Origin of the sequence: Shewanella sp. SR44-3, from assembly GCF_014163735.1 — a bacterium.
In the GTDB taxonomy this organism is placed as follows: Bacteria; Pseudomonadota; Gammaproteobacteria; order Enterobacterales; family Shewanellaceae; genus Shewanella.
Map to the genome: position 1 here is coordinate 57,672 of NZ_JACJDV010000009.1, position 55,714 is coordinate 113,385.

Below are 55,714 nucleotides of genomic sequence, written 5' to 3' on the forward strand. Positions count from 1 at the left end.
GGGTGTTGCGATTCATCGATTCTTGGCGAATGAGTTTTGTCGCTGCAAGCCCATCGATCCCAGGCATTTGGATATCCATAAAAATCAGATCAAAATGTTGCCCTTGAGCAAGCTCCACAGCGGCTTCACCGCGATTAGCTGTGACGACATTTGTGACGACTTCCTGCAGTAAGGTATCGATAAGCATCAGGTTGGCTGGATTATCATCCACTGCCAAGACTGTCATGCTTTGACGTTGATAGCTTTGCTCTTTTGGTAACTCAGGAATGATCAAAGTTTTGGCTGGTGGATAGATAAGCTGTCTTGCTAGGGCATAATCGCTTATAGGAGTAATGACTAAGTTATCAACACTATTACGCAATTGGCTAACCATGGTTTCGTGCTCAAAACAGTCGTGCAATAAAATAAGGCTGCCGACTTTCGCTCTGGCTTGTTGCAACAACAGCCCCAAGTCTTGTGCGCTATCGAAACCATGGCAGCTGATAATTGCATAATCATAATGGTTATTTGAGTTGGCTAAGGTGCCAATGAGCTCGGCAACCTTACTAAGGCTGGTTAGGGATAATTGCCAAGATGTTAAACGGCGACTCAAGGTTTCACGGGTCAAAGTGCGTGGTTCATACAAGAGTATCGATTTACCTTGTAACACATCCATGGGCAGTACTTCGCCGATTTGAAATTGGCTTAGGTTTAAAGGCAGAATAAACCAGAAATTCGAGCCTTTTTCATTACTTGAGGTAAAGCCTATTTGGCCCCCCATCTTGTTGATCAAGCGTTTAGTAATAACCAGGCCAAGTCCGGTGCCGCCAAAACGTCTGGAGATGGAAGAGTCAGCCTGACCGAAAGCTTGGAACAAGTATTCTTGTTGACTTTCATTGATGCCGATACCTGTGTCGATGACTTCACAGCGCAAGGTCACTCTATCATCGGTTTCGGCCACCAAAATAATTTTAAATACCACACTGCCAGAGTCGGTGAATTTGATGGCATTGCCCACAAGGTTAGTGATGATCTGATTGACACGCATGGCATCGCCACTGACGTTTTCTGGTACATTATCGTCGATATCGATGACCAGCTCTAATCCTTTGGATTGTGCACTTGGCGCGATAATTGTGATGGTTTCAGCGACCGTTTCACGCAGTGAAAATGGCATTTTCTCCAGTTCCATCTTGCCAGCTTCAAGTTTGGAGAAATCTAAGATGTCGTTAATAATGCCTAATAAATTACTGGCGCTGCGTTCAATGGTTTTAATGTAGTCGAGCTGACTTGCATGGAGCGGTGTTTTTATTAGCTGCCTTGCAAAACCTATCACCCCATTGAGCGGAGTACGCAGCTCGTGGGACATATTGGCCAAGAATTCTGATTTAATTTGGCTCGCTTCTTGAGCGCGCTTCTTGGCTAAATCTAACTCGACGTTTTGAATCTCAATCTGCTCTAAGGTTTCCCTTAGCTCAAACGTGGCCTGGTCGATATTTTGCTGCATTTCATCATGGTATTCGCTCAAAGAGCCTGCCATGGCATTAATGCCGCGCTTTAATAAGTCCAGCTCTCCGATAAGGTTGCCATCTAAGCGCGCATCCAACTTACCTTCACGAATTTTAGCCACCACCCGCACCATTTCAGTAATGGGAAAGTTCACATGTTTCACTAAGCGGAAGGTAAAGAATAAATTGAATTGCACCCCAATGAGCACGATAACAAATGCGGCAATGGCGGCCCTGTGTTGCTCTAATAACGCATTTTCTTTATTGAGCAATATGGCAATGTACCCCAGTAATTGCTGGCCTTCTTTATTTTCCATGCTGGAGTCTGGTATGGCTTGGCTACTGGGCGTTGCCGTATTTGTAATTCCAGGCGCCAATTGAGCAAATAAGTTAATGCCAGTCTTGCCAGTATTTGAGACAATTGGCATACGGATAATTAATGAGTCATCTAAGGTTTCAAATTCATCGGGATTTAAGCTTTCTAGCGCTTGTTTGTAGCGCATGCTTTCGAAATCTTTGTGATAATGGGATGTCACAAACAGGTGATTTTGCACATCGAAGATGGCTATGGAGCGAATAAGCGCCGAATTACTCAGTTGAGATGCGGACAGTAAACGTTTGGTAACTTCACGGTTATCAGCCAATAGACCGAACTCGCTGGCAATCGCTAAAGGCTCCACTATGCTTCGACCTTGGGCAATTAAGGTCTCTTCGAGCTCATAAAAGCGGTTTATGGTAAAGTAGCTGCCCAGTAAGATACCAACCAATACGGTAGGGGCTAATGCCAGTACCAAGACCCAAGAGCGCAGACTGTATTTGGTCAGATTATTAGCGCTTTTCATAATTGTGGCTTGGATCCCTAACACATAAGAAATGATATTAAGTCTAGACTGCCAGAAATGACGCACTCTTGACTAGTAATTTATTAATATTCGAGGCCTAAATGGCGCAATTTTTTAAAGAAAAAGCGAATAAATCTAAGCAGCTATCTTCTAAGCTTAGTTTAAACGTCACTCAACTTGATCATCTCGGTGCCGGTATGGCCCAACATCAGGGGAAGGTTGTATTCATTGCTCAAGCCTTACCCGGTGAGCGAGTGACGGCGCAATTTACCGATCAAAAAAAGAGTTTTGCAAAGGCAAAATTGATTAAAATCGAACAAAAAAGCCCCCAGCGTATTGATGCTAGCTGCCCGCACTACGGTCATTGCGGTGGTTGTGATTTACAACATCTTGCCCTAGATGCCCAGCAAACCCACAAGCAGCAAAGCTTGAATGAATTGATGGTGAAGCTTTCTGGCAGTGATAGCATTGAGCCACAAGTGCAAGTCGCGCCTTTAGTGTCAGCGCCTTGGCATTATCGTCGCCGCGCACGGTTAGCAACCTTCTTTAACAACAACGATAAGAGCTTAAAATTAGGCTTTCGCGCCCTAAGCAGTAACCAAATTGTGCCCATTGAGCAGTGCCCTGTATTAGCTGAGCCATTATCGGCGCTGATCCACCCGTTTGCTGTGTTGTTGTCGCGCTTAAAAGCTAAGGCAAGCTTAGGTCATCTCGAGTTGACTCAAGCCGATAACGGCACGTTTGCCGTGCTGCGAGTCACCAAAGTCTTGCCTGCTGCCGATGTTAGGGTCTTGGTGAGTTTTGCGCTTACCCATGACATTCATCTTTTACTGCAAGATGGTAATGGTGAGCTAACGGATGTCAGTACTGTAGTGCCTTCTAAGAGTGAGCCTGCATTACAGGTTAAACCTGAATTACAGGTTAAGCCTGCTGCAATAACCTTACCTGAGTATTCCTTAAGCCAAGGGCAAATCAATTGCCAATTTACCCCAGGTAATTTTGTGCAGGTGAATGCTGAAGTTAATCAGCGCATGGTAGAACAAGCGGTTAACTGGCTTGATTTGCAAGTAGGTGAGCGTGTATTAGATTTATTCTGTGGCGTGGGAAATTTCAGTTTAGCGCTGGCAAATCGCGGCAAGATACTGGCTGGACTTGAAGTTATCGGTGTTGAAGGTGTGCCTGAAATGGTGCAGCAAGCTCGAGATAACGCTAAACGCAATAACCTGGGGAACTTAAGCTTTTATCATGCGGATTTAAGTGCCGACCTTTCAAATGAAAAATGGCTAGGGAAAATCGATAAGCTATTATTAGACCCCGCCAGAGCTGGAGCTTTTGAAAGCTTGCAGTGGCTACAGAAGATGAAGCCTAAAAAGGTGGTTTATGTATCATGTAATCCAGCAAGCCTTGCCCGTGACAGCAGTGTGCTGCTCAATCAAGGCTACAAGTTAACACAGCTGTGCATGATAGACATGTTCCCGCAGACGCACCATATTGAAGCCATGGCGCTGTTTGAAATTGGCTCTTAACATAGGTACGACTTGACCTGTTTTGTGATAAAAAGCTTATATTTTATTCACTTGAATGGGATAGGATTGACAATCTAGTTTGAATGTTCAAGATAAAGCTTTTTGATGCTTTATATATTTAAATTGTACCTAAAGTACTAGGAAGACGACTATGGTCTCTGTTCGTGAAGCACACTTTAATGCGCCAGATTTTCAATTAGATGAGTGGGTTGACCGCTATATTGAACATCCTGAAGATGCGCAAATTGTTCTCAAACTCATTACTGAGTTAGCGGCGCTTGGCTTTAAGTCAAACGCCGAGCGACAAGAAGTGATGGAACGTGCTCGCGAAATGATAGAGATTTTAGCGCCGCTAAACATGGACATAGAAACCTTGCAAGCCGCGCTGCTATTTGTGCTGCTGGATGCAGGCAAGTTGACCGAGCTTAAGGTCGAGGAAGATTATGGTCCCAAACTTGGCAGTTTAGTGTCAAGTGTTGTCACCATGAACGCCATTGGCGCTTTAAAAGCCAGTAAAGATAATCGTAGCGGCGAGCCGCAAATCGATAATATCCGCAAGATGCTGCTGGCTATGGTGGAAGATGTGCGCGCCGTGGTGATAAAACTTGCTGAGCGGGTGTGCTTATTGCGAGCGGTCAAAAACGCCGATGAAGAAACACGAGTGCTGCTTGCCCGTGAAATTGCCGACATTTATGCGCCTTTAGCTAACCGCTTAGGCATAGGCCAGCTCAAATGGGAGCTTGAAGATTTATCCTTTCGCTATCTGCACCCAAATACTTATAAAGACATCGCCAAGCAGCTGGATGGTAAGCGCCTCGATCGAGAAACCTTCATCGATAAGTTTGTGACTCAGTTGCAGCAAAAATTAGATGCCGATGACATTCGCGCCAAGGTCTATGGCAGACCGAAACACATCTACAGCATTTGGCGCAAGATGAAAGGTAAAGATTTAAAATTTGATGAATTGTTCGATGTGCGCGCCGTGCGTATTGTCACCGATCGTCTGCAAGATTGCTATGGCGCGTTAGGGGTAGTGCACACCCTTTGGCATCATATTCCCCGCGAGTTTGATGACTATGTCGCCAACCCTAAACCTAATGGCTACCAATCCATCCACACGGTAGTGGTGGGGCCAGAAGGCAAAACCGTTGAGATTCAAATCCGCACCGAAGCCATGCATCAAGATGCTGAGCTTGGGGTGGCGGCTCACTGGAAATACAAAGAAGGGCCGCAAGCTGGCAAACAAAGCGGTTATGAGGAAAAAATTAACTGGCTGCGTAAAATCTTGCAGTGGCAAGAAGACGTGGCCGAAAGTGGCAACTTGGTGGATGAAGTGCGTAGCCAAGTGTTTGAAGACAGAGTCTATGTCTTCACGCCAAGCGGTGAAGTGGTGGACTTGCCGCTAGGCTCGACCGTGCTAGATTTTGCCTATTATGTGCACTCTCAAGTGGGGCATAAGTGTATTGGCGCTAAAGTCGATGGCCGCATTGTGCCCTTTACTTATCAAGTGCAAACCGGTGAGCGCATTGAAATTATCACCTCTAAGCACCCCAACCCTAAGCGCGATTGGTTAAACCCAAATCTTGGTTATATTAAGTCGTCTCGTTCGCGTTCTAAAATTCAACATTGGTTTAAGCAGCAGGACAGGGATAAAAATATTCCTGCGGGCAAAGAAATGCTTGAGGCTGAACTGTCTCGCATCAATCTTAAGCTTAAAGATGCTCAAGTGGCGGTTGAGCGGTTTAATTTAAATGGCATGGATGACATGCTAGCGGCGCTAGGTGGTGGCGATCTTAAATTAAATCAAGTCGTTAACTTTATCGAAAGTAAAGTTCGCAAGACGCCAGATACCGAGCAAGAGATAGTTGAAGAAATTATAAAAAAAGCCCAGCCCCGTAAAGGTAACAGTGGCAAAGGGCAGGTTGAGGTTAACGGTGTCGGTAATTTATTAAGCCATATAGCTCGTTGCTGTCAACCCGTACCTGGGGATGAAATTTTTGGCTATATCACCATGGGGCGCGGTATTTCTGTGCATCGCAGTGATTGCGAGCAAGTTAAAGAGCTAATGCGAGTTCACCCAGAGCGTGCTGTCGATGTGATTTGGGGCGAAAATTATTCCGGTGGTTATCGCCTTCGAGTACGTGTCATCGCCCATGACAGAAGTGGTTTACTACGTGATATCACCACAGTGTTAGCGGCGGAGAAGTCCAATGTGATGGCCATGAGCTCATCATCAGATGTTAAGACGCAAACGGCGACAGTGGAGCTGGAATTAGAGCTTTATAATCTTGACGGTTTAGAGCGGGTAATGGCAAAACTTACCCAAGTGGAAGGCGTGATTGAGTCACGGCGCTTATAAGGCTCAGTAAAGCGTAACGTCATTGATGTGCCAAGCATGTAGACGACAGACATTAGACGGAAAGTGGCAGAAAATAGGCAGTAATATGAGCACCGAGAAAACAGTGGGTTTACAGGCTTTACTGGCAATCATGGAAAAACTGCGAAACCCAGAGACTGGCTGCCCTTGGGATCTGGCTCAGCGCTTTGACACTCTAGTGCCATTTACCATTGAAGAAGCTTTCGAGGTTGCCGAGGTGATTGAGCATCATGACTTAAGCCATCTTCCCGATGAATTGGGTGACTTGTTATTTCAAGTGGTGTTTTATTGCCAGCTTGGTAAAGAACAAGGCCTGTTCGATTTTGCAACCGTGGTGGAGCGAATTAGCGCCAAGCTTATCCGCCGCCATCCCCATGTGTTTGGCGCGATGCAAGATGAGTTTGCCGCAAATGGTGCCAAGTCTGAGCTCAATACCCAAGCACTTAATGCCGCCTGGGAAAATGCTAAAGCCTTAGAGCGTCAGCAAAAACAGTTATTTTCAGTGCTCGATGACATACCCCAGGCCTTACCAGCGTTAACTCGGTCATTAAAAATTCAAAAACGGGTTGCCAAAGTCGGTTTCGATTGGCCCAATCTTGCGCCTGTGGTGGCTAAAATTCATGAAGAAATTGATGAAGTCATGGTTGAAGCGCGACTGCTTGAGAGCGACCCTGAAACTTATTTGTCAAAAGTAAAAGATGAAATGGGCGACTTGTTGTTTGCCGTGGTGAATCTTGCCCGCCATTTAGGGGTCGATCCGGAATCGGCATTGCGCCAGGGGAACCATAAATTTGAGCAGCGCTTTCGCGGTGTAGAAGCCTTAGCCGATGCAAGCGGGAAATCCATGGAAGCCCACAGTTTAGAAGAACTCGATGGCTATTGGGATCAAGTAAAAGCGCGTCTAAAGGCGGCTCATAAGGAATAATCTCTCTTTTATCTACCTTTAGGTTTGTCGAATCTCAGATGCTTTGGTATACTATCGCCCCGTCCTAGTGCTTTCTTACAAGCACGTTTTTTCTACTCTCTTATTCTCAGGTTCAGCATGACTACAAGATATATATTCGTTACTGGTGGTGTGGTTTCATCACTAGGAAAAGGTATTGCAGCAGCATCGCTCGCAGCAATTTTAGAGGCTCGGGGCCTAAACGTAACTATCATGAAGCTGGACCCCTATATCAACGTCGATCCGGGTACCATGAGCCCAACTCAGCACGGTGAAGTTTTTGTTACTGAAGACGGCGCTGAGACTGACTTAGACTTAGGTCATTATGAGCGTTTCATCCGTACCAAGATGAACCGTCGTAATAACTTCACCACCGGCCGTATTTACGAAGAAGTCTTACGTAAAGAGCGCCGTGGCGATTACTTAGGTGCCACCATTCAGGTTATCCCGCATATCACCAATGCGATTAAAGAGAGAGTCATCGAGGGCGGCGAAGGTCATGATGTGGCTATCGTTGAGATCGGCGGCACTGTGGGTGATATCGAGTCATTGCCATTCCTTGAGTCAATTCGTCAATTAGGTGCTGAGCTTGGACGTGATCGCACCCTATTTATGCATTTGACCTTAGTGCCTTTCTTAGGCGCTGCTGGCGAAATTAAAACTAAGCCAACCCAGCATTCTGTAAAAGAGCTGCGTTCAATCGGCATCGCACCTGACGTACTGGTTTGCCGTGGCGATCGCGCTGTACCTGCTAATGAAAGAGCGAAAATATCGCTATTTTGTAACGTAGAAGAACGCGCTGTTATCTCACTAAAAGACGTAGACAGTATCTACAAAATTCCAGCACTGTTGCGCTCACAAGGTCTAGATGAATTAGTGATCAAGCGTTTTAACATAGATTGCAAAGAAGCGGATCTGTCTGAGTGGGAAAACGTTATTTATCAAGAGGCTAACCCAAATGGTGAAGTCACCATAGGTATGGTTGGCAAGTACATCGAATTACCTGATGCCTATAAGTCTGTCAATGAAGCGTTAAAGCATGCGGGCCTTAAAAACCGTGTGACTGTGAACATCAAGTATATTGATTCGCAAACCGTAGAAGCCAAAGGCGATGAAGTCTTACAAGGTTTAGACGGTATTCTAGTGCCAGGCGGCTTTGGCGAGCGCGGCGTTGAAGGTAAAATCCTTGCGGCCAAGTTTGCCCGTGAAAACAAGCTGCCATACTTTGGTATTTGTTTAGGTATGCAAGTGGCGTTAATCGAGTTCGCTCGTAACGTAGCTGGCATGACTAATGCCCATTCTACTGAATTTAACCCAGCATCAAAGTTCCCAGTTGTGGGCCTTATCACAGAATGGATAGATGAAGATGGCAAGCTTGAGTTGCGCCATGAAGCGTCTGATTTAGGCGGCACTATGCGTTTAGGTGCGCAGTTATGTCACCTTAAAGAGGGCACTAAAGCGGCGCAGGCTTATAAGGGGAATACCTGTATTGAGCGTCACCGTCATCGCTATGAAGTGAACAACAACTATATCGACCGACTTGAAAAAGCGGGCTTAGTGTTCAGTGGCTTATCATCTGATCGGAAACTGATTGAGATGATAGAAATTAAAGATCATCCTTGGTTTGTTGCCGGTCAATTCCACCCTGAATTTACCTCAACGCCCCGTGATGGCCACCCATTATTCGAAGGCTTTATTGCCGCTTCGTTGAGCCATCAAAAACGTATCTTAGGTTAATGAATAAGCCGCTAGTGATCCTAGCGGCTTTTTTTATCTTTCCAAGCGAGTTCACGTTTGTTGTAAACACAGTTGATGCAAACTAAAATACATTCTATCCTATAGACACAGAAGCTTAATTTCTTACCAAACTGAAAGTTAAATACCAATAATTAAGTATTTTTAAGCAATTACTGTCTTATTTATTGGTATTGATTTTCTTTTCAAACTTAAACTTTCAATATTACTCAAAATTACGAGGGAATTATGGCTAACATTATTAACGTCATTGGTCGCGAAATCATGGATTCTCGTGGTAACCCAACGGTTGAAGCTGAAGTGCATTTAGAAGGCGGTTTCATCGGCATGGCTGCTGCACCATCAGGTGCCTCAACGGGTAGCCGTGAAGCATTAGAATTACGCGATGGTGATAAGAGCCGTTATTTAGGCAAAGGCGTATTAAACGCGGTTGCAGCAGTAAATGGTCCAATTGCTGACGCGTTAAAAGGTAAAGATGCGCTGGATCAAGCACAACTTGACCAAATCATGATCGACTTAGATGGTACAGAAAACAAAGCTAAATTTGGCGCTAACGCTATTTTGGCGGTTTCTTTGGCTGCCGCAAAAGCTGCTGCTGCTGCTAAAGGTGTTCCTTTATATGTCCACATTGCTGATTTAAATGGCACGCCTGGTGTTTACTCTATGCCTTTACCTATGATGAACATCATCAATGGTGGCGAGCACGCTGATAACAGTGTCGATATTCAAGAGTTCATGATCCAACCTGTAGGCGCTGCGACATTCCGCGAAGGCCTGCGTATGGGCGCAGAAGTATTCCACAGCCTAGCTAAAGTGCTTAAAGCTGATGGTCACTCAACAGCAGTCGGTGATGAAGGTGGTTTTGCACCAAACTTAGCGTCTAACGAAGCTGCTCTTGCTGCAATCAAAGTTGCAGTGGCCAATGCAGGTTACGAGTTAGGCAAAGACATTACTTTAGCGATGGATTGTGCAGCGTCTGAATTTTATGACAAAGAAGCCAATATCTACGATCTTAAAGGTGAAGGTAAAAAATTCACCTCTGAAGAATTTAACTTCTTCTTACAAGGTCTGACACAGCGTTACCCAATCGTGTCTATTGAAGATGGTCTAGACGAGTCTGATTGGGATGGTTTTGCGCATCAAACTAAACTAATGGGTGATAAAATCCAATTAGTGGGTGACGATTTATTTGTAACCAACACTAAAATTCTTAAGCGTGGTATCGACAACGGCATCGCTAACTCTATCCTCATTAAATTTAACCAAATTGGTTCATTAACTGAAACCTTGGCTGCAATTAAAATGGCGAAAGATGCGGGCTTCACCGTTGTTATCTCTCACCGTAGCGGCGAGACTGAAGATTCAACCATTGCTGATTTAGCTGTAGGTACAGCCGCTGGTCAAATCAAAACGGGCTCATTAAGCCGTAGCGATCGCGTCGCTAAGTACAACCAATTATTACGCATTGAAGAAGCGTTAGGGTCAAAAGCACCTTATAACGGTCTTAAAGAAGTGAAAGGCCAAGGTTAATTTTTAACTTGAGCTAAAAAAGGCCACCACTAGGTGGCCTTTTTTGTTGTATTATAGCCAAACTTAACTCCACCATTAGTCGATAACTATCGGTATTATGAATAGATTATTACTCGGCCTGTTTATTCTTCTGGCATTACTTCAGTACCGTCTCTGGTACGGTGATAACAATATGACGCAATATGTGCATTTGCAAAAGCAAATTGCCAGTCAGGAGCAGAGTAACCAAAAATTAGTGGAGCGCAATCAAGTCCTTAAAGAAGAAATTATTGATCTTAAAAGCGGCACCGAAGCCTTAGAGGAGCGTGCACGTAATGAACTTGGCATGGTAAAACAAGGCGAAACCTTCTACCGTGTTGTGGGCATTGAGCCTAAAGCCGGCGCTGAGTATGAATAATGACTCTGCCAACTTGTTGATTTCTGATTAAGACATGTCCATGACTCAAACATTGCCACTTATCCCAAAAAACATCGCCATAGTTCCTGCAGCAGGTATAGGGGCTAGAATGGCTGCGGGAATACCAAAACAATACCTAACCCTTGGGGCCCAGAGCATTCTGGGGCACACTTTAGATGCATTACTCTCTCATCCTCAAATAGCCCAAGTCATTGTCGCCTTACATCCTCAAGATGATATGTTTACTGCGTTACCTCAAGCAAAACACCCTAAACTCATCACAGTGATTGGCGGCGGTGAGCGGGCAGATTCAGTGTTAGCAGCATTAGCTGTCGCCCCAGAAGATGCATGGGCACTAGTGCATGACGCCGCAAGGCCTTGCTTAACCCATGGTGATATCGATAAATTACTCGCATCAACTAAAGCATTTCCCCAAGGGGCAATTTTGGCAACTCCAGTTAGAGACACCATGAAGCGCAGCGATGCCAATGGGGTTATCCATCACACGGTAGACAGAGCGCTGTTATGGCATGCATTAACGCCGCAATATTTTCCGGTTGAGACTTTATTGAAGTATTTAAGTGACGCGCTTAAAGCTGACGTATTCATCACAGATGAAGCCAGTGCGATGGAATGGGCGGGGATCGCTCCAGGGCTTATTAGCGGCCGCGCCGATAATATTAAAGTGACTCACCCTGATGATTTGCAGTTGGCAGAGCTTTTTATGGCGCACTTGAGCGAAACGCCTTTGGACAAATAAGTGGCTCAGCAAATTATTAATTCAGCTGACTAGTTCAAAGTGCGAATTTAAAGTGCTAATTCAAAGTGCTAATTCCAAGTGCTAATTCAAAGTGCTCGTCCAAAGCATTAATCCAAATTACTGGTGCATGAGTGTGTAGACTTATGCTCAAACGAAAGGCAGAAATAGATGAAACTCCGAATTGGTCATGGTTTTGATGTGCATAAATTTGGTGGTGATAAGCCGCTTATTTTAGGGGGGGTCACTGTGCCTTATGAATGTGGTTTGATTGCTCATTCGGATGGTGATGTGGTGCTGCATGCCGTGAGTGATGCGATTTTAGGTGCCATGGCATTAGGCGATATCGGTAAGCATTTTCCCGATACCGATGATGCCTTCGAAGGCGCCGATAGCCGCGTATTACTGCGCCACTGTTACAAATTAGCGCTACAAAAGCAGTATCAATTGGGCAATTTAGATGTGACTGTGATAGCACAAGCTCCCAAAATGGCACCTCACATTGAAGCCATACGTCAGCTGCTGGCGCTCGATCTGAACACTGACATAGACAACATTAATGTAAAAGCGACTACCACTGAACAGTTAGGTTTTACTGGCCGCAAAGAAGGCATCGCTGTCGAAGCTGTTGTCCTGATGCAACAAGTGATTTAAAGAGAATCTGATAAATGAATGAATTACATTACCTGCACGGCAAGCCTCAATCTCAAGGACTACTACGGACTAAAAACAGTGACTTTATCGTTAATGAAATCTTACCTTTTAGCCCCACAGGGGAAGGTGAGCATCATATGCTGCACATTCGTAAAGAAGGCTTAAATACTGTCTTTGTTGCTGAAATGATTGCCAAATTTGCCAAGGTTCACCCAAAAGAAGTGACTTATGCAGGCCAAAAAGACAAGCATGCCATCACTGAGCAGTGGTTTGGGGTACGCATTCCAGGTAAAGAGATGCCCCAATGGGATGTGCTTAACAGCGACAGCCTGACTGTGCTTTCAAGTTCGCGCCACGGTAAAAAATTGCGCATTGGCGCGCTACTGGGCAACCAATTTATCCTGACGCTTCGAGGGATCACAGATGTCACTGAGGTTAGTGAGCGTTTAGCCTTGATAGCCAAAACTGGTGTGCCTAACTATTTTGGTGAGCAGCGATTTGGCCATGACGGTAAGAATTTGGTCATGGGGCGGCAAATGCTCGCGGGTAAGAAAGTCAAAGACCGCAAGAAAAGCAGCATGTATTTATCAGCGGTGCGTTCAAACATTTTTAATCAAGTGGTATCGCACCGTTTAGCTGCCCAAGGAAGTACACCGCTTGATGGTGACTGCGTGATGCTTGCGGGCAGTCGTAGCTACTTTGTTGCAGACACTTGGGACAGCACAGTACAAGCTCGTCTCGATGAGAAAGACATTCAATTATCTGCGCCGCTTTGGGGCCGCGGCGCGCCATTGGCTAAAGGGGAAGCCGCCGAACTTGAAGCCGCCGCATTAGTGGATTATGCCAGCGATCTTGAAGGCTTAGAAAATGCTGGATTAGAGCAAGAAAGGCGGCCGCTACTGCTTGAGCCACAAGGGCTTAAGTATAAGTTTACTGCTGATGTTTTGACTTTAGAATTTATCTTACCCGCTGGCAGTTTTGCTACTTCTATTTTGCGCGAAGTCTGCGTTTATCAAGATGTAAAAGAAAGGCAATGGCAGGAGCTTGTGAGCACGCAAGCCCAATCCCTTGAAGCGAAAGAAAGTAACGAGGCTAAACCTTAGCATGATTAATATTTTAGTCAGCAATGATGATGGGGTGCAAGCCGAAGGGATCCGCTGCCTAACTGAGGCCCTGAGCGCCTTTGCGACAGTATTAACAGTGGCTCCGGATAGAAATTGCTCTGGGGCGAGCAATTCTTTAACCTTGACTAATCCATTAAGAATTAATAGTTTAGGCAACGGCTTTATTGCCGTTAATGGCACGCCATCGGATTGCGTTCATTTAGCGATTCGTGAGTTATGTAAACAAGAGCCCGATATCGTAATCTCAGGTATTAATGCTGGCGCCAATATGGGCGACGATACCCTGTATTCAGGCACAGTTGCCGCCGCCATGGAAGGGCGTTTCTTAGGCTTACCAGCAATAGCAGTGTCTTTAGCGGGTAAAGAATTGCTGCATTATCAAACCGCAGCACATTTTAGCGCCAAAATAGTGCAAGGCCTGTTAGCGCATCCAATAGCTAAAGATCAAATTTTAAACGTGAACGTGCCAGACTTACCTATTGAGGCGATAAAAGGCATTAAGGTAACCCGCCTTGGTGCGCGCCATAAAGCCGAGGGCATGGTGAAAACTCAAGATCCTGCGGGACGTGAGATCTTTTGGCTAGGCCCTGTGGGTAAAGAGCAAGATGCAGGCGAAGGTACAGATTTTGATGCCATAAGCCAAGGTTATGTGTCTATTACGCCATTAACCGTGGATCTTACTGCTTATAACCAGCTTGCTGGATTAGAACACTGGATAACAAAACTATGACTGGAACAGTATCAACACTGGCATTAAATTTAGCCAGGAAACTCTATGAAACTGGCATTCGTAGTCAGTCAGTGTTGAATGCTGTTGCTAATACTCCAAGAGAGTTATTTCTGGATGATGCCTTGGCGCACAAGGCCTATGAAAATACCGCCTTACCCATAGGCCAAGGCCAAACCATTTCTCAGCCTTATATAGTGGCGAGAATGACTGAGCTATTGTTGCAAACTAATCCTAATAAAGTATTAGAAATTGGTACAGGCTCAGGATACCAGGCCGCAATTTTGGCGCAGCTAGTGCCGCAACTGTGCACTATTGAGAGAATAAAAGCACTGCAAATCCAAGCAAGACAAAGGCTTAAGCGATTGGATTTACACAATGTATCTTTTAAGTACGGCGATGGTTGGCAAGGCTGGCATAACAAGGGGCCGTTTGATGGTATTTTAGTGACGGCAGCGGCAGCGAAAGTCCCCGAAGCCTTACTCACGCAACTTAGCGATGGCGGCGTATTACTTATTCCTGTCGGGGAAGATTCACAACAACTGCTCAAAATCACCCGTAAACAACAGACCTTTGAGTCGCAAATCATCGAAGCAGTTAAGTTTGTGCCACTTATCAATGGTGAGCTAGCCTAGGGCTTGTTGATCTTTGCCGTTGAATTTTGTTCGAGATAAAACCGTTTTAATCGCGGCGAGTGAATTGCAGCCTAGTAATCTAAGCAACTATCACTTAACTAAGAGCCTCTCAACAAAGAGTAAAACGGTTTTAGCCGAACCCTTTGGGCAGCGTTTGTTGGTCATTTCTACTGCGTTATCGACTTTTTATGTAGAATAACTACACCGCAAAGCCTCTGCCTTGTATAAATGGCCAACAATTCACCGCAAAAACAACCGTGAAAGATCAACAGGCCCTAGCTATTTACTCAATACATTAAGAACTGCTTGCTAAATAGCGAGGTTTGAATTACAAACTGCGGTTTACTTTGCCTTAAAGGATAGGATTGGATGACAAGCTTTTGGCCAACATTGTTGTGTATTATTTTGTTTGCCTCTGGCTGTAGCTTTCAGGCTCAGCGCCCTGCACCTGTGGAAAGCTTATCTAGCGTAAAAGGCCAGAAACATTACAAAGGCTCTATTAAATCTCAGCAGTATCGAGTTAAAAAAGGCGACACCTTGTACTCCATTTCTTGGGGAGCGGGGAAAAACTTTATGCAAGTTGCAAGGCTTAATCATTTAACTCAGCCCTACACTATTTATCCCGGCCAAATTATCAAGCTCAGCAGTGAAAATTACCCTAATACTTCAAGTCCAACAAGGGCTCAACCTTATAAAGCACAAGGGAGAGGCGTTGTCAGTGGTGGTATCAGTCAGCCCTACCAAGTCGTTAATACTCCGAGTAAAACTTTAGTTGGACAAACAGCCAACTCTGTCCTAGCACGAGAAAATAAAAGTGTAAATACGACAAAAAAAGAACTTGATCCCAAATTAAAGTCTGCGTACTCTGTAACAAGTGCAAAACAAACTGTTAACTTAATCACCAAAGAGCAAGCTAACCATTTACCCGCACAAGTGAGTCAATGGTATTGGCCAGTTTTAGGAAAGTTAATAGGCACATTTTCAGAGACGGAGCAGGGCAATCAAGGTATTAAGATTGCGGGCCGACGCGGAGATCTAATTAAAGCGGCGGCTGATGGTAAAGTCGTTTACGCAGGCGATGCATTACGTGGTTACGGCAACTTAGTTATTATCAAACACAATGATGATTTCCTCAGTGCTTATGCTCACGCAGAGACGATTTTAGTCAAAGAAAAACAGCTAGTCGCAGCGGGTCAAGCCGTTGCAAAAATGGGTGATAGTGGCGCTAACCAAGTTATGCTCCACTTTGAGATCCGCTACCACGGAAAATCAGTTAACCCATTAAAATATCTACCTAAACAATGAATTGTTTAGAGAACTTAACTAGGGAGGGTGAATAAGTGACGTAGATTAACGTTTTTCAGGTTTGGGAGAGCGCATTATGAGCAGAACATCTAACACTGCAGTAGCAGAAAAGCTTGTAGATTTATCCACAAAAACCAAAAAAGAAGGTGCGCAAAAGAGCGACAAGGCAGTCGATTTAGTGCAGCAACTCGAAATTGAACAACAAGTTCAAGAAGATCTTCAAAAAAACCTTGACGCCACTCAGTTATATTTAGGCGAAATAGGATTTTCCCCTTTGCTAAGTGCAGAAGAAGAAGTGTTCTTCTCACGTAAAGCCCTCAAAGGTTGCGAGAAATCTCGTAATCGCATGATCGAAAGTAACCTAAGACTGGTGGTGAAAATTGCCCGTCGCTACAATAATCGTGGTTTGGCCCTGTTAGATCTTATCGAAGAGGGTAACTTGGGCCTGATCAGAGCGGTGGAGAAGTTTGATCCTGAAAGAGGTTTCCGTTTTTCTACTTATGCCACGTGGTGGATCAGACAAACTATAGAACGTGCGATAATGAATCAAACTCGCACCATACGTTTGCCAATCCATGTGGTAAAGGAACTTAACGTCTATTTACGTACTGCAAGACAGCTAGCGCAGAAGCTAGATCACGAGCCAACGGCAGAAGAAATTGCCGCCAAACTTGATGTCTCTACCAGTGACGTAAGCCGGATGTTAAAGCTTAATGAGAAAATTACCTCAGTAGACACCCCACTGGGTGGCGATAATGAAAAAGCACTATTAGATGTGATTGCCGACGACGATAGCGTAGGCCCTGATTATCAAGTGCAAGATGAAGACTTATCCAACTCTATTGTTGGTTGGTTAAACGAGCTCAACACCAAGCAAAGAGAAGTACTAGCACGCCGTTTTGGTTTATTGGGTTACGAGCCATCAACACTGGAAAATGTTGGCGCAGAGATAGGTTTGACTCGAGAACGTGTTCGTCAAATTCAAGTGGAAGCGTTAAAGCGTTTAAAAGACTTGTTAAGCAGTCAAGGTTTGTCAGTTGAAGCTCTCTTTAGAGATTAAGGAGGAGTTAGATACTAACAGCGAGATTACAGTCACAACTCGCTAAGGGCATGAAAAGGACAGTTAATGTCCTTTTTTTACGCCTAGAATTTAGTATGGTTTAACTAAAACCGTAAAAGAAATAGGCCAATGCAGTTATGCATTGGCCTAGCTAGATTTACAAAGGTCTAACGTTGCTTTTTTCGCTATACATCAACGCTTATTAAAAACCAATAGCTGAGTATTGATAGAATTAGAAACATCGTTAATCGCTGCACTACTGTCAATAATTTCAATGACACTTTGCATGTTTTCATTGGAATTATCTTTTATCTTACTCATGCTCTCATTGACTTGATTGATCATCGCCGACTGCTCTTCAGCTGCAGTTGCAACTAATTGACTAATCATCACAATACGCTCATATAACTCAGTGTTACTTTCTTGTGTTGCTTTAATCTCAGTCATTGACTCTGAAGCAGCCCTAGCTTGTTCAACAATATCATTCATTTCATTCAAGGCTGTTGCAGAGGAATTTTGTAAATTATTCATAATATTATGAATGTCAGTTGTTGATTGCGCTGTTTTTTGAGCTAGACCTCTTACTTCATCGGCCACGACGGCAAAGCCTCTGCCGTGCTCCCCAGCTCTTGCAGCTTCAATAGCTGCGTTTAACGCAAGTAAATTGGTTTGTTCAGATATCGAATTAATAACATTAAGGGCTTTAACTATGGTTTCAATATTCCCACTAAGAGAACTTACCACGCCTGACACTTCACCAATGCGTTTCTCTAAACCAGTAATATCATCTTGAGCTGACCCTATAGAGCGCTTAACCTCTGTGGCATTTTCTTGAATGCTCGCCGCAGCATCAGATGCATCAGCGGCATTCGCGGCTACATCCTGAACGGTAATGCTAACTTCTGCTAATGCAGCTGCAATATGCAGCGTGTTCTCAAGGTTTTTCTCAATACCTTCAGTGGTACTTTCAACCTTACTTTTAAGCTGTTCAGCGACATGATTCAGCTTAGTGCTATCTTGTAATATATGCTTAAAAATGGTTTCAAGCTTTTGCACAAAGGCATTGTAACCCACCGAGACTTGAGCTAATTCTTTTTTACCATCTTCAGGTAGTCGTATTGATAAATTTGCATCACCGGCGCCCATTTTTTGAAATAGGGCTGCAAGTTGATTAATCGGTTGGCTAATACTGTTGGTCATTAATAGTGTTACGATTATCGAAAAAACAATCACAGCTAAAGTCAAAAACATAATGTTGCGCTGTGATTCTTTTAATCCTGCAAACACCTCATCGTAGGGTACCTGAATAATCACATACCAACCCATACTGCTAATATAGCTAGATGCTAGGATCTGTTTTTCACCATTGATTTCGACAATTTTATGATGGAAATCAGTACTATTTAATAATAATTTAGCTGTTTCTGGTGTATATATTTCAGACAGAGAAACCGTTTCAGACTCTTGATAATCCTTATGAAATTTTGCATTGCCATTATCATCAATTAAGAAAACAAAACCTGACTGCTCAATGCGGAATTCACTTAACATCTTGACTAAGCGATCGAATGACTTCCCTGTTCCCGCAAAACCTCGGCCGTTTAGTTGCTGAGTATTGACATATAGCGTTGTATCTTTGGTTCTAGAAGAAGTATAAATACTGACAGAATCAACCTTTCCACCATCTTTATAATCAAAATACCAACCATCATTCTCAGGTGTCATCACTCGAAGGAAACCGTCAAGGTTATTCCAAAAACGATGAGTCTCCCTATCAGAAAAAGATAACCGAGTGATATTATGCTCAAGCGCAATAGTTTTGAGATGATTTATGAGAATCTCTTCACCATTACTTGGTTGACCTGTTTTTAGCCAGTTATCAATAAATTTATCGTTGGTTAGATCTACAGCAATGGCACGCATTAACTCAATTTCTTTGTTAATTTCGGTATTAATGCTTTTGATTAAATAAGGTAGCTCAGTATTAATCGCACGTGCTTCAATAATATTTTGCGATGAGACTTGAGTTAAACCACTGATAATCAAGGAGGTAAGTAAAATAAAACTAAAAACAGTAATAGTTATTTGTTGTTTTATGGACAAACGATTCATTGGCTGCTTCTCTATTAGCTAAATTAGATTACGCGTATTCATGTCTGAAGTGCATAACACTTAGGCGGCTTTAGCCACCAGGTAATCCTGCATTAATTTTGCAGGAGTTTCAAATCCAAGTGTCTTGCTTGGACGATGATTAAGTTGTTCAAAAACAGGGATAACCTCTGCAAGTGTTGTTGCCTTAAAATCTGTGCTCTTTGGCCAATGCTGGCGTAATAATTGATTGGTATTTTCATTCAATCCACGCTCCTATGAGTTGTAAGGATGAGTAAAATAAACGCAGACACCTAAGACCTCTGTAATTAACACGTAATAAGCGTTATCATTGTCAGCTGTGATGGAGTGAAGCGCTGCCGTATCTGGGTTTAACTATGTTATCGTAGCAGCTTTTTGCTGAACAACACTTTTTAGGACTCATCAATGTTGACGCGGTTTTTAATCTGTCCATGATTGCTTTGGCCATTACTGACAGTTATTGCACTGTGCTGATGGTATTTCTTACCGTATCGGCGTAAATATAGATTGAGCTTGCCGCTGTATAGATAAATGCACTCATGACTCGTTGACGGTTTATTTTTTGGCGTTGGTTCGCCCTAATCAAGCCCGTTTTTTACTTGTTTGTGCCTGTTACCCGCTACAATGCACTTACAATTTGAATCTATGTTAATTATAGAATAACACTTTTCTAATAACAAAACAGTAGAATAAAAACGTAAAGCCAACTGATAGAACATGCTAACCAAAAATTATACTACAAAGAGAACACGAAGCTAATCTCATTCCAATTAGTTTACTCAAAGAACAAAATTTAAAGCTTATTGTATTGACAGATAAATATTATTCTGCCAAATATTTCATCTTGTCCATCCCACTTGGTAAGTTTTATTTTCAATAAAATCAATGGCTTGGTTTGACCTTGCTCAATGGGTAGCGAGTTTTCGTTCGGATATCAAAACTGGTTTTATTTCTTTTTTACGCTTTCTCTCGACGGCAATAAAAGTCTTGGCTGGCTAACACAAGGAAAATAATATCCACGAGATCATGGCTTAGGTTGATGTAAGGGTGGGGGCTTCGATGAGTTTTAAGTGTTGAAACTGTGATATTGGTTAGTTTCTTTAAGATAAGAGACTTAAGCAGATGGGCTATGTTGCAAAAATTTCTCTTTAATTAACAAGCTATGACCTCATGCTGAACGACTTCCTTGCCAGGGGGCTGATCTTTCAAGGTTATTTGCAGCTAATGGTTGGCGATTTATATAAGGCAGAGTCTTTGTACTGTCGTTATTCTACATTAAGAAGCCGGTAACGCAGGAGAAATGAGCAACAAACGCTGGCCAAAAGTTCGACTAAAACCGTTTTACTCTTTTCTGAGGCGCTCTTAGCTAAGTGATAGTTACTTAGATGACTAGGCTGTAACCCACTGCCGCGATTAAAACAGTTTTATCTCAAACAAAATTTAACCGACAAAGATCAACAGCCCCCTAGCTAGATACGCTGAATCATCAGGTTTTTACGAGCTTCTTAAGTTCGTAAAGTAAATCCAAGGCTTGTTTTGGGCTAAGTTCATCAGGATTAATCGTGGTTAGCTTATTGAGAGCTTTTTCACCCCTCATAGGGACGGGTGATAAGCTGAGACTTTGCTGCTGTGGCGCTATTCTAGATGTACTCGCCGTTGATGCCTGATTATCGCGGTTCTCTAGTTGATGTAGTTTATGTTTAGCAGCTTGAATAACATGACTTGGCACCCCTGCTAATGCGGCGACTTGCAGACCATAACTCTTACTAGCAGCCCCTTCTTGAACTGCATGCATAAAGGCGATAGTGTCATCGTGCTCTATGGCATCTAAATGCACATTGTTGGCGCCTGGGATCAAATCTGGTAATTGCGTTAGTTCAAAATAATGAGTTGCAAATAGCGTCATCGCTTTGAGTTGTAATGCCAAATACTCAGCCGCCGACCAAGCGAGCGACAAACCATCGTAGGTTGAGGTGCCGCGGCCTATCTCATCCATTAATACCAGACTTTGACTGGTGGCATTATGGAGAATGTTGGCGGTTTCTGTCATTTCGACCATAAAGGTTGAACGGCCAGAGGCCAAGTCATCTGAGGCGCCAATGCGGGTGAATATTCTGTCGATAGGGCCAATAACGGCGCTATCAGCAGGGACAAAACAGCCAATGTGGGCCATCAAACTTATTAAGGCCACTTGGCGCATGTAGGTCGACTTACCGCCCATGTTAGGGCCTGTGACGATAAGCATGTGACGCTTTGCATCTAAGCTGACGGGGTTGGCAATAAAGGCTGTACTGCTAACGCGCTCGACTACAGGGTGGCGACCGGCATTAATTTGAATGCCGGTTTTTGAGACCATTTGCGGCTGAGTGTAATGCAGGCTTTCGGCGCGCTCGGCAAAACAGCAAATGACATCAAGCTCAGCGGCGGCGTTGGCAAAGTCTCTGAGCTCATTAAGCTTAGGAAAAATTAAATCAAACAATTGATCCCACAGCTGTTTCTCTAACGCCAGAGCTTTGCCTTGGCTTGAGAGGACTTTTTCTTCATACACTTTAAGCTCAGGAGTTATGTAGCGCTCTGTGCCTTTTAAGGTTTGACGGCGCTGATAGCTTAAAGGCACTTTATCGGCTTGCAGGCGGCTGACTTCAATATAATAACCATGGACGCGGTTATAGCCGACTTTTAAGGTGCTGATCCCCGTGGCTTGTTTTTCTCTGGTTTCAAGCTCAGTTAAGTAATCTGTAGCGCCTTCACTTAAGGCACGCCACTCATCAAGTTCGCTGTGATACCCGCTGCGAATAACGCCGCCATCGCGAATAAGCATAGGCGGGCTATCGACTATGGCATTCTCAAGTAACTCATGCTCGGCAGGAAACTCGCCAATCAACTGGGCTAACTTAGTAAGCAGTGGAGTTTGGCATTGGCCTAAGGTGTGTTGCAAGTCAGGCAACAGACTTAACGCTTGGCGCAGGCGAGCGAAATCCCGTGGCCGTGCGCTTCTTAATGCGAGGCGAGCCATAATGCGCTCGATATCACCAATGGATTTAAGTTGTTGGTGAAAATCATCAAACAAATTGGTTTCGATTAATTCAGACACGGCATTATGGCGAGCTTCGATGATTTTTTTATCACGAAGTGGCTGATGTAACCAGCGCTGAAGCATGCGGCTCCCCATGGGGGTGGCGGTGTTGTCCAATACCCAGGCTAAGGTGTGCTCGCGCCCGCCAGATAAATTCTGGGTTAGCTCCAAGTTACGTCTGGTGGCCGCATCTAAAATGATTGAGTCCGCCTGATTGAAGCGCACTATGGCGTTGATGTGCGGCAGGGCGGTCTTTTGGGTGTCTTTCACGTACTGCATTAAGCAGCCTGCTGCCTGTAAAGAAAGGCGTGCATCGCTAATACCAAAGCCATGTAAATCTTTGGTGCCAAATTGCTGTAGCAACAAGTTTACGCTGGTATCGAAATCAAATTCCCATTCAGGGCGGCGACGTATGCCTTTTAAATGATTGATTAAGCTTAGGTTGCTAAAGTCTTCACTGTAGAGCAGCTCCACAGGGCGGGTGCGCTGCAATTCAGCTTCGAGAGCTTCTTGAGTATCTAGTTCTGCAATCACAAAACGCCCCGATGAGATATCGAGCGTCGCGTAACCAAATCCTACTTTGCCTTGATAAATGGCGGCTAATAGGTTGTCTTGGCGTTCTTGCAATAAAGCTTCATCGGTTAAGGTGCCTGGAGTGACTAAGCGCACTACTTTGCGCTCAACCGGGCCTTTAGAGGTGGCGGGATCGCCCACTTGCTCACAAATTGCTACGGACTGACCAATTTGAACAAGTTTTGCCAAATAGCCTTCAACCGCATGATAAGGCAGGCCCGCCATAGGGATAGGATCGCCGCCACTTTTACCACGGGCAGTTAAAGAGATGCCTAGCAGTTCTGAGGCAAGTTTGGCATCTTCATAGAAAAGTTCGTAAAAATCCCCCATACGATAAAATAGCAGCATCTCAGGATGGGCGGCTTTCATGGTCAAATACTGACGCATCATGGGGGTGTGCTTTTCTAACTCAGAAGAATCGATACTTGTCATCTAGGGGCTTCACTCTTTTGGTAATCAACATGTCGGTAATCAAAATAAGGTGTTAGCCAATACTGTCGTGCTAAATGGTCATCATGAATGCGGCTGGTGCATGTGCACTTAGCAAGGGTGGTTGACTCATTTTTAGGGTGACAATATTGGCACGGCAATATTAACAATTTTTTGTTGATAAATATCCAGTAAATCGCACTTAGTGGTAATCGAGGCTGTTTTTTAATAAACCTAGAGATAACAGGGCAGATTATGGTGAATTTACCCCTCAATAAAAAAGTCGCACACAGTACTTGATACTGTATGATTATACAGTATACTAACCAGCATATTAAGGCACTAGATTTAACCTCTGCCTACCCGTTACGCGGCTACATTGAAGGGAGACTTGTCCCCTTAAGCCGTAATGATAGTCAGCAGGGGTAATCTGTTTTGCCAAGTACAAGATATTAATTAATAAGTGAAAATTATACTTTGAGAGGGACTAAGATGAAAGCTGATCCAAATAAAGAGAAGGCACTTGCTGCGGTACTAAGTCAAATTGAAAAGCAGTTTGGTAAAGGTTCAATCATGAAGCTTGGTGAAGACCGCACCATGGATGTTGAGACCATCTCTACCGGTTCACTTTCATTGGACGTAGCCTTAGGCGCTGGCGGTTTACCTATGGGGCGTATCGTTGAGATATATGGCCCAGAATCATCGGGTAAAACCACCTTAACATTGGAAGTGATTGCAGCAGCTCAACGTGAAGGTAAAACCTGTGCCTTTATCGATGCTGAGCACGCATTAGACCCAATTTACGCCAAAAAGTTAGGCGTAGATATTGATAACTTATTGTGTTCACAGCCTGATACCGGGGAGCAAGCTCTTGAAATTTGTGATGCATTAACTCGCTCTGGCGCGGTTGATGTTATCGTTGTCGATTCGGTTGCAGCGCTAACACCAAAAGCTGAAATTGAAGGTGAAATTGGTGACTCACATATGGGCCTAGCAGCGCGTATGATGAGCCAAGCAATGCGTAAGCTTGCTGGTAACTTGAAGCAATCAAATACCTTACTTATTTTTATTAACCAAATTCGTATGAAAATTGGCGTGATGTTTGGTAACCCAGAAACCACAACTGGCGGTAACGCACTTAAGTTTTATGCATCAGTGCGTTTAGATATTCGCCGCACTGGCGCCATTAAAGACGGCGACGAAGTAGTGGGTAACGAAACCCGCGTTAAAGTGGTTAAAAACAAAATTGCTGCGCCCTTTAAGCAAGCTGAATTCCAAATTCTTTATGGTCAAGGTATTAACCGTACTGGTGAGCTAGTTGATTTGGGTGTGGCCCATAAACTAGTTGAAAAAGCCGGTGCTTGGTACAGCTATAAAGGTGATAAAATTGGTCAAGGCCGCGCCAATGCCGGTCGTTACTTAACTGAAAATCCTGCAATTGCTCAAGAAATCGATACTCTTTTGCGTGAAATGTTATTGAACTCAAATGCACCAAAAGAATCGTCTGCAGACGTTGATGACAATGTTGACCCAGAAACGGGCGAAGTATTTTAACATCGCAGCTTAAGCCTTTGTTAAATAAATACTTAGCTTGAAGCATCAGCAAAAGTATAATTTTGAGTTACAGTGTGAAGAAAGTCGTGATAAGCCTAGTTGCTTGTCACGACTTTTTTAATTTTAGGCTTCTAGCCATTTTCTAAAATTTGCGGTGCGGGTTTTGCTGGTCACTAAGGCTTCACTGTAGCCTTTGATATACAGGGCGAGTGTTTCTTTGGTGTAGGTTTCAAATTTAATTAAGCTATTGATATTAATGATGTCGGCGCGGTTAATCCGAAAGAAGACCTTAGGATCGAGCTGAGCTTCTAATTGGCTGAGGTTATTGTCAGAAAGGATATGGTATTGGCCTTGCTTATCACCGGCCAAAATAGTGCCGTTGGCGGCTCGAAAACAATGGATCTCTGCGATATTAAGCATCTCGCTGGTACCCTGTTGCTTGATGATAAATCGTTGTTTAAACGAGGTGGCCTCAATTTTTGAGCGCTGCTCAAACAATGCTTGATAGTTGGTGACAGCTTGGCTAAAGCGTTTAAAAGAGAAAGGTTTAAGCAAGTATTCTATGCCTTGGTTTTGAAACGCATTCATCCAGTAGTCGTTATAGGAGGTGGTAAAAATGACTGGGCAGGGCACATCGATTTGCTCTAGGGCGCTAAAGACTTGGCCATCACTGAGCTCTATATCGCTAAAAAGTAAATCTAAGTTCTGCGGTTGATTGAAAAACTCAATCACAGCATCGACACTGCTTAAGGTGGCAATGATTTTAGCCTCTGGCCACTGCCTTTGTATGTAGCCTGCGAGCTTTTCTGCTGCCAAGGGTTCATCTTCTATGATGGCGATTTTCATTACTACAACTCCGTTTGAACGTTAATGACAACCTTAAAAGGTTGATTATTTCTCTAATCTTTAATTGAGGCACCCAACACTCAATGCTTAATACTCAGCTCTCAGCACCTAGTACCTAGCATCTAACCTCTAAATCTACCAAAGGCAGGCTAAGGCAGAAGCTGGCTGCTGTTTTTTCTATGCTAATCGGTTGGTTAACGATTAAGGTGCAACGTTCGCTTAAATTCTTTAGTCCAAGATGCAGGCTCTTCGGATGGTTCGTATGGGATTTTGGCCTTAAGTCATTGGTTATCAATAAACGGTTCCCTTGGTTGGTGATTGTGATGCTCATGGGCTGAGTAGGGCTTGCCTGATTGTGTTTGACAATGTTCTCTAAAGCTAATTGCAAGGCGCCGGGGATGAGCTGCACCTGGTTAGGATTTAAGGTTAGCGTAAGTTCGAAAGTAAACGCATTTGGGAAGCGTTTCGCTAATAAATGCAGATAACTGTCTGCAAACTCGAGTTCCCTTTCAAGACTAATTAATTGGTTTTTATGGGCTTCAAGCATGTAGCGATATAGGCTGCAAAAGGCATCGAGAAAGTCATCGGCTTCATCGGGATCTTGCTGAATGAGCACTGAGAGTACATTTAGGTTATTGAATAAAAAGTGCGGGTCAAGTTGCTGCTGTAATGCACTTATTTTACTGTTGGCCAGTTGGTTTTGGGTCTGGATATGGGCGAGTTGTTGCCGCCTGACTTCATTGAACAGCAGCGCTGCAAGTAGTGTCCCCCCTAGTAACAGGTGCAATAAAATACTTAAGATAACCGTTAAGGAGATATGGCGAAAGTCTAGGTATTCTATGCCTATGGCCCATTCAAGGCCCAAGACGAGGGCGCTATTGAGCACAATAAAGATTGCCGCACTACTGAGGTAAACCTTTGCAATGGCATTAATGCTGACCAATTGCCCTTTAATCAAGCGCTGATAGCTTCGATAAGTGAGCCATTGGGCTAAAAAGCATTGCAGCGCTAGCCAAAATGGTCCATCGGGATGGTAGTTTAACGGCTCTCCCACTGAGGTTTGCGCCATGGCAGTGTAAAATACCACTAGATGGGTCAGGCCGAGTACAGCCAAAATGTTGAGTAATCTAGTGGTATGTTTTTTCATGATTTTATTATTGTTTTTTGTCATCAGGAAGGCGCTGAACTATCTTACCTTGTGCATCCAAAAACTCAAGTACTGCGCTACCTTCCTTGTCTACCACCATACGAATGCGGGTTTGGCCCTGTTTATCGTGCAGCTTTAACATGGCATCGCCGTTTAATGTGCCATAGAAAGCCCGGTTATTGGCACTAAGCAAGCCTTGCTTTTCTAACTGTTCAAGTTTTGCTTTGGCATCCAGATCGCCCTCTTTACTGGCTTTCTCTAACGCCATGTGTTCAATCATTGGGAATGTAGAACGGTCGGTGATCCTCATTCCTGTGACCATGTAATCGCCATCTTCAATGTGCTGTAATGCCATGGTTTGATCTTGGTTGTAGCGATCAAACGACATGTGCACCCCGTGACTTACTTTACCATTTTCCTCTTTGCCCATAAAGATAAGCCCGCCGTTTTCTGTGCCTTCATCGTTGTAAAAAATCATCCCAGGTCTTGAGCCTACATCGACAAATTCTTTGCCCTTGTATATCCCTTTTGGTGAGAATTCAGAGTTGGCGATAACGATTCTTGGCAGCCCGTTATCCTCCAATACCTTGATGCTTTTTACTGTGAGGTGCTCAAAATGCTGAGTCCCCATAGGGCTGATAGCTGTATATGCCGTGAGGGCGGTTAAGCCAATGGCAAGTGCTAAATTAACGACTTTTTGAGTGGCGAGTTGTTTTTCGATTGATTTCATTTTCTTGTCCTTTAGCAAAGATTTAACTCTGCGGTATTGGTAAGTTGCTTTGATGGATTGAGAATAAATAGTGTTTCAAAGTGATGCGATGGCATAAGGATAAGCGGCAGAAAAAGTGCAATAAGTGGGGGGAAATAACCCTGTGGAATTTTGTTGGTTGACTAATAAGGTCTAGATGTTAACTATGGTTAAGGATTTTTTGCCAAGGAAAACCATGAAATCATTTGTTATCCCGCTAATCGTGAGCTTAGTGATCTGTTTGTTATTACTTGGTTTAGCCATCACTTTTGGTGGCCCTAAACCTATCGCAGCACTAGACAGTATCAGCGAGCCCTTTAAAAACCTCGATTATAGTGAGTTGCCAGAGGTCAGTTATTTTGATGCCAGAGACAACCAAGCCTTAGCCTATCGATTTTATGCTCCATCTTTTTTGTCATCGGCAGTTAAAGAGCAGATCCAAACAGGTGGCCCAACTCAGGCTCGCACAGGAGTTCAAATAACGGAGCGGGGCAGTGTGGTGTTGGTGCACGGCTCTTCAGCAAGTAGCCAGAGCATGCATCAACTCGCCTTGGCATTTTCTCGAGCGGGTTTTAGTGCTTATTCGTTAGATATTCGCGGTCATGGTGAGTCAGGTAAAAGTGGTGATATCGACTATATAGGCCAGCTAGAAGATGATTTGGCGGATTTTCTCAGCGCCGTTAAGCCTGTTGGGCCAAAAAGTTTGTTAGGATTCTCCTCTGGTGGCGGTTTTGCATTGCGATTTGCTGGCAGTGATAGACAAGCCATGTTTGAGCACTACCTGCTGCTGTCACCTTTTATTAGTCAAGATTCACCCACTAGTCGCAATAATGACAGTGGCGGCTGGGTCAGTGTTGGGGTACCAAGGCTGGTTGGAATTAGCATCTTGAATACATTGGGACTTAAACAGTTGAACTATCTGGAGGTGATCCGCTTTGCCTTAGCAGAAACTCGCAATGTTAAGCTGACTTATCGCTACAGTTATGCCCTTGCAACAAATTTCAGACCATTGAGTGATTATCACACCAACATTGCGGCCGTTAAGCAAAGATTAACTGTGCTTGTCGGGGGAAAGGATGAGCTGTTTTACCCTGAACAATTCTCCAGCGTATTTGATAGCACTGAAGCAAAAGTGATAAGCATTGCCGATGTTAATCACGTTGGGATGATTTTATCTCCAGCGGCCATCAATACTGCGGTGGCTCAGCTGGCAGCGAAAACCGCGCCAGAATAGCGTGATTGCTATTAAGCCTTAGATATTGCAGCAAGCCTCGCACAGAATGAAGGTTTGAGTATATAATGCTGGCAATAGAGCTTGTTATGAAAATAACATATAAGAATTCAATATTTTTACAATTTAGGGCGATGTCATGTTTGAGACCACCGCGAAGTTAAGAAGTGCTTTTTTGGCCTATTTTGAAACTCAAGGCCACCAAGTTGTCGACAGTAGTTCATTAGTCCCTCACAACGATCCAACCTTGCTTTTTACCAATGCGGGCATGAATCAATTTAAAGACGTCTTCCTGGGTATGGATAAGCGCAGCTACAGCCGCGCGGTGTCTTCTCAGCGCTGCGTGCGCGCCGGCGGTAAGCATAACGATTTGGATAACGTAGGTTATACCGCCCGTCACCACACCTTTTTCGAGATGCTAGGTAACTTTAGTTTCGGTGATTATTTTAAAGAAGAAGCCATACGTTTCGCGTGGACCTTCTTAACCGAAACCTTAAAGCTGCCAACAGAGCGTCTGTGCGTCACCATCTATGAAACTGACGATGAAGCCTTCGAACTTTGGAACAAAAAAATCGGAGTTGCCGCTGAAAACATTATTCGCATCGGTGATAACAAGGGCGCGCCTTACGCCTCAGATAACTTCTGGCAGATGGGTGACACTGGTCCTTGTGGTCCTTGCAGTGAGATATTCTACGATCATGGCGATCATATCTGGGGTGGCCGTCCTGGCACACCTGAAGAAGATGGCGATCGTTTTATTGAAATTTGGAACATAGTATTCATGCAGTACAACCGTCAAGCCGACGGCGCTATGCTGCCGCTGCCTAAACCATCAGTTGATACTGGTATGGGCATTGAACGTATTGCCGCTATCATGCAGGGCGTACATTCAAACTATGAAATCGATATTTTTAAGCAGTTAATTGCTAAAGCTGCTGAAATCATCGGCGTAACTGATTTAGAAAATAAATCACTTCGCGTGATTGCAGATCATATCCGTTCTTGTGCCTTCTTAATTGCTGATGGCGTGATGCCATCAAATGAAGGCCGTGGTTATGTACTGCGCCGTATTATTCGCCGCGCAGTGCGTCACGGTAACAAGTTAGGCGCCACCGATACTTTCTTCTTTAAATTGGTGCCAACCTTAATCAGCGTTATGGGTGATGCAGCTAAAGGCTTAATTGACACCCAAGTGATTGTGGAAAAAGCCCTTAAAGCCGAAGAAGAGCAGTTTGCCCGCACCTTAGAGCGTGGTCTTGGACTACTTGATAACGCTTTAAATGAGTTATCTGGCAAGGTGCTCGATGGTGACACGGCATTTAAGCTGTATGACACCTATGGCTTTCCAGTGGATTTAACCGCTGACGTGTGCCGCGAGCGCGATATCACAGTGGATGAAGCCGGCTTTGAAGCGGCCATGGCTGAGCAGCGTAGCCGCGCACAAGCCGCCGGTAACTTTGGCGCCGATTACAACAAACAGCTCATTATCGATGAAGAAACACAATTTTGTGGTTATAAAGGCCTAAGCGGTGAAGCAAACGTGGTTGCCTTGTACTTAGATGGCCAAGCCGTGAATGAATTGACTCAAGGACAAGATGCGGTTGTGGTACTCAACAACACTCCATTCTACGCCGAGTCTGGTGGCCAAGTGGGTGATAAAGGCGTACTTAGCGCACAAGGCATCAATTTTAGCGTGACTGATACGCAAAAGTTTGGTCAGGCTACGGGTCATCAAGGTAAAGTGCTTGAAGGCAGTATCAAAGTGGGCACTAAGCTTGCTGCAGAGGTTAATAAAGACTTACGTCAGCGCACTGAGCTTAATCACTCGGTGACTCACTTGTTGCATGCAGCGCTTCGCCAAGTGATTGGCACTCACGTGACTCAGAAAGGCTCACTGGTAAATCCAGAACGCCTGCGTTTTGACTTCTCGCACTTTGAAGGCGTAAAAGCATCAGAGCTTAAGCAAGTCGAAGAGTTAGTGAATAGCCAAATTCGCCGTAACCTTGAACTAAATACCGCAGAAATGGCCATAGAAGAAGCTAAAGAAAAAGGCGCGATGGCGCTCTTCGGTGAAAAGTATGATGCTAACGTACGTGTGGTGACCATGGGCGATTTCTCTATTGAGCTTTGTGGTGGCACCCATGTGGGCCGCACCGGTGATATTGGATTATTTAAAATCACCTCTGAAGCGGGTATCGCTGCCGGTGTTCGCCGTATTGAAGCTGTCACAGGTGCAGCGGCCATGGCTTATGTGGCCGAGCAACAAGCCATGCTTGATGAAGCTGCAGGGTTACTCAAATCAGATAGCGCTTCTGTGATAGCTAAGCTAAAGGCACAGTTAGATAAAACTAAACAACTTGAAAAAGAGCTGTCGCAACTTAAAGACAAATTAGCAGCGGCTGCGAGTGCTGACATGGCCGGTGATGCGCAAGACATCAATGGCGTGAAAGTACTAGTGAAAAAACTCGAAGGTGTGGACCCAGGTTCACTTCGTGGTCTACAGGATGAACTTAAGCAAAAGCTTAAGTCGGCAATTATCCTGTTAGGCACAGCTAAGGACGGTAAAGTTAACCTGATTGCCGGCGTGAGTAACGATTTGACCGCTAAAGTTAAAGCGGGTGAGTTAGTTGCTATGGCCGCTCTGCAAGTGGGCGGTAAGGGCGGTGGTCGTCCTGACATGGCGCAAGCGGGTGGTACTCAGGTTGAAAACTTAGATGCAGCGTTAGCATCTGCAAGTGCTTGGATAGCTGAACGCCTTGCATAAAAGTTGATAAAACAGCCATAGGTAAATGAAATGCTCATAGAAAGTGTAATAATTTCGCTATGGCTGGTAGCAACAATCCTATATAACAACTATATAAGATTAGGGCTTGTGTAGATTTATTGTGATTTAGTGGTATAAAACCAAGGCTAGCTTTGTTTTAATCACTTTTAAAGGGTGTTTTCGGAGCATTAGGCTCACAAAAATAATTTTTTCTATTCGTTAAGCTTAATAAAGTCGTGTGTTTAGCACACAACGCTATTACTTTATATTAAGCTAACCTTATAATAACCGCATATTACGGATAAAGCGTGTGTATGCAGATTGAACTAAAGGAGCAATCGAATGCTGATTTTGACTCGTCGTGTGGGCGAAACTTTAATGATAGGTGATGAAGTTACTGTGACTGTTTTGGGTGTAAAGGGTAACCAAGTCCGGATCGGTGTTAATGCACCTAAAGAAGTCTCGGTTCATCGTGAAGAGATTTACCAACGTATCCAAAACGAGAAAGCGGATCCATCTTCAGAAAGCGGTAATTTCTGATCCGGATCGGATTGAACACGCTTTAACATTAAAGTCAGCTTAAGCTGGCTTTTTTTTTCGTTATTTTTTGTGTTAGACATCTCTGTATAGGACCCCTTCTGCGCCTTAAATTATCTCTATACCCATAGGTTGAGTAAGTGATTAATCGGGGTGGTGTGGATTATGCTGCAGATCGTCATTTGGAGCAGGAAATAAAAATTCAAGCTTATAAATCCAATGTTTATGATGACGCTAAATACAGGGCCGTGATGTGTAAACTTGAATGAAATTTTTCACCAATTAGTGCGATAACATCTTCCGTATGAGCCATAAAAACAACAATATGCTTAAAAACACTTCAAACAGTGTAGGTTTCCTAAAAAGGGTTTGACTTATTTTCGTCAAACAGTAATATGTGCGCCAAGAAAACGGAGAGGTGGCCGAGTGGCCGAAGGCGCTCCCCTGCTAAGGGAGTATGGGCTTTAAATTCCTTCGAGGGTTCGAATCCCTCCTTCTCCGCCATTTCTTAAAATAGACGAACGATGCGGATGTAGCTCAGCTGGATAGAGTACCTGGCTACGAACCAGGCGGTCGGAGGTTCGACTCCTCCCATCCGCACCATAGTTTATTAATGTGATATTTGAATGCGCGTGTAGCTCAGCTGGATAGAGTACCTGGCTACGAACCAGGCGGTCGGAGGTTCGACTCCTCCCACGCGCACCATTCACACTTTGTTGTATTTGTTGACAACAACGTGATTAGCAGAATATCACTATAATACAGATTTCGCGCGTGTAGCTCAGCTGGATAGAGTACCTGGCTACGAACCAGGCGGTCGGAGGTTCGACTCCTCCCACGCGCACCATGTTTTGCGGAGAGGTGGCCGAGTGGCCGAAGGCGCTCCCCTGCTAAGGGAGTATGGGCTTTAAATCCCATCGAGGGTTCGAATCCCTCCTTCTCCGCCATTCTTTACTGTTAGCATTGGCAAGTTAGAGGCCTATGACTATAGTAAGAATGGCAAAGTAATTGAAGTAAGTAAGTAAGAAATAAATTTGCGCGTGTAGCTCAGCTGGATAGAGTACCTGGCTACGAACCAGGCGGTCGGAGGTTCGACTCCTCCCACGCGCACCACATTAAAAAGCCTCGCAGTAGCGAGGCTTTTTTTTGTTCCGATTTTAAGTTTTAAATTCTAGCTTCTAAATTCAAACTTTCTGCAGCATGTAACCTATTGTTCTAGCGAGCAGCGTCTATAGTGTACTTATCGTAAATCACATGGACGTATCCCATTATGCGCACCGCTGCTAAATATTCATTACTGCCACTATTCGTCATACTTTACTCTGTGACTGTTGCTACTCACGCAGCAGAGCCCGTCCAACCGCTCTCAGAGCTGAGTTATGTGCCTTTCCCTATGGGTTATGACTATATGGACAAGAAGGCATTGCTCGAGCTTGAGAAGGCCATAAAAACACGTGACAGCAAAGTCGTACGTGAACATGCTTGGAAGCTGTGGGCCGGCATTATGCAGCCAGCGCCAGATTCAGATTGGCCGTTATGGATGAGTTGGCAAAACTCCTCTAAGGTGTTTGCTGAAAAACCTCTTAAAGGGGAGGTAAGCAATTTAAGCATGCAAAAAATCCATCACACAATGAGAGCACAAAATAAATTACATTCGCCTAAGGTGAATACCCCGTCTCCTCTGTACCGCGTTCCTGACTGGATCTTGCAGCAATATCCAGATTCGGTCAGTTATGATATTCAGTCTCAGACTTTTTCAATTAAAGACGGCAAGTATTTCCTCTCCAATGGCGACATCATGATCGCGACTGAATCTATTTCTGAACAAGGAGTAAAAAGTTTAGTCGATGGTGGCCTAACTCAAATCAGTACGTTAGATAAGTTACATAAAGATGGCATTAACGGCCTGAGTGTTAATCCTTGGAGCATTGTCACTAAGCACATGTACTGGCCTGTAAAGCAGGACGGCGTAACGGGATTACCTGTATGGTGGGATAAACAATATAAAACCGATTTCTCTGGCTATGTGGGCTATGAGACCTGGGATCGCGCGATTGCTATTGATCCCAGTGGCGCTAAAGCCGGTACCAATGTGGAAGTGAGCTACTTATATAATTTGCATCAGTATGATGGCACTCCTCTACCTACAGCACATAAAAATGTTAAAGCTTACTCCATCAATGATTTTTATCACCATAAAGTGACTCAGGCTGATTGGGATACATTTGATAAAAATGATCAAGCCATCATCCACAGTGCTAGCCTCTGGGCTAATGGTCGTCCTTTTGAAGTGGGGGATTTCTTAGTGACAGTGGCGATGCACATCAATACTAAGCAGCTGCCTGACTGGACATTAGAATCTGTGTGGTGGTCAGACACACCTGATGAAGGAGAGTATTCAACGCACAGACCGTCTCTAAATCATGCCAAGGGCCCATGGAAGCATTACTTGTTAACAGAGGCGTTTCAAACCCAAGCCGATAAAGACGGTAACTTACCCATAGCGGTGAATCCTTACATTGAGGGGGTCACTCATCCAATCGCGACAAATTGCAGGAATTGCCATGTCAGGGCCGGCTGGCCGGCAGCATCAAAAACCTTACCTAATGGTGCGAGTTATCAAAACCCCCTATGCCAAGGACTATTAACGGCGTTAGCGCCTGAGGATACTTGTTTTAAATCCATCTTATTGACAGATTTTATGTGGATAGTGCCAGACAGGGCGAATTAACATAAAAGAGAAGTGCTGCAAGAAGATCAATAAAGGAGAAGCATTTGCGCTTCTCCTTTAATGTTAATGACAGTCAATTAATGACCTTGGGTGAGCGGTTATTTACTTATTTGAGTGCCGTTTTCGGCTGATTCATTAGCATAAAACTGCGTTTCATCTAATTGACCTTCGCTCTTGCCGACAACAACGGCTGTCATCATATCACCGGTGACATTGGTGGCGGTGCGGATCATATCGATTACCCTGTCTATAGCGGCGATAAAGGCGATACCTTCAAGTGGCAGCCCCACCACACCTAAAGTTACCGTTAGCATCACCATGGCGCTACCAGGCACGCCTGCTGTACCTACAGAGGCGACAGTTGCAGTGACTGCAATGAGCAGGTAATCCATCATATCTAATGGAATACCATAGATTTGCGCAATAAAAATGGCGGCAATGGCAGGGTAGATCCCGCCACAGCCGTCCATATTCATGGTCGCGCCAAGGGGTAACACAAAGGCGCTGTAACGCTCAGACACGCCCATAGACTCAGTACAACGGGTGCTTGCTGGCAGGGTACCAAAACTTGATGCGGTGCTAAAGGCCACAATCTGCGCCGGTAGCGCTTTGCGGAAAAACTGCACTGGGCTTAGGCTTGCGGCAAATTTAACTAAACCACCATAAACAAAAATGATGTGGATAAGCGCCGCAATATAGATGGCGATGATAAATTTCCCTAAGGGCAATAAGGTGCTTAAGCCATATTCGCCCACGACCCATGCCATTAAGCCAAATACGCCAATAGGTGTCAGTTTTAATACCATGCGAGTCAGCTGGAACATGACTTCTGCGCCCGCTTCAAACATTTTTTTTAGCGGCTGTGCTTTTTCGCCTACGGTATTAATAGCCATACCGACCAAAGCGGCAAACACTATGATTTGTAATACCTTGCCTTCAGCGAGTGAAGCAAAAGGATTGACAGGGATCATATCCAGTAGCACTTGGCCAAATCCTGGAATATTACGCTCACGTATTTCAGAGCTTGCAAGCTCCAAGCTGCCGCCCATGTCGATTGAGCTGCCTACGGCCAAACCAATAAATGATGCCGCTGTGCCTGTGAGCATAAACATGCCTAAGGTTTTAAAGCTTAAGCGCTTAAGGTTAGTCTGGGAACCCAATGAAGTAATGCTGACCACAATAGCGCATAGTACTAATGGAGCAACTAACATCTTGATCGCGGCAATAAACAGATCCCCAAGAGGCTTGAATATCGCGGCTGTTTCGCCTAAGAATACCCCAGCTAGGGCGCCAAACATAAAGCCTGCGAGGACTTTCTGCCAGAATGGGATACGTGCGAGGGCGTTAACTATCATGGTAATTCCAAATAATGTGGCTAAATGCATAAAAAGCGTGAACGGCATTGTATTGAGTGCGACATGAAGTAACAATGTCTTTTTGGTATAACTTATCACCATAATATATGAGCATAACATTCTGAATAATCATAAATTAACTAGCTGGTTAGGGCATGGCGTAAGAGGCAAGTTGTAAGTGGAGCCATTAAGCCTTATGTTTTCGGGTGCCTTTATGGCTGCGACTGTACTTCCCGGCGGCTCAGAACTACTCTTGTTTGGTTTTTTAACCGCAAAACCTCAGGCTTGGGTTGGGTTGCTTATTGCCGCTAGCCTCGGTAATACCTTAGGTGCAATGACCAGCTATGCGCTTGGTCGAGTCGGACGTAAGGTGATAACGCCAGAAAAATTAGCCTCTAAGTCGACGAGTACCAGCTTGAATTGGCTTGAGCGTTACGGCTATTGGGCTTTATTGCTGTCTTGGTTACCTGTAATAGGTGACATACTGTGCTTATTGGCAGGTTGGCTTAAATTACCTCTATTGCCCTCAAGTTTGATGATGTTAATAGGGAAAACCCTACGCTATGGCGTGTTTATAGGGCTGTTTTTTGGTGGCTCAGAAATGTTGGTCTAGTTAATTCGTTAGTTGTTTTCAGTTATTTTTTGCGTGTCACAATCTGAATGAATTGTGTACAGATACTCTTGGAGAAAAAATGAATAATAGATGGATATTAGCCTGTACCATCAGTGCTATTTTGGCCGCTTGTAGTCAGACACAAGATAAAACGGGACAGAGTTCAGAAGCGTCGCAAAAAAGTGCTGCTAGCATTACCCTGTTAGAGCAAAGCATGCCAGCCGTTGGTGAGGTAGGGATCCCCTATAAGAAGTACCAACTTAACAATGGCCTTACGGTCATTTTACATCAAGACAAGTCTGATCCTTTGGTGCACGTGGACGTGACTTATCATGTGGGTTCAGCTCGAGAGCTCAATGGCCGTAGCGGTTTTGCTCACTTATTTGAACACATGATGTTCCAAGGTTCACAACATGTTGCCGATGAACAGCATTTTAAACTTATTACTGAAGCTGGTGGCAGTCTAAATGGCACCACAAATACAGATAGAACTAATTATTTTGAAACAGTTCCCAGTAACCAACTGGAAAAAATGCTCTGGCTAGAAGCCGACAGAATGGGCTTTTTGTTGCCAGCAATTACGGATGAAAAATTTGAACTGCAACGTGAGACGGTTAAAAATGAACGGGCGCAGCGTGTTGATAATCAACCTTATGGCCGCTTGAATGAGCGCTTTAACCAGGCCCTTTATCCTGAAGGTCACCCATATTCTTGGCCTGTGATTGGTTGGCCTGATGATTTAAACCGCGCCAGCACCCAAGATGTGAAACAGTTCTTTACTCGTTGGTATGGTCCCAATAACGCCACTTTAACCATAGGTGGTGACTTTGATGAGCAACAAGCTCTGGCTTGGGTTGGGCAATATTTTGCTGACATTCCTAAAGGCCCCGAGGTGAAGCCTCAAGCTAAAACCTTAGTGACGCTAGATAAAACCCGTTACATATCAATGGAAGATAAAGTGCATTTGCCATTGATTTACATAGGCTTTCCGACGGTGTATGCCGGTCACCCTGATGAAGCTCCATTGGACTTGTTGGCCAATATTTTAGGGGGAGGTAAGACATCACTATTTTATAAAAACTTAGTCAAACAAGGTTATGCTGTTCAAGCCAGTGTGAATCACCCTTGTCAGGAGTTGGCGTGTCAGTTGTCTTTGTATGCCCTAGCTAACCCAAGTCGCGGTGGCAAGCTCAGTGAGCTTGAACAGTTAATTGTTCAATCCATTGCAGAATTTGAGCAGCGCGGCGTTACCGATGAAGATTTACAAAAAGTGAAAGTGCAATTCAAAGCCAGCACCATTTTCACTATGCAAAGCGTCTCTGGCAAAGTGGCAACCCTTGCCAGTAATCAAACCTTCTTTGGCACACCTGATTTACTTGCAGAAGACTTGGCGCGTTATCAAAATGTAACTAAGGCCGATGTGATGCGAGTATTCGCTACTTACATTAAAAACAAGCCCATGGCAGTCATGAGTGTGGTACCTGAAGGTGGGAAAAGCTTAATTGCTAGCGAAGATAACTTTACTCCAGCAACGGCTGAACCTGCCCAAAGTGCAGTGGAGTTAGCAGCTAACGCAAAGACAACGCTTGAGGGGAACACCACGGAGCTTCAGAGTAACTTTGACCGTTCTGTGATCCCAAAAGCGGGTGTTGCACCAGTGATGACAGTGCCTAGTTTGTGGCGTGAAACCCTAAGTAATGGGATAGAAGTCATGGGGACTCAGAGTCTTGAAACGCCAACCGTTGAATTACTTATCTATCTTGAAGGTGGGCACGGTTTAGCCCCTGTTGCTAAGGCTGGTCTTGCAGGGTTAACAGCAGCAATGCTCAACGAGTCTAGCACCTTGCGCAGCACTGAAGCCTTGGCTCAAGCATTAGAGTTATTAGGCAGCGATATCAGCTTCGGCTCATCTGATAGCCAAAGCTATATCAAGATATCAAGCTTAACTGAAAACCTTAGTGCTACATTGGCGATAGTGGAGGAAAAGCTATTTTCTCCAGCTTTAAATAATGATGATTTTGAACGCCTCAAAGAGCAGCAATTACAGAACTTGCAGCATTTGAGTTCAGATCCCAACTACCTAGCAAACCAAGGCTTTGCCAAACTTTTGTATGGCGATGAAACTAGCTTAGGTGTCAGTAATACTGGCACGCTAGCAAGCGTGAGTGCGATAACTCTGCTTGATGTGCAACAATTTTATCAGACCCAGTATTCAGCTGCTGTGGCAAAGATGGTTGTGGTGTCCGATCTTAATAAAGCAGAGGTTATTCCTATGCTCAAAGGTTTTAGTAAATGGCAAGCAACTCCAGTAGAACAGCCTAAAATTGCAGCTCAGCCAGTACTTGCCAGCGGAAAAATACACTTAATAGATAAACCAGGGTCTGCCCAGTCGGTGATTTATATAGGTAAGCGGGCACTTCCCTATGATGCGACGGGAGATTATTTTAAAGCTTATTTAATGAACTATCCTTTGGGCGGTGCATTTAACAGTCGGATTAATTTAAACTTGCGTGAAGATAAAGGTTACACCTATGGTGCTCGGAGTCAGTTTTCAGGTGATGATAAAACGGGTCAGTTCTTAGCATCTGCAAGCGTGCGAACCGATGTCACTGGACTTGCGTTAATTGAATTTATTAAGGAAATTAAGGCTTATCAAGCCCAAGGAATGACGGCCGCCGAGCGTGATTTTATGCAAAACTCCATCGCCCAAAGCCAAGCATTAGACTATGAGACGCCCTATCAAAAAGCAGGTTTCGTGCGTATGATCCAGCGCTATGATTTAGCTGATGATTTTACTGCTAAGCAAGATGCAATTATTAAGTCGGTGAGCTTAAATGAGCTAAATAAGTTGGCTCAGTCTCAGCTCGTATTGGATAACATGACCATCTTAATCGTAGGTGATAAAGCTGCGTTAACTGAGCAGTTAAAAGATATTGGTTATCCAATTCAATTGATGAATTAAGCTTACGGCTATTGAATATTATCAAAATACCCTAATATAGGTTTGAGGCTCATCACAGAGCCTCAAGCTTAGGAATATGACCTGTTAGCAGAATTTATCTTAATTTAAGAATGATTACAGGAAATAAACTTGTATAATCTCGGGTCTGTTGCAGACAGATTTGCGACCGACGACTTAAATAAGAGAAGAGAATATTGATGTCATTCAATGAAATAGTCGACCAACTTAGTGATGCACAAGGCCGTGATGCCTTATTGGGTATGTTACGCGGGATCGAACGTGAAGCGCTGCGTATTGGCCCCGATGGTCAGTTGGCGCTGGATGCTCATCCTAGTGCGTTAGGCTCGGCATTAACTCATTCTCGGATCACCACAGATTACAGCGAAGCACTGCTCGAATTTATCACCCCAGTGCATAAAAGTATCGACGCGCTACTTGAAGATCTCACCCAAACTCATGCTTTTACTGTGCGCAACCTTAATGGCCAAAAATTATGGCCAGTAAGTATGCCTTGTTACGTTGGTGATGAGAAAAAAATCCCAATTGCACAATATGGCAGCTCCAATACAGGTATGATGAAAACCTTATACCGCAAGGGCCTAACCCACAGATATGGCGCATTAATGCAGATTATTTCAGGGGTGCACTTTAATTTTTCAGTCTCCAATGAGCTGTGGCAACGCCTTTATGAACTTAGCGGCACTAAGCTTGGGTTGAACGACTTTATTTCTGAATCTTATTTCGGTTTAATTCGAAATTATCGCCGTTTAGTATGGATTTTACCTTACCTTTTTGGCTCATCCCCTGCTATTTGCAGCTCGTTCATCAAGGATCAAGAATTCGACTTCGAGTTTATGAAAACCGGTAAAGGAACCTTATATCTTCCTTATGCGACATCATTGCGCATGAGCGATTTAGGCTATACCAACAAAGAGCAAGATACCCTTAATATTAGCTATAACTCCTTGCCTGAGTATTTAGAAGGCATTCGTGCGGCGATTAAAATGCCATCAAAGAAGTTCGCTAAAATTGGCGTTAACCTTGATGACGAGTTCCAGCAGCTTAATAGCAATATTTTGCAAATCGAGAATGAATTTTATTCACCCATTCGCGCCAAACGCGTCACTAAACGTGGTGAAAAACCCTCTGATGCCTTGTCCCGTGCGGGGGTTGAATACATAGAGGTGAGGGCGTTGGATGTAAACCCATTTAGTCCTGTGGGCATAGATGCAAACCAAGTCCGTTTCTTGGATTTATTTTTACTGCATTGCCTGCTGAGTCCATCAGAGAACAGCTTCTTTGAAGATGAAACTGAAATTGCAGCTAATTTAAAGTCTGTGGTATTAGAGGGGCGTAAACCGAGTCTACAACTGACCAAGAACGGCCAAGCTATCCCTATGGCAGATTGGTTGCAACAGATTTTCGACTCCATGAGCAAGCTCGCAAAATTACTGGATGGTGAGCATGAACATGCTTATCAAACTGCGCTTTTTACATGGGAAAAGACCATTGCAGACCCAAGTAAAACCCTGTCTGGTCGTGTATTGGATGAAATTATCACTAAGGGCACAGATCATTTCAGCTGGGTGAAAAACTTAGCTGAAGATTATCACAGTTTTTTGAGTCAATATCCGCTATCGACAGAAGTGACTGAACGTTATCAAGCAGATGCTAAAGCATCACTTTTGGCTCAAAGCGAACTAGAGGCAAGTTCTAACCAGCCATTTAGTGCCTATTTAGATGATTACTTTTCTGACGTGAAGGTGTAACTCATATAATGCGGACGCTTTTCACTGCGATTTTTGCTGTCGTGTCATCAGGAATACTGCTGCAGGGTTGTGCTTCATCGGCAAACGATATGTTGCCGTGCGGCACAGTAGCTGCATATTTAGCCCCCGAACCTCAACAGAATAAGTATCGGGTTGTGGTTACTCATTTAGATAATAAAGCGGTGATTTCACGGCCTACTTACCAATTAGTGCCAGGCCGTTATGAATTTAAGCTGGCTGAGCTTATCGATTCAAGCAGCCTTAAAGTCTCCTTAGCGGCAAGAAAGACTAAGATTTTAGTGATAGATGTTAAGGCAGATACCCTTTATCACCTTGCTGCTCGCTTTAACACTGATAAAATCTACCTAGGTTTGGATGAAGATTATTGGCAGCCCATTATTGCTGCACAAGAGCACAAAAGCTGCACTATGGCTAAAAGCCGCCAACAAGGTTAAATACCGCTCATAATGCCTTACTTAAGTTTGGGGTTTGCATCTTAAGCACTTAGATGTAACACTGAGTTAAGACTTTGAAGCTGTAGGTTTTTAAATGGATTTGTCCCTGTGCCAATACCGAACTCGTCTTATGCTAACCTTACGATTTATGAACGATATGATTGTTGAACACAAACGCTTATTTTTGAGTGTGACTCTAGGCCTAAGCTTGTCAGCATGTGCCACTTCCCCCCCCAAAGAGCCAGATAACATCTGTGCCATCTTTAAAGAGCACAGTAGCTGGCATGATGCCGCCATTAACACCCAAGAAAAATGGGGAGTTCCAGTGCATGTGCCATTTGCAATGATGTATCAGGAAAGCTCATTTAAACACGATGCAGCGCCGCCAATGGAGTACTTTTTAGGCTTTATCCCTACGGGACGTGCTAGCGATGCCTACGGCTATGCTCAAGCAAAGACTATGACCTGGGATGATTACGTGCGCGAGACGGGAAATTCTTGGTCTAGTCGCAGTGATTTCGATGATGCGATGGATTTCATGGGCTGGTTTATTTATAAAACCCATAAAATTAATGGCGTGTCTAAGTGGGATGCCAATAAGCAATATCTTAATTATCACGAAGGCTGGGGGGGCTATAAACGCCGCTCTTATAATGCCAAGCCCTGGCTTATTAAGGTCGCCAAAAAAGTCGGCAATCGTTCGTATCGCTATGCAAAGCAATACAAGCAATGTAAAGATGAACTGAATTCGTCTTGGTTCTGGTAATAAGCATTGAATGGGCATAGTTTGAATATATTCTGATAAAAAAGCCCTGTTAATAGAAATATTAACGGGGCTTTTTTATGCCTGCTTCAGACTCTTTTTAGTGCGCTTTTCAAGGTACATAGCAGAATCTGCTTGCTTAAAGGCTTGATGCCAATCCCCTTGATAGTCAGCGACACCGGCACTAAATTTTACTTGAAGTTCTGACTTAGGGTTATTGAGTAGTTTGGCCAGTTCAAGCAGTTCTGCTGCGAGCTTATGTTCAGGGCCATGGCAGATAAGCACAAATTCATCGCCGCCAAAACGGCCTAATAAGGCTTTGTGAGGCCAAGTCACTTTCATGGCATTGGCTAGAGCAACAATGGCATTATCACCCGCTTGGTGGCCATGAATATCATTGATAGTTTTGAGATTGTCCATATCAATGATCACCAGAAAGCTGCCCAGTTGTGGTTTATGGTGCCACTGGCTTAATCTCTCTTCAAATCGCTTGCGATTGTATAAACCTGTCAATGTATCTGTGTTTGCTAGTCTTTGTATTTGTTGTGATTTTTGGTATAGGGCAATAGCATTGCTGGCTTCGTGAGTGAGTATGCCTACTAGGTTTCTATCATAGTCATTAAAAGCACCACGGTTGCCACTGTCTAAATTGAGCATGGCATAGAGTTTACCATCGATATGAATAGGACTAGACAGGGTTGACCGTATAGGTTGAGATGCAGCGGTTAATAAAATATTTTGTTCTTCATCGCTTAAACTACTGCCAGCATTGATCTGGTGCATGTCGTCGACCACCACCACACGATCGCAGCGGCCGTCGGTTAATCTATATTCGAAGGATTGCTCCAGATGAAATTTAAGTTTTTGTAATTCTGATAAATCCAAACCGACGGTACATTCAAACTTAAGCTCGTTAGTTCTGGGGTTTACCAAAATAATACTGCCCATTTCGGCGCCATCGATAACGCCAACCGCTTTTTGCAGTAGTGCATCCAAGAAGTCATGTTCGTCTTGGTATTGGCTAGAGAGGTGAACTAATTCATAGGTAGCGTCATTGATGTTAACGACTTGCTCTAAGTGCTGCCACAGACGAATGATCCGACCTTGATGTAAATAATAGCTTAGGCTGTAGCCAAACAAATACACTATGCAGATAAGGGATAAAGACAGGAAATCATACTGACTACTTGGCATGGCAAAAATAAATACCGAAATAAATAAAATCAGTGGCAACACTAATAATACAATATGGTATCTAAAATCTAACGTGTCTATTTTCTTACGCTTGAGGCTATCCCGTTGCTTCACCAAATATCATCCATATGAGCTAAATCTTAGTTATTATAAAACCTTTTTTTATAGCATGCACTGAAACAGGATAATATTCTAGTCAAATTAATAGGCTAGCGGGTTTATGCCAAGTTTACATAGATATTTTATGCTTGGCATAATCCCGAGCATGTCCATCAATTGTGGTTGGCTTTTACCCACTCAAGTGGCGCCTGGTATTGCTCCGGTAGCCATTGTGACAGCAATGTCAGGCTCTGACTGAGCTCGGCTTGATTTTTAGCTGATAAGTTAAGGTGGCCGACTTTTCGTCCAGGACGTACCGCTTTGTCGTACCAAAATAATTCTCCATTACTCAGGCTCAGCCAGTTATTGTCTTTTTCAACACCGATAAGGTTTATCATCACGGTTTGGAAATTCACTTTAGGCTCTGGCAGAGGCAGGCCGGCGATGGCCCGTAAATGCATTTCGAATTGACTGATATGACAAGCGCTTTGTGTCCAATGACCTGAATTATGTACCCGTGGGGCAAGCTCGTTAACCAGTAGTGTATCGTCAACCCTGAAGCATTCCATGGCCATCACGCCCACATAGTTAAGCTCATGCATTATACTGCTCAACATGGTTTCGGCTTTAGTTTGCAATGACTCAAGGCGTGCTAATGGTGCCAGAGAGGCCATTAAAATGCCATTTTGATGCAGATTAAGCGTCAAAGGGTAAAAAACGCATCGCCCATCTTGGGTTCTTGCGCCCACAAGGGATATTTCTTCATCGAAATTAATCGCTTGTTCGGCAATGGCTTCATTGCGCCAATCGTCAGGAATTTGTGTGTGCTCTGATTGTTTTAACCAATGCTGGCCTTTGCCATCATAGCCGCCAGTCCGTCGCTTGAGTAGTACGCGATCACCATAGCGTTGATGCAATGCTTGCGCTTGCGTTTGTTGTGACACCAGTTCCCAAGGCGCGGTAGCGATGGCAAGTTCATCTAATAGGGATTTTTGACTGTACCTGTCTGCAAGACGGGCAAACACTGGCGCGTTAATAAAGTGTGGATGCTGACTGAGCTGCAAGCTAAGGCTGGATTCTGGCCATTGCTCACGTTCTGCTGTGACAATGTCATCAGCGCCGAGCACAAGGGGCTCTGCCTGAGGCGACATAATATCAATTGGTTTAACATGCAGTGCTAGGCGTTCACCTGCGTGAGCCATCATGGCGCCGAGCTGTCCATTACCTAAAACCCAAATTGTGTGTGGCTGTTTCATTAATCGACTCTCGGATCGGGATGCTCTAATACAGCTTGAGTTTGCTGCTCTCGAAAAGCCTCAATACGACTAGCAAGGGCGGAGTCATGATTTGCTAACATTTGCGCCGCCAGTAACCCTGCGTTAAATGCACCTGCTGTGCCTATGGCTAAGGTACCAACAGCAATGCCTTTGGGCATTTGCACTATGGACAATAAGCTATCCATGCCTGATAGCGTTTTACTTTGCACTGGGACGCCAAGTACTGGTAAGCGGGTTTTTGAAGCTATCATTCCAGGTAAATGCGCCGCGCCGCCAGCGCCGCCAATAATTAGTTTAAAACCGCGATTAACCGCTAAACTTGCAAATTCCATTAATTTATCGGGAGTACGATGAGCGGAGACAACTTCTACGTGATAGGGGACTTGCAGTAAATCTAAGATGTCGGCAGCGGCTTCCATGGTCGGCCAATCACTCTTAGAACCCATAACGATTGCAACTTGGGCAGACATGAACACTCCTTAACGTACTTATTATATGTAGGGTTACAGTATCGCAACTCTTCAAGGGCAGCCCCTTAAAAAAAGAGCTAGATAATACCATGACCGCCCATTTCTTGGGGGCTTTCAGTGTTTTGTAGGGCTAAAACTCAGTTTTAAATTACGAATGCTCAGCGGCGCAAATACAGTGAGCACACACAGGCAGTGTAGTGGGGGGGCAGGGGGATAAGGAGAAGAAGACAGGCTAGAGTGAATAACAGCGCTGTCTTATCTTCTTGATAACTTAAGTTTAAAAATTAATTTCAACTTCTGAGCGTAAGCTGTTGGCGATAAAACAGTTAACGTGGGCCTTATCGTGCATCTTGGTTAAGGTTTCATGATCAACCTCAACCCCTTCGGCAAATATGACTTTGGGGTTTAAAATCATCTTAGTGACCGCAAGCTTTCCTGATTCGGTTTTACCTAAGTCAGCGCTGGCATCATCAATGTAGCTAGCCACTGGCAAGCGCTTTAAATGAGCAATTGCAAGGAATGTCAGCATGTGGCAAGAAGAAAGGGCGGCGAGTAGGCTCTCTTCTGGATTTATTTTATCTTCACTGCCTTTGTATTCAGGTGCTGAAGAGGCGTTGACCACTTGGCCACTGCCATAGGCGATTTGGTGATCGCGGCTAAAATCGTCAGCGATTTGCACTGAGTTGTCCCAGCTTACCGTGAGTTGAAATCCCATCTTAAAATATCCTCAATTGAGTGAGTGTGCAGGCTCGATACATTACAGCCTGTCGGCGCCAGGGCCAATGCCAAAATAACGCTTATAGGCTTTGGCAAATGAGACATCGCTCTGATAACCAACATCGAGGGCAACTTTAATGACTGTATCGCCTCGCTGCAATTGTTTTTTTGCTTGAGTGAGACGTAAGTGGGTTAAAAAAGCCAGCGGCGCTTGATTTAGGTAGCGATTAAAATAACTCACAAAACTGGCTCGAGAATAACCGCCGCTGGCAGCAAGACTTTCTAATGTCCAAGGGGCACCAATTTGACGATACATGTGTTGCAACACCATCGCCATCTTTGGGTCTTGTAATGCATAAAATAGCCCCATTTCCGTGGTCGGTGACTCGGCTAATTGCCTGAGCAGGGCAAGGAAGAATACCTCGGACAGTCGCGATAAAATAACGTCGTTGGCATGAGCCCCAAGGTGAGACTCGCTAATAATACTCTGTACTAAGCTTTTTATTGCCCCGATTTGCTGGGCTTTCGTGATGACTAAACAATCGCGAAATTGCTGCAGTACTGGGTGTTGCTGATCGCTGCCAAAATCGAAATACCCGCAGATAAGTCCAGTGCTGTTTTCCAGCGGAACTTCCATGGGGTAGGCGATAAACTGGCTGGGCTCATTCTCAGCGGCATTACTAAGTTGAGCCTCGGGGCTGTAACTGAGTAGATGAGCGCTATCTCGGATGAACAGCACCATGTCTCCAGCATTGAGCAAGGTGCCATTATGCTGATTGCTGTGAAGGTAAGCTTTACCTGAACTTATTAAGTGAAAGTTCGCATGACCATTACCTGAAGTGTCAGTGCTCCAGCTGTCGCAAACTAAGGTTCGGTGAAAGAAGGAGCGGTGAAAGACAGTGGCGCTCAGATGAAAACTTGATAGTAATTGATTTAGCAAAGCTCAACTCCAAAGATGAGCTGAGCAATAAGTTAGACCTAAAGGCATAAAGTTAAGCTTTTAAGACATACTGGCTTAAGCTTGCCTTAATTATGCTATCCCTGTTGACAATAACTCAGCTGAGTCAAGTGAGACACTCGAATATGAGTTATTGATTTTATGTACAAAACAGGATGAAATCATGAACAAATTACTAAGCCATTTACTGACCGTTGTTACCCTAAGTGCGCTTACAATAAATGTGGCCAATGCAGCACTGCCAATAGCCAATGCTGAAGGGGTTGTTGAAATTCATTTGGAGCAGCACGGTGGTCATTTCAGCGCTAGAGATACCTTAGTTTCACTTAAGGCGGGTAAATATCAATTTGTTATCACAAATAAAGCCGAAAAATTAGCGGGTTTTCAACTACAAAACTTCACCACTCATGAAGCATTAGACATGTTTCCATTAGAGCCGGGTGAAACCCGTCGCAGCGAGATAGTTGAAGTGACTGAGCAAGGAGTACGTTTTCGTTGCCCAATTAACCCAACACCTTGGTAATAAGCTCTTCGATGACTTCTACAGGTTGCGCACCTGAGAGTAAATATTGTTGATTAAACACTATTGCAGGCACAGCTTGTATCCCGCGGCTTATCCATAGCTGCTCGGCTTCTTTTACCTGTGCAGCAAAGCGTCCATCTGTCAGTATCGTTCTGGCTCCATCAGCATCTAAGCCCACTTTAACAGCGGCACTGACCAAGACTTCAATATCATTAGGATTTTGCTGTTGGGTAAAATAGACATCGAACAAGGCTAATTTTAGCGCGGTTTGCTTATCAGATTGACCCGCCCAAAATAATAATTGGTGAGCAAGAAAGGTGTTGAAAATTCGTGAGTCAGCTTGAAAGTTAAATTCAAAATGTAATTCTTTGCCTAAATCAGCTAAACGCTGACGGTTTTGCTGACTTTGTTCGGGAGTGGAGCCGTACTTTTGGGCTAAATGTTCACCTAAGTGTTGCCCTTCAGGCGCTAAATTAGGGTTGAGTTCAAAAGGATGCCAATTAACACTGACATCAAGTTGCGGGTACTGACTCAAGGCTTGAGTCAAGCGCTTGTAGCCTACAATACACCAAGGGCACATAATGTCTGAGACGATATCAATTTGCAGTTTAGCGGCAGCGGCCATAATTAAATCCTAAGATGGTGTATAACAAGGGAACTATTTGTCTTTGAGTATCTCTTATCTAGAGTGACTTTTGTAGTTAATGCTGAGAACAGTGGCTATAGGAGGCCAATTTTAAAATTGTGCTGGACATTTATTCTAAACTGGTCAAAAGTTCAGGTAGAAGGCATTTTTGGCTATACTTTGCTTGTTTACAGGAAAAGCGCCATTGAAGGATAAATGAAATATTTCATTTTTTTTACTCATGTCCTCTTGTGATCTTGAGCACATGCCCCCAAGTCTATTTATGTGACAATGAATTACAGGGCAATAGGAACCAAGCAAGAATACAGAAAACCAAGTACCAAAAATCGCAACACTAAAATTAGAATGCATATACGTGTGCAAAGTGTAATACGAGTAGACAGCTATTTAAGGACAATTTATGAAAATAAATCTTTCTGGTCACCATGTTGAAGTCACAGATACCGTTAAACAACACGTCAATGAGAAGTTCGCAAAGCTTGCCACCCATTTCCCCACTCTTATCGGATTAGACATTATCATAGCCAAAGAACATGGCGAGTATGATGTAGAAATCAGTACCAAATATGAAGGCGGCCGTATTTCGGCGAAAGGCAATGATTCTGTCATGTATCCCGCCATTTCTAGTGCTGCTAAAAAGCTTGATGCCGCACTAAAACATCGTAAAGGTCAACTCAAAGCCGATTTGCATCAAAAACCTAATGTCACAACTCCTGAAATCGCCCATGAGATAGTGCAAAATATGGACCTCCGCTAAGCCTGCAAATTAGGCTAGCGAGACAATGAGCTTCAATAAATTTAAGCCATAAAAAAACGCAGCGATTGCTGCGTTTTTTATTATTCATTTTATGACTATTCGACAATTTCAGCATTATGATAAACGTTTTGCACGTCATCACAATCATCAAGTGCGGCCAAAAATTTCTCAAAGGTGTCAACGTCTTCACCTTTGATTTCAGTCATGGTCTGGGGAACAAAGGCTAAGTTCTCTACCTTAAAATCTATCTCTGGAAAAGCTTCTGTTAAGGCGATTCGAGCATTGCTAAACTCAGATACAGGAGTGAATACGCTGATGATGCCATCTTCCAATTCTACATCTGTTACATCCACATCAGCCATCATTAATAGCTCTAAAATAGCTTCATCATCATCGCCATCAAATACGAATACAGCTTGATGATCAAACATGTGTCCAACAGTACCTGGGCCGCCTAATTTAGCATCATTCTTAACGAAGGCTTGACGCACTTCGGTGAAGGTACGCTTGCCGTTATCGGTTAAGCAGTCAACGATAACCATGCAACCACCTGGACCAAAACCTTCATAGCGAGCGGTATCATAATCTTCACCACCACCACCACGGGCTTTTTCAATACCACGTTCGATAACATGAGCGGGCACTTGATCTTTTTTTGCTCGGGCAATCAAGCTGCGAAGGGCTAAATTACCATCTGGATCGACGCCGCCCTGCTTAGCACAAATATAAATCTCTTTACCGTAACGTGAATAAATACGTGTCTTCTGTCCAGCGGTTTTCGCCATGGACTCTTTCTTATTTTGATATGCTCTGCCCATCTTGATCTCGTATCTGTGTTTGAAAAAATTGATGCCGATTCTAACAGGATTATTTGCATCTGTTTAGTTCAGCATCACAAATTATTACTCTTATTAGCCAGCAACTTGGCTTTAATGCTAATGACTTACTGGAATGCCGCTGATGCATTGAGTGGGTTTTAGCTTTATTCTTTGAGCTTAAAAGATTCTCGATTTAAAAAACTGTTGCTAAATGTTATCAAACTGTGTTTTATTACGAGGTGAGTCTGAATAATGCCTTGAAGCGTAAGCTGCTCAAACCCGTGTGGGCAAGGCTTTATATAGACTCAATTGCTATTATCCTTTATGGTTGGTGAGTCATAATTAATAGAGAGTTAAACCCATAATGTCAGAGACACAGAAGCCTACAGTGCAAAATATGAGTTCGAATACGGCCATAGTGACTGTGCTGTATTACGAAGCACCAGCTGGGCTGATTATGCATAATGAGATTTTGACGGGTTTGGCTGTTAGCGAGTCAGGGCGGGTTATGATCCCGCAGCAGTTTCGCCGTGGTAAGTCAATTATTGCTGTGCTAGAAGGTGAATGCACTATATTGAATTCACTAGGTGAACGTGTTTATGCACAAAAAATCTTAGGCTAATGGCTTGGATTAATTTTTTAAATTAATTACTTATATTCAGTTAGCAACACAGCTGGGTTGTATTAATGACCTAAGGGTTTTATTTGAGCAGCCTTCTCAATCAATTCATCTGCGAGCACTGCTCAAATCATCCATTAACGACTGACATCAGCGAGTAACTTCTTCGCCAATCGTGCAAGCTGCTCTGGATCCTGTTGGGTATGAGCAAAGGTTCTAAGTCCATAAATCCCCATCATCAGATATTGTGCTAATTCTTGGCTAGTGGCTTGGCTGTTAATTTCATTACTTTGCTTAGCGCTATCAAACACTGAGATCAGTGCTGCTTGCCATGCAGTTAAATTTTTGTTGATAAGTGTTTTAATATCATCATCTTGCGTGCCCACTTCATTTAATGTTTTGGTCAACAGACAGGCTTTTGTCATGTCGTCTGATAAGCATTCATTAAGGATTTCATTAAGGTAGTCACTTAAATTAGCTAAGCTTGAATGATTGTTGTTGAAAATATCAATAAACTGTTGATTTCGTTCGTCTTGATATTGACCAATTGCGGCGAGCAGTAAGCCTTTCTTATTTTCAAACGCACAATAAATTGACCCCGGATGTAATCCCGTGGCTTTGGTGAGATCTTGCATGCTGGTTTTAGCGTAGCCTTTGGCGGTAAACACGCTCATGGCAGCACACAGAACAGCTTTGCGGTCGAACTCGGCATTTCTCATAAAAAGAGCTTTCTTGAGGCTTAGTAAGGTAATTCTAACCAGCTTTGAAAAATTATACAAAAATACTTGAATGAGGATTCAAATAAGATTATCTTGAATGCTCATTCAAGAAAGGGGTATCACATGCCAGCTAACTTATTTCAAGCTTATACACTTAATAGCAGCTTAACCTTATCAAACAGAATTTTAATGGCACCGCTGACGCGTTGTATGGCTGATAATGACTTAGTGCCCACTCAGGCAATGGTCGAATACTATGCCCGCCGCGCAGAAGCAGGGCTTATCATTAGCGAAGCGACCATCATTAGGCCCGACGGCCAAGGCTATCCTAATACGCCTGGTTTATTTACCCCTGCACAAATTCAAGGTTGGCGGGCTGTTACAGATGCAGTGCACAGTAAAGGTGGCAAGATATTTGCCCAGTTGTGGCACACGGGCCGCGTGGCTCACCCGCACTTTTTTGGTGATGGCAAGGTGTTTTCAGCCTCAGCACAAGCGGTTGAAGGCAGCGTACCGAGAATGCGTGAACTCACTTACCAAACTCCCACTCCTGCGAGCTTGGACGACATTAAGCTGCTGGTGGCGGACTATGCTCAAGCGGCTGCAAATGCTATAGATGCAGGCTTTGATGGCGTAGAAATACACGGCGCGAACGGTTATCTGATTGATCAATTCTTGCACCATGACAGTAACCGCCGTGAAGATGAATACGGCCAAACCCCGGCAAACATGTCACGTTTTGCTCTGGAAGTGGTTGATGCTATTACTGCACGCATTGGCGCCGACAGAACGGCACTGCGGTTATCACCTGGTGCATATTTTAATATGGGCGCAGATAAACGTGATCGTGAGGTATTTGATTATTTATTACCACAGCTTCAAAAGCGCAAGCTGGCTTTTTTACATATTGGAATTTTTGACGATGCCATGGAGTTTGACTACTTAGGCGGAAGGGTTTCCAGTTATGTTCGCAGTGTTTATAAGGGCACCCTGGTAGGCGTTGGCAGCTATACCGCAGAATCTGGTAGTGCTGCGATTGAGGCTAGCAAGTTTGATTTATTAGCCATAGGCAGGCCCTTTATTGCCAATCCAGATTACGTGGCTCGCGTGCGCGAAGGCAAAGAATTGCTTGCCTATTCTGATGCCATGTTGGCAGAGTTAGTGTGAACATCAGCATAGTTACCACTTTTTAAGGAACGCATTTTCAGCTGAAAATGAACATTTAGTTTTCATCAACCCCAAATTTCGATGATATTAGGTTCCTGCCGCCACAGCTTATGCTGTGGTTTTTTTTACCTAAATTTTACCTAGCTTTTACTGTTTCACTCAGTATTATGAACTAAATTATTGGCTTACCAATCTGTTGTCATTCAGGGGCAGGCTTACGATGCTAAAGGTTGAATAGAATATTGCCAGCTAGCAATAAGTCGGTGGCATATTAAGTGGGCGACATATAAGTAGGCAATATCAAAGATTAATGCTTTTCCCTCGCCGCCCGTTAGCATGTATATTCGCTATTTAGTTGCAGTGATGATTTTTAATAACCAATTTGATAACTCATTCGCTAGCTCATTCAATAACTTATTCGGTAAAGATAATAATGAAAACAATACTGAAAAAAGTGCTGCTGGTGGTTAATCCCATGACCAATAAGCGCAAAGCCGCTTGGCAAGTCAGGGTGACTACAGCGTTAGAGCAGAGAAAATGGGCCTATCAGCACTACCAAACATCATCATGCCTCATCCAGAATCAGGCTTTTTTTAGTGATAATCTCGATAAATTTACTGATGTTATCGTGCTCGGCGGCGATGGTACCTTGCATATTGTGGCTAACTGCATGGCTTATAGCGATATTCCCATGAGCTTTATTCCCTGCGGCACGGGCAATGATTTTGCTCGGAGTTGGTATGGTGAGATCAGTGATGAGCAGTTACTTGAATGTGTGTTGTATGGACAGGTGAGCAGCATTAGTTTGGGGCAAGTTAATCAACGTTATTTTATCAATGTCGCTGGTGTTGGCTTTGATGGCGCATTGCTACAAGCAAGCCTAGGACGGAAAAGTTATTTCCCTAAATTGAGCTATTTACAGCAAACTTTAGAGCGCCTGTGGGGCTATCAAGGCCAAGAACTTGAAGTTAGCGCTGTTAACGCTAGCAAGAACGAGGCTAAAAATAGGTTGAGATCATACTCGAAATCTAACAGTGAATTTGACCATAAATCGGCTTGCGAACGTGAGCCAGAGCTTGCGGCGTTGATTGAAAGTTGTCAGCGGCCAAGCTTTATGCTCGCTATCGCTAATGGTCAGTATTTTGGTGGCGGCATGATGATAGCGCCTCATGCCCATGTAGCGGCGCCGCGGCTGGCATACTGCCATATTCAAGATTGCCGCTGGTCAGATAAACTCATCAACCTGCTGCGAATATTCTCAGGCGCTCACTTAGACGCCCCTATAGTTCAAGCTGGGCAGATCCATAACGGATTCAGCATACTCAGTGTGGGCATCCCAATGGAAGCCGATGGTGAATGGTTAGGTTTGAGTCCCGCAGAAATTACTGTACACCCAAATGCATTGAAGCTTAGAGGGGGGAAATATCTAGTTACTTAGAGAATTAGCTGCTTAGAGAGTGAGTTGGTTGTGATTAGTATTAAGCTGCTACAAGGTAGCCATCAGGCCAGCTCTTCATTATAATCAAATTATCATGTTTTAATTTAAGGCTAGAACACCGTGGAAAACAAAACCGCTCGCTTTACCGTCTTAATGGACCCACTTAAAAAGCAAGCCTTTGAGCAGCTCTGCGCTGCACAGGACTTAACACCATCTCAAGTGACGCGGCAATTGATCCGTGAATATCTTGAAAAACACAATGTCAGTTTGGCAGATATCCACAGCGTAGCAAATCCACAAGTGAAGCGCTGACACTGGTCAGTTTGTGATAATCGTATTATAATGCAGTTATCATGTTTTAGCTGTGTAGCTTAATGCTGAAATTTGGTTTCAACTAAGCAGAATATACGGTCAATGTTACGAATACAGAGAGTAGAGAATACTTATGAGCGACGTCATCCCACCATGTCCTAAATGTGAATCACCTTATGCCTATTCAGACGGCACGTTACTTATTTGCCCTGAGTGCGCTAACGAGTGGAATCCCAATGAAGTGGTAGTCGATCCTGATGCCATTATACTAAAAGATGCCGTAGGCAACTTATTAGCCGAAGGCGATAAAGTCACGCTAATCAAAGATTTGAAAGTCAAAGGCTCTTCATTGGTGTTAAAAGTCGGCACTAAAGCCGTCATCAACCGTTTTGTCGCCGGCGATCATGATATCGACTGTAAAGTCGACGGCAACGGCCAGATGATGCTTAAATCACAATTCGTGAAGAAGCAGAACTAATATAAATTTTAAGCTTACGCGTGCAGATGAAATGTCGAGCGCTAGCCATAAATAAAAATCCCCGCGACAGCCAAGTCAGCGGGGATTTTTTATGGGCCTAATATACTCTATAAATTTAAAGGTAAATCTGAGCAATAACCCTTTGTCTTAAATAATCTTACAGTTTGGGCTTTAGTACCTGAATGGTGGCGCAAAGCTTCACTAGACACATCATGGCAATTTGCGAGTAGACCGTCCATCTCATGGACGGGATGCTCGACTTTTTTAAATCAAGAGTCAAGGGCGGACTTGCTGCGTGTCGATGAGTGAATGCCATGATGGGGCTGTACACTAAAGTTCAATCTGCCACTTTGTTATAGGTTTTTTTAAATAATAACTACCGTAAATTTTCCAAACGGTGATTAAGGGAAGACTTGCTGCGAGTAGGTAAGAGAATGCCATGATGGGCTGTATGCCGATACTAAAACGTTACTATGCACTTATTTATGTTCTCGTGTGGACATTTTGTGGGCACAACAGAAACAAAAAGAGCTTAGCATTGCTGCTAAGCCCTTCTATAAACTGGTGGGGCGGCGGGACTTGAACCCGCGTCCAGTGTACTGGTCAACCCAAATTGGACACTTTTAGTTGAGAATTTTCAAATTCTACAGGTGACAGATCACCATTAGCAGAATGAAGTCGCTCCAAGTTGTAATATTTCATGTAAGCAGTCACATCTTG

At 44.0% G+C, this 55,714-nt stretch carries 47 protein-coding genes and 6 tRNA genes (1 of these 53 running past the window's edge); 36 read left to right on the forward strand and 17 right to left on the reverse strand.

Annotated features, from left to right (window positions below; all coding sequences use genetic code 11):
- Window positions 1-2,329: the 5' portion of a two-component sensor histidine kinase BarA gene (barA, locus tag H5073_RS07265; RefSeq protein ID WP_182678417.1), read on the reverse strand. The gene continues 524 nt to the left of window position 1, outside the view; only the first 2,329 of its 2,853 coding nucleotides appear in the window; it begins with the start codon at window positions 2,327-2,329; the stop codon falls past the left edge of the window.
- Between the two features lie 101 nt (window positions 2,330-2,430).
- Here barA and rlmD point away from each other — a divergent pair, with 101 nt between their 5' ends.
- From rlmD to rpoS, 13 genes are all read left to right on the forward strand, one after another.
- Window positions 2,431-3,855: a 23S rRNA (uracil(1939)-C(5))-methyltransferase RlmD gene (gene rlmD, locus H5073_RS07270; RefSeq protein ID WP_182678419.1), complete on the forward strand. Its 1,425-nt coding sequence runs from the start codon at window positions 2,431-2,433 to the stop codon at window positions 3,853-3,855.
- A gap of 151 nt (window positions 3,856-4,006) precedes the next feature.
- Entirely contained in the window at window positions 4,007-6,214 is a 2,208-nt protein-coding gene (relA, locus tag H5073_RS07275; RefSeq protein WP_182678421.1) for a GTP diphosphokinase, read from the forward strand.
- Window positions 6,215-6,299: 85 nt separating this feature from the next.
- Complete coding sequence (gene mazG, locus H5073_RS07280) at window positions 6,300-7,157, forward strand: nucleoside triphosphate pyrophosphohydrolase (RefSeq protein ID WP_259394846.1); 858 nt, start codon at window positions 6,300-6,302, stop codon at window positions 7,155-7,157.
- A gap of 117 nt (window positions 7,158-7,274) precedes the next feature.
- Window positions 7,275-8,912, forward strand: a complete 1,638-nt coding sequence (locus tag H5073_RS07285; RefSeq protein WP_182678425.1) for a CTP synthase — start codon at window positions 7,275-7,277, stop codon at window positions 8,910-8,912.
- Between the two features lie 246 nt (window positions 8,913-9,158).
- Window positions 9,159-10,460 (forward strand): phosphopyruvate hydratase, encoded by a 1,302-nt coding sequence (gene eno / locus H5073_RS07290; RefSeq protein ID WP_182678427.1) that lies wholly within the window; start codon window positions 9,159-9,161, stop codon window positions 10,458-10,460.
- Between the two features lie 97 nt (window positions 10,461-10,557).
- Entirely contained in the window at window positions 10,558-10,857 is a 300-nt protein-coding gene (gene ftsB / locus H5073_RS07295; protein ID WP_182678429.1) for a cell division protein FtsB, read from the forward strand.
- A 34-nt stretch (window positions 10,858-10,891) separates the two neighbouring features.
- Window positions 10,892-11,617, forward strand: a complete 726-nt coding sequence (gene ispD, locus H5073_RS07300) for a 2-C-methyl-D-erythritol 4-phosphate cytidylyltransferase (protein ID WP_404948383.1) — start codon at window positions 10,892-10,894, stop codon at window positions 11,615-11,617.
- A gap of 168 nt (window positions 11,618-11,785) precedes the next feature.
- The gene (gene ispF / locus H5073_RS07305) at window positions 11,786-12,268 is read left to right on the forward strand and encodes a 2-C-methyl-D-erythritol 2,4-cyclodiphosphate synthase (protein WP_182678433.1); all 483 of its coding nucleotides are present in this window, start codon (window positions 11,786-11,788) and stop codon (window positions 12,266-12,268) included.
- A 14-nt stretch (window positions 12,269-12,282) separates the two neighbouring features.
- Window positions 12,283-13,371 carry a tRNA pseudouridine(13) synthase TruD gene (locus H5073_RS07310; protein ID WP_182678435.1) on the forward strand — a complete coding sequence of 363 codons (1,089 nt, stop codon included), beginning with the start codon at window positions 12,283-12,285 and terminating at the stop codon, window positions 13,369-13,371.
- Window position 13,372: 1 nt separating this feature from the next.
- A complete protein-coding gene (gene surE, locus H5073_RS07315; protein WP_182678437.1) occupies window positions 13,373-14,122 on the forward strand; it encodes a 5'/3'-nucleotidase SurE in 750 nt (249 codons plus the stop codon).
- Window positions 14,119-14,754, forward strand: coding sequence for a protein-L-isoaspartate(D-aspartate) O-methyltransferase (locus H5073_RS07320; RefSeq protein WP_182678439.1), 636 nt, complete (start codon window positions 14,119-14,121; stop codon window positions 14,752-14,754). The genes surE and H5073_RS07320 overlap by 4 nt, the downstream gene beginning before the upstream one ends.
- A 369-nt stretch (window positions 14,755-15,123) precedes the next feature.
- Entirely contained in the window at window positions 15,124-16,059 is a 936-nt protein-coding gene (locus H5073_RS07325) for a peptidoglycan DD-metalloendopeptidase family protein (protein WP_182678442.1), read from the forward strand.
- Between the two features lie 76 nt (window positions 16,060-16,135).
- Entirely contained in the window at window positions 16,136-17,119 is a 984-nt protein-coding gene (gene rpoS, locus H5073_RS07330) for an RNA polymerase sigma factor RpoS (protein WP_182678444.1), read from the forward strand.
- Window positions 17,120-17,311: 192 nt separating this feature from the next.
- Here the strand turns inward: rpoS and H5073_RS07335 are convergent, their stop codons facing one another.
- The 3 genes from H5073_RS07335 to mutS all read right to left on the reverse strand — a co-directional run bounded on the left by H5073_RS07335 (window position 17,312) and on the right by mutS (window position 23,330).
- Window positions 17,312-19,231: a methyl-accepting chemotaxis protein gene (locus tag H5073_RS07335; protein ID WP_182678446.1), complete on the reverse strand. Its 1,920-nt coding sequence runs from the start codon at window positions 19,229-19,231 to the stop codon at window positions 17,312-17,314.
- Window positions 19,232-19,291: 60 nt separating this feature from the next.
- Window positions 19,292-19,474: a hypothetical protein gene (locus tag H5073_RS07340; protein WP_182678448.1), complete on the reverse strand. Its 183-nt coding sequence runs from the start codon at window positions 19,472-19,474 to the stop codon at window positions 19,292-19,294.
- Window positions 19,475-20,735: 1,261 nt separating this feature from the next.
- A complete protein-coding gene (mutS, locus tag H5073_RS07345; RefSeq protein WP_182678450.1) occupies window positions 20,736-23,330 on the reverse strand; it encodes a DNA mismatch repair protein MutS in 2,595 nt (864 codons plus the stop codon).
- 489 nt (window positions 23,331-23,819) lie between these two features.
- Between mutS and recA the strand changes: the two genes are divergently transcribed.
- A complete protein-coding gene (gene recA / locus H5073_RS07350) occupies window positions 23,820-24,881 on the forward strand; it encodes a recombinase RecA (RefSeq protein ID WP_182678452.1) in 1,062 nt (353 codons plus the stop codon).
- 123 nt (window positions 24,882-25,004) lie between these two features.
- Here recA and H5073_RS07355 read toward each other — a convergent pair whose 3' ends face one another.
- The 3 genes from H5073_RS07355 to H5073_RS07365 all read right to left on the reverse strand — a co-directional run bounded on the left by H5073_RS07355 (window position 25,005) and on the right by H5073_RS07365 (window position 27,604).
- The gene (locus tag H5073_RS07355) at window positions 25,005-25,727 is read right to left on the reverse strand and encodes a LytTR family DNA-binding domain-containing protein (protein WP_182678454.1); all 723 of its coding nucleotides are present in this window, start codon (window positions 25,725-25,727) and stop codon (window positions 25,005-25,007) included.
- Window positions 25,728-25,842: 115 nt separating this feature from the next.
- Window positions 25,843-26,874, reverse strand: coding sequence for a sensor histidine kinase (locus H5073_RS07360; RefSeq protein WP_182678456.1), 1,032 nt, complete (start codon window positions 26,872-26,874; stop codon window positions 25,843-25,845).
- Between the two features lie 7 nt (window positions 26,875-26,881).
- A complete protein-coding gene (locus tag H5073_RS07365; protein WP_182678458.1) occupies window positions 26,882-27,604 on the reverse strand; it encodes a hypothetical protein in 723 nt (240 codons plus the stop codon).
- A gap of 214 nt (window positions 27,605-27,818) precedes the next feature.
- On the opposite strand from H5073_RS07365, the gene H5073_RS07370 reads away from it, so the two are divergent.
- From H5073_RS07370 to H5073_RS07415, 10 genes are all read left to right on the forward strand, one after another.
- A complete protein-coding gene (locus tag H5073_RS07370) occupies window positions 27,819-28,856 on the forward strand; it encodes an alpha/beta fold hydrolase (RefSeq protein WP_182678460.1) in 1,038 nt (345 codons plus the stop codon).
- A gap of 136 nt (window positions 28,857-28,992) precedes the next feature.
- The gene (gene alaS, locus H5073_RS07375) at window positions 28,993-31,617 is read left to right on the forward strand and encodes an alanine--tRNA ligase (protein ID WP_182678462.1); all 2,625 of its coding nucleotides are present in this window, start codon (window positions 28,993-28,995) and stop codon (window positions 31,615-31,617) included.
- Between the two features lie 342 nt (window positions 31,618-31,959).
- Window positions 31,960-32,157, forward strand: a complete 198-nt coding sequence (csrA, locus tag H5073_RS07380) for a carbon storage regulator CsrA (RefSeq protein ID WP_182678464.1) — start codon at window positions 31,960-31,962, stop codon at window positions 32,155-32,157.
- A gap of 409 nt (window positions 32,158-32,566) precedes the next feature.
- A tRNA-Ser gene (locus H5073_RS07385) sits at window positions 32,567-32,658 on the forward strand.
- A gap of 22 nt (window positions 32,659-32,680) precedes the next feature.
- A tRNA-Arg gene (locus H5073_RS07390) sits at window positions 32,681-32,757 on the forward strand.
- A gap of 25 nt (window positions 32,758-32,782) precedes the next feature.
- Window positions 32,783-32,859, forward strand: a tRNA-Arg gene (locus H5073_RS07395).
- Between the two features lie 65 nt (window positions 32,860-32,924).
- A tRNA-Arg gene (locus tag H5073_RS07400) sits at window positions 32,925-33,001 on the forward strand.
- Between the two features lie 8 nt (window positions 33,002-33,009).
- Window positions 33,010-33,101, forward strand: a tRNA-Ser gene (locus tag H5073_RS07405).
- Window positions 33,102-33,190: 89 nt separating this feature from the next.
- Window positions 33,191-33,267, forward strand: a tRNA-Arg gene (locus tag H5073_RS07410).
- A gap of 157 nt (window positions 33,268-33,424) precedes the next feature.
- The gene (locus H5073_RS07415; RefSeq protein WP_182678466.1) at window positions 33,425-34,885 is read left to right on the forward strand and encodes a hypothetical protein; all 1,461 of its coding nucleotides are present in this window, start codon (window positions 33,425-33,427) and stop codon (window positions 34,883-34,885) included.
- Between the two features lie 98 nt (window positions 34,886-34,983).
- Here H5073_RS07415 and H5073_RS07420 read toward each other — a convergent pair whose 3' ends face one another.
- Window positions 34,984-36,240: a dicarboxylate/amino acid:cation symporter gene (locus H5073_RS07420; RefSeq protein WP_182678468.1), complete on the reverse strand. Its 1,257-nt coding sequence runs from the start codon at window positions 36,238-36,240 to the stop codon at window positions 34,984-34,986.
- A 178-nt stretch (window positions 36,241-36,418) separates the two neighbouring features.
- Here H5073_RS07420 and H5073_RS07425 point away from each other — a divergent pair, with 178 nt between their 5' ends.
- The 5 genes from H5073_RS07425 to H5073_RS07445 all read left to right on the forward strand — a co-directional run bounded on the left by H5073_RS07425 (window position 36,419) and on the right by H5073_RS07445 (window position 42,805).
- A complete protein-coding gene (locus tag H5073_RS07425) occupies window positions 36,419-36,853 on the forward strand; it encodes a YqaA family protein (RefSeq protein WP_182678470.1) in 435 nt (144 codons plus the stop codon).
- A gap of 79 nt (window positions 36,854-36,932) precedes the next feature.
- The gene (locus H5073_RS07430) at window positions 36,933-39,815 is read left to right on the forward strand and encodes a pitrilysin family protein (RefSeq protein ID WP_182678472.1); all 2,883 of its coding nucleotides are present in this window, start codon (window positions 36,933-36,935) and stop codon (window positions 39,813-39,815) included.
- 197 nt (window positions 39,816-40,012) lie between these two features.
- Entirely contained in the window at window positions 40,013-41,584 is a 1,572-nt protein-coding gene (gene gshA / locus H5073_RS07435; protein WP_182678474.1) for a glutamate--cysteine ligase, read from the forward strand.
- Window positions 41,585-41,592: 8 nt separating this feature from the next.
- Entirely contained in the window at window positions 41,593-42,039 is a 447-nt protein-coding gene (locus tag H5073_RS07440) for a hypothetical protein (protein ID WP_182678476.1), read from the forward strand.
- Between the two features lie 148 nt (window positions 42,040-42,187).
- The gene (locus H5073_RS07445; protein WP_404948384.1) at window positions 42,188-42,805 is read left to right on the forward strand and encodes a hypothetical protein; all 618 of its coding nucleotides are present in this window, start codon (window positions 42,188-42,190) and stop codon (window positions 42,803-42,805) included.
- A 75-nt stretch (window positions 42,806-42,880) separates the two neighbouring features.
- Here the strand turns inward: H5073_RS07445 and H5073_RS07450 are convergent, their stop codons facing one another.
- The 5 genes from H5073_RS07450 to H5073_RS07470 form a co-directional block, all read right to left on the reverse strand.
- Entirely contained in the window at window positions 42,881-44,110 is a 1,230-nt protein-coding gene (locus tag H5073_RS07450; protein ID WP_182678478.1) for a sensor domain-containing diguanylate cyclase, read from the reverse strand.
- 158 nt (window positions 44,111-44,268) lie between these two features.
- The gene (purK, locus tag H5073_RS07455) at window positions 44,269-45,351 is read right to left on the reverse strand and encodes a 5-(carboxyamino)imidazole ribonucleotide synthase (RefSeq protein ID WP_182678480.1); all 1,083 of its coding nucleotides are present in this window, start codon (window positions 45,349-45,351) and stop codon (window positions 44,269-44,271) included.
- The gene (purE, locus tag H5073_RS07460) at window positions 45,351-45,842 is read right to left on the reverse strand and encodes a 5-(carboxyamino)imidazole ribonucleotide mutase (protein WP_182678482.1); all 492 of its coding nucleotides are present in this window, start codon (window positions 45,840-45,842) and stop codon (window positions 45,351-45,353) included. The genes purK and purE overlap by 1 nt, the downstream gene beginning before the upstream one ends.
- Window positions 45,843-46,119: 277 nt before the next feature.
- Window positions 46,120-46,557 (reverse strand): OsmC family protein, encoded by a 438-nt coding sequence (locus tag H5073_RS07465; RefSeq protein WP_182678484.1) that lies wholly within the window; start codon window positions 46,555-46,557, stop codon window positions 46,120-46,122.
- 42 nt (window positions 46,558-46,599) lie between these two features.
- Window positions 46,600-47,499 (reverse strand): AraC family transcriptional regulator, encoded by a 900-nt coding sequence (locus H5073_RS07470; protein WP_182678486.1) that lies wholly within the window; start codon window positions 47,497-47,499, stop codon window positions 46,600-46,602.
- Window positions 47,500-47,680: 181 nt separating this feature from the next.
- Here H5073_RS07470 and H5073_RS07475 point away from each other — a divergent pair, with 181 nt between their 5' ends.
- Window positions 47,681-48,040: a hypothetical protein gene (locus H5073_RS07475; protein WP_182678488.1), complete on the forward strand. Its 360-nt coding sequence runs from the start codon at window positions 47,681-47,683 to the stop codon at window positions 48,038-48,040.
- Here the strand turns inward: H5073_RS07475 and H5073_RS07480 are convergent.
- On the reverse strand, window positions 48,021-48,665 hold the full coding sequence (locus H5073_RS07480; RefSeq protein ID WP_182678490.1) for a DsbA family oxidoreductase: 645 nt from the start codon (window positions 48,663-48,665) through the stop codon (window positions 48,021-48,023). The genes H5073_RS07475 and H5073_RS07480 overlap by 20 nt on opposite strands.
- 421 nt (window positions 48,666-49,086) lie before the next feature.
- Between H5073_RS07480 and hpf the strand changes: the two genes are divergently transcribed.
- A complete protein-coding gene (gene hpf, locus H5073_RS07485) occupies window positions 49,087-49,443 on the forward strand; it encodes a ribosome hibernation-promoting factor, HPF/YfiA family (protein ID WP_182678492.1) in 357 nt (118 codons plus the stop codon).
- Window positions 49,444-49,538: 95 nt separating this feature from the next.
- On the opposite strand, the gene H5073_RS07490 is transcribed toward hpf, so the two are convergent.
- Window positions 49,539-50,261, reverse strand: a complete 723-nt coding sequence (locus tag H5073_RS07490) for a YebC/PmpR family DNA-binding transcriptional regulator (RefSeq protein WP_182678494.1) — start codon at window positions 50,259-50,261, stop codon at window positions 49,539-49,541.
- A gap of 364 nt (window positions 50,262-50,625) precedes the next feature.
- Between H5073_RS07490 and H5073_RS07495 the strand changes: the two genes are divergently transcribed.
- Window positions 50,626-50,883: a TIGR02922 family protein gene (locus tag H5073_RS07495; protein WP_259394847.1), complete on the forward strand. Its 258-nt coding sequence runs from the start codon at window positions 50,626-50,628 to the stop codon at window positions 50,881-50,883.
- 134 nt (window positions 50,884-51,017) lie between these two features.
- Here H5073_RS07495 and H5073_RS07500 read toward each other — a convergent pair whose 3' ends face one another.
- Window positions 51,018-51,599: a TetR/AcrR family transcriptional regulator gene (locus H5073_RS07500; protein WP_182678496.1), complete on the reverse strand. Its 582-nt coding sequence runs from the start codon at window positions 51,597-51,599 to the stop codon at window positions 51,018-51,020.
- A gap of 123 nt (window positions 51,600-51,722) precedes the next feature.
- On the opposite strand from H5073_RS07500, the gene H5073_RS07505 reads away from it, so the two are divergent.
- From H5073_RS07505 to H5073_RS07520, 4 genes are all read left to right on the forward strand, one after another.
- Entirely contained in the window at window positions 51,723-52,766 is a 1,044-nt protein-coding gene (locus tag H5073_RS07505; RefSeq protein WP_182678498.1) for an alkene reductase, read from the forward strand.
- Between the two features lie 433 nt (window positions 52,767-53,199).
- Window positions 53,200-54,204 (forward strand): diacylglycerol kinase family protein, encoded by a 1,005-nt coding sequence (locus H5073_RS07510; protein ID WP_182678500.1) that lies wholly within the window; start codon window positions 53,200-53,202, stop codon window positions 54,202-54,204.
- A gap of 120 nt (window positions 54,205-54,324) precedes the next feature.
- Window positions 54,325-54,516, forward strand: a complete 192-nt coding sequence (locus tag H5073_RS07515) for a CopG family transcriptional regulator (RefSeq protein WP_182678502.1) — start codon at window positions 54,325-54,327, stop codon at window positions 54,514-54,516.
- Between the two features lie 133 nt (window positions 54,517-54,649).
- Window positions 54,650-54,994: a zinc ribbon domain-containing protein YjdM gene (locus tag H5073_RS07520; RefSeq protein ID WP_011495678.1), complete on the forward strand. Its 345-nt coding sequence runs from the start codon at window positions 54,650-54,652 to the stop codon at window positions 54,992-54,994.
- 603 nt (window positions 54,995-55,597) lie between these two features.
- Here H5073_RS07520 and H5073_RS07525 read toward each other — a convergent pair.
- A partial coding sequence (locus H5073_RS07525) for an IS3 family transposase (RefSeq protein ID WP_182678504.1) occupies window positions 55,598-55,714 on the reverse strand: 117 nt, incomplete at its 5' end.

Coding starts and splice junctions, on each gene's coding strand:
- H5073_RS07365 (WP_182678458.1), bottom strand. CDS start 27,604: ATGAAATCAATCGAAAAACAACTCGCCACTCAAAAAGTCGTTAATTTA.
- H5073_RS07325 (WP_182678442.1), top strand. CDS start 15,124: ATGACAAGCTTTTGGCCAACATTGTTGTGTATTATTTTGTTTGCCTCT.
- recA (WP_182678452.1), top strand. CDS start 23,820: ATGAAAGCTGATCCAAATAAAGAGAAGGCACTTGCTGCGGTACTAAGT.
- H5073_RS07510 (WP_182678500.1), top strand. CDS start 53,200: ATGAAAACAATACTGAAAAAAGTGCTGCTGGTGGTTAATCCCATGACC.
- purE (WP_182678482.1), bottom strand. CDS start 45,842: ATGTCTGCCCAAGTTGCAATCGTTATGGGTTCTAAGAGTGATTGGCCG.
- H5073_RS07335 (WP_182678446.1), bottom strand. CDS start 19,231: ATGAATCGTTTGTCCATAAAACAACAAATAACTATTACTGTTTTTAGT.
- H5073_RS07500 (WP_182678496.1), bottom strand. CDS start 51,599: ATGAGAAATGCCGAGTTCGACCGCAAAGCTGTTCTGTGTGCTGCCATG.
- gshA (WP_182678474.1), top strand. CDS start 40,013: ATGTCATTCAATGAAATAGTCGACCAACTTAGTGATGCACAAGGCCGT.
- H5073_RS07445 (WP_404948384.1), top strand. CDS start 42,188: ATGAACGATATGATTGTTGAACACAAACGCTTATTTTTGAGTGTGACT.
- H5073_RS07465 (WP_182678484.1), bottom strand. CDS start 46,557: ATGGGATTTCAACTCACGGTAAGCTGGGACAACTCAGTGCAAATCGCT.
- hpf (WP_182678492.1), top strand. CDS start 49,087: ATGAAAATAAATCTTTCTGGTCACCATGTTGAAGTCACAGATACCGTT.
- mutS (WP_182678450.1), bottom strand. CDS start 23,330: ATGACAAGTATCGATTCTTCTGAGTTAGAAAAGCACACCCCCATGATG.
- H5073_RS07420 (WP_182678468.1), bottom strand. CDS start 36,240: ATGATAGTTAACGCCCTCGCACGTATCCCATTCTGGCAGAAAGTCCTC.
- H5073_RS07495 (WP_259394847.1), top strand. CDS start 50,626: ATGTCAGAGACACAGAAGCCTACAGTGCAAAATATGAGTTCGAATACG.
- purK (WP_182678480.1), bottom strand. CDS start 45,351: ATGAAACAGCCACACACAATTTGGGTTTTAGGTAATGGACAGCTCGGC.
- alaS (WP_182678462.1), top strand. CDS start 28,993: ATGTTTGAGACCACCGCGAAGTTAAGAAGTGCTTTTTTGGCCTATTTT.
- rpoS (WP_182678444.1), top strand. CDS start 16,136: ATGAGCAGAACATCTAACACTGCAGTAGCAGAAAAGCTTGTAGATTTA.
- csrA (WP_182678464.1), top strand. CDS start 31,960: ATGCTGATTTTGACTCGTCGTGTGGGCGAAACTTTAATGATAGGTGAT.
- H5073_RS07355 (WP_182678454.1), bottom strand. CDS start 25,727: ATGAAAATCGCCATCATAGAAGATGAACCCTTGGCAGCAGAAAAGCTC.
- ispD (WP_404948383.1), top strand. CDS start 10,892: ATGTCCATGACTCAAACATTGCCACTTATCCCAAAAAACATCGCCATA.
- H5073_RS07360 (WP_182678456.1), bottom strand. CDS start 26,874: ATGAAAAAACATACCACTAGATTACTCAACATTTTGGCTGTACTCGGC.
- H5073_RS07440 (WP_182678476.1), top strand. CDS start 41,593: ATGCGGACGCTTTTCACTGCGATTTTTGCTGTCGTGTCATCAGGAATA.
- relA (WP_182678421.1), top strand. CDS start 4,007: ATGGTCTCTGTTCGTGAAGCACACTTTAATGCGCCAGATTTTCAATTA.
- H5073_RS07480 (WP_182678490.1), bottom strand. CDS start 48,665: ATGGCCGCTGCCGCTAAACTGCAAATTGATATCGTCTCAGACATTATG.
- H5073_RS07415 (WP_182678466.1), top strand. CDS start 33,425: ATGCGCACCGCTGCTAAATATTCATTACTGCCACTATTCGTCATACTT.
- H5073_RS07490 (WP_182678494.1), bottom strand. CDS start 50,261: ATGGGCAGAGCATATCAAAATAAGAAAGAGTCCATGGCGAAAACCGCT.
- H5073_RS07370 (WP_182678460.1), top strand. CDS start 27,819: ATGAAATCATTTGTTATCCCGCTAATCGTGAGCTTAGTGATCTGTTTG.
- H5073_RS07285 (WP_182678425.1), top strand. CDS start 7,275: ATGACTACAAGATATATATTCGTTACTGGTGGTGTGGTTTCATCACTA.
- H5073_RS07310 (WP_182678435.1), top strand. CDS start 12,283: ATGAATGAATTACATTACCTGCACGGCAAGCCTCAATCTCAAGGACTA.
- ispF (WP_182678433.1), top strand. CDS start 11,786: ATGAAACTCCGAATTGGTCATGGTTTTGATGTGCATAAATTTGGTGGT.
- eno (WP_182678427.1), top strand. CDS start 9,159: ATGGCTAACATTATTAACGTCATTGGTCGCGAAATCATGGATTCTCGT.
- rlmD (WP_182678419.1), top strand. CDS start 2,431: ATGGCGCAATTTTTTAAAGAAAAAGCGAATAAATCTAAGCAGCTATCT.
- ftsB (WP_182678429.1), top strand. CDS start 10,558: ATGAATAGATTATTACTCGGCCTGTTTATTCTTCTGGCATTACTTCAG.
- surE (WP_182678437.1), top strand. CDS start 13,373: ATGATTAATATTTTAGTCAGCAATGATGATGGGGTGCAAGCCGAAGGG.
- H5073_RS07520 (WP_011495678.1), top strand. CDS start 54,650: ATGAGCGACGTCATCCCACCATGTCCTAAATGTGAATCACCTTATGCC.
- mazG (WP_259394846.1), top strand. CDS start 6,300: ATGAGCACCGAGAAAACAGTGGGTTTACAGGCTTTACTGGCAATCATG.
- H5073_RS07320 (WP_182678439.1), top strand. CDS start 14,119: ATGACTGGAACAGTATCAACACTGGCATTAAATTTAGCCAGGAAACTC.
- H5073_RS07475 (WP_182678488.1), top strand. CDS start 47,681: ATGAACAAATTACTAAGCCATTTACTGACCGTTGTTACCCTAAGTGCG.
- H5073_RS07430 (WP_182678472.1), top strand. CDS start 36,933: ATGAATAATAGATGGATATTAGCCTGTACCATCAGTGCTATTTTGGCC.
- H5073_RS07505 (WP_182678498.1), top strand. CDS start 51,723: ATGCCAGCTAACTTATTTCAAGCTTATACACTTAATAGCAGCTTAACC.